We start from the raw sequence: 55784 nt of genomic DNA, 5'->3' as shown, positions 1-55784 counted from the left end.
GGACGTCACCATCGATGGCCAGGCGGTCTCGGTGAAGGGCCCGAAGGGCTCCCTCACCCACCACGTCGCCGCGCCGATCGAGATCGGCAAGGGCGAGGACGGCAACCTGCTCGTCACCCGCCCCAACGACGAGCGTCTGTCGAAGGCCCTGCACGGCCTTTCCCGCACGCTGGTGGCGAACATGATCACCGGCGTGACCGCGGGCTACCGCAAGTCGCTGGAGATCAGCGGTGTCGGCTACCGAGTTCTGGCGAAGGGCTCCAACATGGAGTTCCAGCTGGGCTACAGCCACCCGATCCTGGTCGAGGCCCCGGAGGGCATCACCTTCGTCGTCGAGTCGGCCACCAAGTTCCACGTGGACGGCATCGACAAGCAGAAGGTCGGCGAGGTCGCCGCAAAGATCCGCAAGCTGCGCAAGCCCGACCCGTACAAGGCCAAGGGCGTCAAGTACGCGGGCGAGGTCATCCGCCGCAAGGTCGGAAAGAGTGGTAAGTAAGCGATGAGCGTCTCTGTCAAGATCGGCAAGGGCAACGCCTACAAGAGCGCCGCTCGCAAGCGCCGCGCGATCCGCGTTCGCAAGCGCGTCGTCGGCACCGAGGTGCGTCCGCGCCTCGTCGTGACGCGCTCGAACCGTCACATGGTCGCCCAGGTCATCGACGACGCGCAGGGTCACACCCTGGCGTCGGCGTCCACCCTCGACGTGTCCATCAAGGGCGCCGAGGGCGACAAGACCGAGCTGGCCAAGAAGGTCGGGAGCCTGGTCGCCGAGCGCGCCAAGGCTGCCGGCATCGAGTCGGTCGTCTTCGACCGCGCGGGCAACCGGTACGCCGGCCGCATCGCCGCCCTGGCGGACGCGGCCCGCGAGGCCGGGCTCGACTTCTAAGCCGCTCGTCGGCTCAGTCGACGGACGTAATCGAGAGAGGTAATTCCAATGGCTGGACCCCAGCGCCGCGGTAGCGGCGCCGGCGGCGGCACCGGCGGTGGCGAGCGGCGTGACCGTAAGCGTGACGACCGGGGCAACGCCCCCGCCGTCGAGAAGACCGCTTACGTCGAGCGTGTGGTCGCGATCAACCGTGTCGCCAAGGTTGTCAAGGGTGGTCGTCGTTTCAGCTTCACCGCGCTGGTCGTGGTGGGCGACGGTGACGGCACCGTAGGTGTCGGTTACGGGAAGGCGAAGGAGGTTCCGGCCGCCATCGCCAAGGGTGTTGAGGAGGCCAAGAAGAACTTCTTCAAGGTCCCCCGTATCCAGGGCACCATCCCGCACCCGATCCAGGGCGAGAAGGCTGCCGGCGTCGTGCTCCTGAAGCCGGCTGCCCCCGGTACCGGTGTTATCGCCGGTGGCCCGGTGCGTGCCGTGCTGGAGTGCGCCGGTATTCACGACATCCTGTCGAAGTCGCTCGGCTCCGACAACGCGATCAACATCGTGCACGCCACGGTGGCCGCTCTGAAGGGCCTCGTGCGCCCCGAGGAGATCGCCGCCCGTCGTGGCCTGCCGCTGGAGGACGTGGCTCCCGCGGCTCTGCTGCGGGCTCGTGCTGCAGGGGTGAGCGCCTGATGGCTCGCCTGAAGATCACGCAGACCAAGTCCTACATCGGCAGCAAGCAGAACCACCGCGAGACGCTGCGCTCGCTGGGTCTGAAGCGCATGCACGATGTGGTCGTCAAGGAGGACCGTCCCGAGATCCGCGGGATGGCCCAGACCGTGCGTCACCTCGTCACGGTCGAGGAGGTGGACTGAGATGGCTGACTCGCCGATCAAGGTGCACAACCTGCGTCCCGCCCCGGGTGCCAAGACCGCCAAGACCCGTGTCGGTCGTGGTGAGGGCTCCAAGGGTAAGACCGCCGGTCGTGGCACCAAGGGCACCAAGGCCCGCTACCAGGTTCCGCAGCGCTTCGAGGGTGGCCAGATGCCCCTCCACATGCGCCTGCCGAAGCTGAAGGGCTTCAAGAACCCGTTCAAGATCACGTTCCAGGTTGTCAACCTCGACAAGCTGGCCGAGCTCTACCCGCAGGGTGGCGAGGTCACTGTCGAGGACCTGGTCGCCAAGGGCGCGGTTCGCAAGAACTCCCTCGTCAAGGTGCTCGGCACCGGCGAGATCTCGGTCGCCCTGCAGGTGACGGTCGACGCCGTCTCCGGCTCGGCCACCGAGAAGATCACCGCCGCCGGCGGTACCGTCACCGAGCTCGTCTGAGCCCGCTGACTTCGTGAGCCCCGCACTTCCCCTCAGGGAGGTGCGGGGCTTGCGCCGTTTCCGGCCGCGCCCTTTCCCGGCGGTCCGGATTCCGGTGATCCGCCCTCGTTCTTTTGTGTGGCAAAACCGGGCATCCCGTACCCCGTGAGTGGGGGAGGGACGGTACGCGCTTCTTTCGAGCGGCCGCGCACTGTTAGAGTCCGTGGAGTTCCCTTGTAGGCTGCGCGTAGGCTCGCCTGTGCCGTCTGTACGGGGGCCCGTACCGCCCAAACTCCCATTCAGGACCGACCCTCCCGCCGACGACGCGCGGGAGGCGCAGGAGGCACCGTGCTCAGTGCGTTCGCGCGGGCGTTCCAGACGCCCGACCTGCGCAAGAAGCTGCTGTTCACGCTGGGCATCATGGTGCTGTTCCGGCTGGGCTCGCACATCCCTGTTCCAGGGGTGGACTTCCAGGCGGTTCACGCCTGTATCAAGGAGACCAAGAACAACGGCCTCTTCGGACTGGTCAACCTGTTCAGCGGTGGCGCGCTCCTCCAGCTGACGATCTTCGCCCTCGGCATCATGCCGTACATCACGGCGAGCATCATCCTCCAGCTCCTCACGGTCGTGATCCCGCGACTCGAGGCGCTGAAGAAGGAGGGCCAGGCCGGTACCGCGAAGATCACGCAGTACACCCGGTACCTGACCATCGCGCTCGCGGTGCTCCAGGGCACCGGCATCGTGGCGACGGCCTCCAGCGGCGCGCTCTTCTCCGGCTGCGTCTACGCCAACCAGATCGTGCCGGACACCGGGGTCTTCCGGATCGCCGTGATGGTCCTGACCATGACCGCCGGCACCACGGTGATCATGTGGCTGGGCGAGCTGATCACCGACCGCGGCATCGGCAACGGCATGTCGCTGCTGATCTTCACCTCGATCGCCGCGCAGTTCCCGACCTCGATGTGGGCCATCAAGGGTTCCGGCACCATCGGCGGTGGCTGGGTCGAGTTCCTCTCCGTCATCGCGATCGGCGTCATCGTTGTGATGCTCGTCATCTTCGTCGAGCAGGCGCAGCGGCGGATCCCGGTGCAGTACGCGAAGCGGATGATCGGCCGCCGGGCCTTCGGCGGCACGTCGACCTACATCCCGCTGAAGGTGAACCAGGCCGGTGTCATCCCGGTCATCTTCGCCTCGTCCCTGCTGTACATCCCGGCCCTGGTGGTCCAGCTGACCAACAGCCAGTCCGGCTGGGCGGTGTGGATCAACCAGCACTTCGTCCGCGGTGACCACCCGGTCTACATGGCCACGTACTTCCTGCTGATCGTCTTCTTCGCCTTCTTCTACGTCGCCATCTCCTTCAACCCCGAAGAAGTTGCCGACAACATGAAGAAGTATGGTGGGTTCATCCCGGGTATCCGGGCCGGCCGCCCGACGGCCGAGTACCTGAACTACGTGCTCACCCGCATCACGTGGCCGGGTTCGCTCTACCTGGGCCTGATCGCGTTGATCCCGATGATCGCCCTGGTCGCCTTCGGACAGCAGACCAACTTCCCGTTCGGCGGCACCAGCGTCCTCATCGTCGTCGGCGTCGGACTCGAAACTGTGAAGCAGATCGAGAGCCAGCTCCAGCAGCGCAATTACGAAGGGTTCCTCCGCTGATGCGTATCGTCCTCGTCGGGCCTCCCGGGGCCGGGAAGGGTACTCAGGCGCACTTGCTCGCCAAGACCCTGTCCATTCCCCACATCTCCACCGGCGACCTCTTCCGCGCCAACATCGGCCAGGGCACCCCGCTGGGTGTCGAGGCCAAGAGCTACATGGACGCGGGCCGGCTGGTGCCGGACGAGGTCACGATCGGGATGGCCAAGGACCGGATGCTCCAGGAGGACGCCGTCAACGGCTTCCTGCTGGACGGCTTTCCGCGCAACCTTGGCCAGGCCAAGGCGCTGGACGAGTTCCTCACCGAGCAGGGCATCGCGCTCGACGGCGTGCTGGACCTGGAGGTCCCCGAGGACGAGGTGGTCCGGCGGATCGCCGGCCGTCGCCTCTGCCGCAACGACGGCGGCCACGTGTTCCACGTGGACTACAACGCGCCGAAGACCGAGGGCGTCTGCGACGAGTGCGGCGGCGAGCTGTACCAGCGTTCGGACGACACCGAGGACAAGGTGCGGACGCGGCTGGAGGTCTACCACACGGAGACCGAGCCGATCATCGACTACTACCGCCAGCAGGGCCTGATCGCGACGATCCCGGCCCTCGGCAAGGTGGACGAGGTCACCGCCCGCGCGATCGAGGCGCTGAAGCAGGACAGCTGAGTTTTTTTGAGCGGCGTACCTACGGCCGCGTTGCCCTTCCGGGGCAGCGCGGCCGTAGGTCGTCGTACGGTGGAACGAGTGCACGGCCGCCCGGCAAGGACCGCGCGGGAGACCAAGGAAGGCGTGACCAGATGGTGGAGATCAAGACCTCCGAGCAGATCGCGAAGATGCGAGCGGCCGGACTGGTCGTCGCCGAGGCGCTCAAGGCGTGCCGCGAGGCGGTAGCCCCGGGTGTGACCACCCAGGAACTCAACGACATCGCCGACAAGGTCATCACGGACCACGGCGCGACCTCCAACTTCCGCGCCCACCACGGCGGGCTCTGGTTCCCCGGTGTGATCTGCGCCTCGGTGAACAACGAGGTCGTGCACGGCATCCCGGGCGACCGGGTGCTGGAGGAGGGCGACCTGATCTCGATCGACTGCGGCGCCATCCTGGACGGCTGGCACGGCGACGCGGCGATCTCGGTGGCCGTCGGCGAGGCCCGGCCCGAGGTGGAGATGCTGAGCCGCGTCACCGAGGGCTCGATGTGGGCCGGCATCGCCCAGATGAAGAAGGGCAACCGCCTGGTCGACGTCTCCAAGGCGATCGAGGGCTTCATCCGCCGCCAGCCGCTGCCGCCGAAGGGCAAGTGGGGCATCACCGAGGGCTACGGCGGCCACGGCATCGGCACCGCGATGCACATGGAGCCGCACGTCCTGAACTACGTCGAGCGCGGCCGCGGGAAGGGCCCCAAGCTGATCCCCGGCACCGTGCTGGCCATCGAGCCCATGGTGTCGCTCGGCACGCCGCACACGACGGTGCTGGAGGACGACTGGACCGTCGTGACCAACGACGGTACCTGGGCCTCGCACTGGGAGCACTCGGTGGCCGTGACCGAGGAGGGGCCGCTGGTGCTGACCTCCTTCGACGGCGGCCGGGCCGAGCTGGCCAAGCTCGGCATCACCGCAGCTCCGGACCCGCTCGCCTAGTCGTCGGAGCCCGGTCGGGGCGGCCGTTCGCCGCCGCCCGCGAGGCCGACTGCCGGGTCCGACGACGGACCGGAGCCCTGGGGGTTTGGACCTCCAGGGCTTTTGTCCTATTTTTATCGGCTGGCAGTGGCTTCAGAGGCTCGGAGCGTCCCCGGACGGCTTCGACCGGCAAACGGCTTCGATCGAGCAGGAGAGAGCAGTGCTCAAGGGATTCCGCGAATTCATGATGCGCGGCAACGTCGTCGACATGGCGGTCGGTGTCGTCATCGGCGCCGCGTTCACCGGGGTGGTGACCGGCTTCGTGTCGGCCTTCCTCACCCCGCTGGTGGGTGTCGTGGTCGGCGCGGCGGGCGACTTCGGCTCGTACAAGGCCAACGTGGCGGGGGTCATCTTCCCGTACGGCCAGTTCCTGAACGTGCTGATCGCGTTCCTGATGACCGCCGCGGTGCTCTACTTCTGCGTCGTCCTGCCGGTGACCAAGGCGACCGCCCGCTACCTGCCGAAGAAGCCGAAGACCCCGAGGCGCCCGTGCCCGGAGTGCCTGACCGAGATACCCGAGGCCGCCCGCCGCTGCTCGGCCTGCACCGCCCACGTGGAGCCGCTGCGGGTCGTCGCCCCGCACTGACCGGGCCCCGGTTTTGGTCCACCCCTCGCGCTGGCGTAGGATGGACCGTCGGCTCACTCGTAGCGTGCTTCAGCACGCCCTCTTCCCCCTCGGGGGTCGGGGTGGACCCAGGTTCGCACGAGCGTGCCGCATACGGTAGCCGGTCCCGGAAGGTGGATCTCGCAGTTCATGGCTAAGAAGCAAGGCGCCATTGAGATCGAGGGCACCGTGATCGAGTCTCTTCCGAACGCGATGTTCAAGGTCGAGCTGCAGAACGGTCACAAGGTCCTCGCGCACATCAGTGGCAAGATGCGCATGCACTACATCCGCATCCTGCCGGACGACCGGGTCGTGGTGGAGCTCAGCCCCTACGACCTCACGCGTGGCCGGATCGTCTACCGCTACAAGTAAGAACGTCAGATCTAGACCCGGAGAACCTGAACATGAAGGTCAAGCCGAGCGTCAAGAAGATCTGCGACAAGTGCAAGGTGATCCGCCGCCACGGCCGGGTCATGGTGATCTGCGACAACCTGCGCCACAAGCAGCGCCAGGGCTGATCAGTTCCCCCCCAGCATTTCTCGTAGTACTTCGCGCGACGCGAAAAACGTCATAAGCGGGCTGCCCGATCCGTCCGTCAGTGGACGGACTGCCACCCCCGGTCAGAGGCCGGGGCTCCATCGTCGAGAGGCGTAGGAGTAGGTAGCACGCGAGACCTCTGAAGAAGCACAGGAGCCTTGAATGGCACGCCTCGCCGGCGTTGATCTCCCCCGTGAGAAGCGGATCGAGATCGCCCTTACCTACGTGTACGGCATCGGCCGTACCCGCGCCCAGCAGACCCTGGTCGAGACCGGTGTCAACCCCGATGTCCGCGTGCGCGACATCAGCGAGGAAGACCTCGTCAAGCTGGGTCAGTACATCGACGCCAACTACACGGTCGAGGGTGACCTCCGCCGTGAGGTGGCCGCCGACATCCGCCGCAAGGTCGAGATCGGCTGCTACGAGGGTCTGCGTCACCGTCGCGGCCTGCCGGTCCGCGGCCAGCGCACCCACACCAACGCGCGTACCCGCAAGGGCCCGCGTCGCGCGATCGCCGGTAAGAAGAAGCCGGGCAAGAAGTAGTCCGTCCCGTCACCGGACATCCCTCCGGCCCGCGGGTCAGCGGACCGACCACCTCAGTAGGAGAACAGACTTATGCCCCCCAAGGGTCGTCAGGCTGCCGGCGCGAAGAAGATCCGCCGCAAGGAAAAGAAGAACGTGGCTCACGGCCACGCGCACATCAAGAGCACGTTCAACAACACGATCGTGTCGATCACCGACCCCGCGGGCAACGTGATCTCCTGGGCCTCTGCCGGCCACGTCGGCTTCAAGGGCTCGCGCAAGTCCACCCCGTTCGCCGCGCAGATGGCCGCTGAGGCCGCTGCCCGTCGCGCGCAGGAGCACGGCATGCGCAAGGTCGACGTCTTCGTGAAGGGTCCGGGCTCCGGCCGCGAGACCGCGATCCGCTCGCTCCAGGCCACCGGCCTGGAGGTCGGTTCGATCCAGGACGTCACCCCCACCCCGCACAACGGCTGCCGTCCGCCGAAGCGCCGCCGCGTCTGACGCAGCGCCTTCGGGCACGCGGGTTCTGCTTCAAGCCTTCGTACGGGGTCCCACGCGGTGTGTCACTGCCGGCGGGACCCCGTACGCTGGTTCTGTTCGGCATCAAATAGTGGGTGCCGAAGATCACTGGAGGATTTGACACATGCTGATCGCTCAGCGTCCCTCGCTGACCGAAGAGGTCGTCGACGAATTCCGCTCGCGGTTCGTGATCGAGCCGCTGGAGCCGGGCTTCGGCTACACCCTCGGCAACTCGCTCCGCCGCACCCTCCTGTCGTCGATCCCGGGTGCCGCTGTCACCAGCATCCGCGTCGACGGCGTCCTGCACGAGTTCACCACCGTGCCGGGCGTCAAGGAGGACGTCACCGACCTCATCCTCAACATCAAGCAGCTGGTCGTCTCCTCGGAGCACGACGAGCCGGTCGTGATGTACCTGCGCAAGCAGGGCCCGGGTGTGGTCACCGCCGCCGACATCGCCCCGCCGGCCGGTGTCGAGGTGCACAACCCCGAGCTGGTCCTCGCCACGCTGAACGGCAAGGGCAAGCTGGAGATGGAGCTGACCGTCGAGCGCGGTCGCGGCTACGTCTCCGCCGTGCAGAACAAGGCCTCCGGCCAGGAGATCGGCCGCATCCCGGTCGACTCGATCTACAGCCCCGTGCTGAAGGTCACCTACAAGGTCGAGGCCACCCGTGTCGAGCAGCGGACCGACTTCGACAAGCTCATCGTCGACGTCGAGACCAAGCCCGCCATGCGTCCGCGCGACGCCATGGCCTCGGCCGGCAAGACCCTGGTGGAGCTGTTCGGTCTCGCCCGCGAGCTGAACATCGACGCCGAGGGCATCGACATGGGCCCGTCCCCCACGGACGCCGCCCTGGCCGCCGACCTGGCGCTGCCGATCGAGGAGCTGGAGCTCACCGTCCGCTCCTACAACTGCCTCAAGCGCGAGGGCATCCACACCGTGGGTGAGCTCGTGGCCCGCTCCGAGGCCGACCTGCTCGACATCCGCAACTTCGGTGCGAAGTCGATCGACGAGGTCAAGGCGAAGCTGGCCGGCATGGGCCTGGCCCTCAAGGACAGCCCGCCCGGGTTCGACCCGACCGCCGCCGCCGACGCCTTCGGCGCCGACGACCTGGACGACGCGGGTTACGCGGAGACCGAGCAGTACTAAGAGTTTGACCGTGGGAACGGCCGCTCCGGCGGCCGTTCCGGCGGGTCAGTGAAAAGCCGTACGGGCACCGTGCCCGTACGCCCGCTGCGGTACCTGGTACGGCCGCAGTCGGAGATTCGAGGAGTAATTCCATGCCGCGTCCCACCAAGGGTGCCCGCCTCGGCGGCGGCCCGCACCACGAGCCGCTGCTGCTCGCCGGTCTGTGCCGGGAGCTCTTCCAGTACGGCCGCATCACCACGACCGAGGCCAAGGCCCGTCGGATGCGCCCGCTGGCGGAGAAGCTCATCACCAAGGCGAAGAAGGGCGACATCCACAACCGTCGCCTGGTGCGCAAGACCATCACCGACATCTCGGTGCTGCACACCCTCTTCACCGAGATCGCGCCGCGCTACGAGAACCGCCCGGGTGGCTACACCCGCATCACCAAGATCGGCGGTCGCCGCGGCGACAACGCGCCGATGGCCGTGATCGAGCTGGTCGAGGCGCTGACCGTCGCGCAGACCGCCGTCGGCGAGGCCGAGGGCGCCACCAAGCGTGCCGTCAAGGAGGCCGACGCCAAGGTCGAGGCCACCAAGGCCGACGAGGCGAAGGCCGACGAGGCCGAGGCCACCGAGCAGGCCTGACACCTTCCGGTGTAGTGCGGGCCCGTTCTCCCATCCGTGGGGGAGCGGGCCCGTTCCTTCTGTCTGGACCCCTCTGGGAGAGAAGCAGTGGTCAACGATTGCGCCGAGCGGCCGCCGGTCAAGGACGGCCCGGCCGACGGGTACGTCCGGATCCGGTTCGACCTCGCCTACCAGGGCGCCGAGTTCTCCGGATGGGCCCGCCAGCGCGGCGGTCGCCGCACCGTCCAGGAGGAGATCGAGACCGCGCTGCAGATCGTCACCCGGAGCCCGGAGCTCCACCCCCTGACGGTGGCCGGCCGCACCGACGCCGGTGTGCACGCCCGGGGCCAGGTCGCGCACGTCGACCTGCCGGACGAACTCTGGGCCCAGCACGGCGGGAAGCTGCTCCGGCGGCTGGCCGGGCGACTCCCCGGTGACGTCCGGATCTACCGGGTGAGCGAGGCCCCCGCGGGCTTCGACGCCCGTTTCTCGGCGATCTGGCGCCGGTACGCCTACCGGGTCGCCGACCACCCCGGCGGGGTCGACCCGCTGCTGCGCGGGCACGTGCTCTGGCACGACCGGCCGCTGGACGTCGAGAAGATGAACGCCGCCGCCGAACTGCTCCTCGGCGAGCACGACTTCGCCGCGTACTGCAAGAAGCGCGAGGGCGCCACGACCATCCGCACCCTGCTGGAGCTGCGCTGGGACCGCGTGCCGGTGGACGCCTACGCCGCGCAGGAGGGCTCGCTGGCGGTCGCCACCGTCCGGGCCGACGCCTTCTGCCACAACATGGTGCGGGCGCTGGTCGGCGCGATGCTGCTGGTCGGCGACGGGCACCGGCCGGTGGAGTTCCCCGGTGAGGTGCTGGCCGGCGGCGTCCGCAACTCGGCGGTCAACGTCATCCGGCCCCACGGGCTGACGCTGGAGGAGGTCGGCTACCCGGCGGACGAGCTGCTCGCCGAGCGCAACCGGGCGGCCCGCCGGATGCGGACCCTGCCCGGACGGCCGGTGGTCGGCTAATCCGTTTTGGTCCTGGGCGGCGGCTTGGGAGAATCGTCCGCATGGGACACGTCGAGATTTCGCACCTTGAGTACTACCTGCCGGACGGGCGGGTGCTTTTCGACGACGCGTCCTTCCGGGTCGGCGAGGGCACCGCGGTCGCCCTGGTGGGCGCCAACGGCGCCGGCAAGACCACCCTCCTGCGCATGATCGCGGGCGACCTCCAGCCGCACGGCGGCTCGGTGACGATCAGCGGCGGCCTCGGCGTGATGCGCCAGTTCGTCGGCACCACCGGCCGCGAGGGCAGGCAGGAGGACGAGGACCGGCAGGGCCCGGCCCCGCTGGCCGCCGACGCCTCCGTCCGTGACCTGCTGGTCTCCGTCGCCCCCGAGCGGATCGCCGTCGCGGCCCGCGCGGTCGACGCCGCCGAGCTGGCGATGATCGCCCAGGACGACGAGAAGACGCAGATGGCGTACGCCCAGGCGCTCTCCGACTGGGCCGACGTCGGCGGCTACGACTACGAGACCGACTGGGACGTCTGCACGACGGCGGCCCTCGGCATGCCCTTCGACAAGGCCCAGTGGCGCGGCCTCAACACGCTCTCCGGCGGTGAGCAGAAGCGCCTCGTCCTGGAGGCGCTGCTGCGCGGCCCCGAGGAGGTGCTGCTGCTGGACGAGCCGGACAACTACCTGGACGTCCCCGGCAAGCGCTGGCTGGAGGAGGCGATCAGGGCCACCCCGAAGACCGTGCTCTACATCTCGCACGACCGCGAGCTCCTCTCCCGGACCGCCGAGAAGATCATCAGTGTCGAGTCCGGCGCGGCCGGCAGCAGTGTCTGGGTCCACGGCGGCGGCTTCGACTCCTTCCACGAGGCCCGCAAGGACCGCTTCGCCCGCTTCGAGGAGCTCGGCCGGCGCTGGGACGAGGAGCACGCCAAGCTCAAGAAGCTCGTCGTCACGCTGCGTCAGGCCGCCTCCGTCAGCCACGCGCTGGCCACCCGCTACGCGGCGGCGCAGACCCGGCTGAAGAAGTTCGAGGAGGCCGGCCGTCCGGAGGAGCCCCCGCGCGAGCAGAGCATCACCATGCGGCTCAAGGGCGGCCGGACGGGCGTGCGCGCCTTCACCATGGAGCAGCTGGAGCTCACCGGCCTGATGAAGCCCTTCGACCTGGAGGTCTTCTACGGCGAACGGATCGGCGTCCTCGGTTCCAACGGCTCCGGCAAGTCGCACTTCCTGCGCCTCCTCGCGGGGGACACCACGGTCGCGCACACCGGTGGCTGGAAGCTCGGCGCCCGGGTGGTGCCCGGCCACTTCCGGCAGACCCACGCCCATCCGGAGCTGCTCGGCCGCACCGTCCGCTCGATCGTCGAGGAGGAGCACGCGCTCAGCCGCGGCGCCGCGATGGGCGCCCTGCGCCGGTACGAGCTGGACCGGCAGGAGGAGCAGAAGTTCGAGTCGCTCTCCGGCGGGCAGCAGGCCCGGCTGATGATCCTCAAGCTGGAGCTCTCCGGGGTCACCGCGCTGCTGCTCGACGAGCCGACCGACAACCTGGACCTGGAGAGCGCGGAGGCGCTGCAGGCCGGGCTGGAGGCCTTCGACGGCACCGTGCTGTGCGTCACGCACGACCGCTGGTTCGCGAAGGCCCTGGACCGTTTCGTGGTGTTCGGCGCGGACGGCCGCGTCTACGAGTCGACGGAGCCGGTCTGGGACGTCACCCGGGTCGAGCGGGATCGCTGACCTGGCGTTCCGGCGCGGTGCGGGGCGGTCCGGGCCGTACCGCGCCGGGCCGGGTGATGTCCGGAGCCTGTGCGGTTCCGGTCGTTCGGGTGCCGTTCGTGACCGTTCGGGGACCGGTTCAGGGTCCGTTCGGGAGCGGTTCAGGACAGTCCCGGGGCGGGTTCCGCCGGGCGAATTTTGACCCTCCCCGGTAGTCCCGGTAGCCTGGGCGCTTGATGTGCGTATTGGCTCGCTCTATCTCACGTGAGAGGTCGGTACGCCGGAGATATCAGGTCGACCACCCAGCGGCCCCCCTTGAATTGCGTCCAAGGCGGCCAGGCTGATGCCCTCGACCGGGTGCTCCTGTCAGGACTCACTCACTGAAAAGCAGAGGCTACGACCGTGCGTACGTACAGCCCCAAGCCCGGCGACGTCCAGCGTCAGTGGCACGTCATCGACGCGACCGACGTCGTGCTCGGCCGCCTGGCCTCCCAGGCCGCCAACCTCCTCCGGGGTAAGCACAAGGCGATCTACGCGCCGCACGTTGACACCGGTGACTTCGTCATCATCATCAACGCGGACAAGGTGCACCTGTCGGGTAACAAGAAGACCCAGAAGCTGGCGTACCGCCACAGCGGCTTCCCGGGCGGTCTCCGCTCGGTCCGCTACGACGACCTCCTGGCGAACAACCCGGAGAAGGCCGTCGAGAAGGCCATCAAGGGCATGGTCCCCAAGAACAGCCTGGGCCGCCAGATGCTCTCGAAGCTGAAGGTCTACTCGGGCGACCAGCACCCGCACGCTGCCCAGCAGCCGGTGCCGTTCGAGATCACCCAGGTCGCGCAGTAACTCCGGCCACCAAGCCCCCCAACACTGAAAAGAGCTGAGGAACCCCGTGGCCGAGACCACCGAAACCCTTGAGGTCGACTTCGACGAGACTGTCGTCGAGGGCGAGTACACCTCCGAGGAGAACTACACCTCCGAGTCCCTGGCCGGCCGCTTCGGCGAGGCCGTCCCCGGCGCCGGCCTCGGCCGTCGCAAGGAGGCGATCGCCCGCGTGCGCATCGTCCCCGGCACCGGCCAGTGGAAGATCAACGGTCGCACCCTGGAGAACTACTTCCCCAACAAGGTGCACCAGCAGACCGTGAACGAGCCGTTCAAGCTCCTTGAGCTCGACGGCCGTTACGACGTCGTCGCCCGCATCTCGGGTGGCGGCACCTCCGGTCAGGCCTACGCGCTGCGCCTCGGCGTCGCCCGCGCCCTGAACGAGGCCGACGTGGACAACAACCGCGCCGCCCTGAAGAAGGCCGGCTTCCTGATGCGTGACGCGCGTGCCGTCGAGCGCAAGAAGGCCGGTCTCAAGAAGGCCCGCAAGGCGCCGCAGTACAGCAAGCGCTAGTCGCGCCCCGGGGGTGCGTACCGCCCTGGTGGTGCACGCCCCCGGATGCGCTCTCACGCCCCGGAGTACTTCGCGTACTCCGGGGCGTCGTGCTCCCCGGCCATTGTGCGGAGGCCTGGGATTCGATCGGATTCTCTGCAAAGCATTGCGGCGATGGAGGACGGGACAGTGGGACGACTCTTCGGTACGGACGGCGTACGCGGCGTGGCCAACGAGACCCTGACGGCCGAGCTCGCGCTCGGGCTGTCGGTCGCGGCGGCGCACGTGCTCGGTGAGGCGGGGGCCTTCGACGGCCACCGGCCGGTCGCGGTGGTCGGCCGCGATCCGCGCGCCTCGGGCGAGTTCCTGGAGGCCGCGGTCATCGCCGGCCTGGCCAGCGCGGGCGTCGACGTGCTGCGGGTCGGCGTGCTGCCCACCCCGGCGGTGGCGTACCTCACCGGCGCGCTCGGCGCCGACTTCGGCGTGATGCTCTCCGCCAGCCACAACGCCATGCCGGACAACGGCATCAAGTTCCTCGCCCGCGGCGGCCACAAGCTGGACGACCGGATCGAGGACGCCATCGAGGCGCACTACCGGACGTACTCCGTCGGCAGCGACGAGTGGAAGCGCCCGACCGGGGCCGACGTCGGCCGGGTCCGCGAGTACACCGAGGGCTTCGACAAGTACGTCGCCCACCTGATCGGCGTGCTGCCCAACCGCCTGGACGGCATCCGGGTCGTCATCGACGGCGCCCACGGCGCGGCCGCGTACGTCGCCCCCGAGGCCTTCGCCCGGGCCGGCGCCGAGGTCGTCCACACCCTGGGGGCCGAGCCCACCGGCCTCAACATCAACGAGGGTGTCGGCTCCACCCACCTGGACCGGCTGCGCACCGCCATGCGCGAGCACCGGGCGGACCTCGGGATCGCCCTCGACGGTGACGCCGACCGCTGCCTGGCCGCCGACGCGGACGGCGACGAGGTCGACGGCGACCAGATCATCGCGATCCTCGCCGTCGCCATGAAGGAGGCCGGCACGCTGCGGAGCAACACCGTCGTGGCCACCGTGATGTCCAACCTGGGCTTCAAGCTGGCGATGGAGCGCGAGGGCATCGACCTGGTCGAGACCGCCGTCGGCGACCGCTACGTGCTGGAGGCGATGAAGGCGCACGGCTTCGCGCTGGGCGGCGAGCAGTCCGGCCACGTCATCCTCCTCGACCACGCGACCACCGGCGACGGCACGCTGACCGGCCTGATGCTCGGCGCCCGGCTGGCCGCCACCAAGCAGCCGCTGGCCGACCTGGCCGCCGTGATGACCCGTCTGCCGCAGGTGCTGATCAACGTCAAGGGCGTCGACAAGAGCCGGGTGAAGACCAGCGAGGAGCTGGCCGCCGCCGTCGCCGAGGCCGAGGCGGAGCTGGGCTCCACCGGCCGGGTGCTGCTGCGGTCGTCCGGCACCGAGCCGCTGGTCCGGGTGATGGTCGAGGCCGCCGACGAGTCGCAGTCCAAGGCCGTCGCGGAGCGCCTGGCCGAGGCGGTCCGGACGTACCTGGGCTGACCCCCCGCCGAACGCTCGAACGCCCGAGGGCCCCGCACCTGCGGGGCCCTCGGGCGTTCGCGGCTCGCGGCTCGCGGCTCGCGGCTCGCGGCTCGCGGCTCGTGGCGCGTTCAGAGCTTGCGCAGCCGTGCCCGGCGGACCTTGTGGTCCGAGCCCTTCTGCAGGACCAGCGTCGCCCGGCCGCGGGTGGGCAGCACGTTCTCCAGCAGGTTCGGCTTGTTGATGGTGCGCCACACCTGGCGGCCGTACTCCATGGCCTCCTCCTCCGGCACCTCGGTGAACCGGCGGAAGTAGGAGTTCGGGTCCTGGAAGGCGGTCTGCCGCAGCTTGCGGAACCGGTCCAGGTACCAGCTCTCGATGTCGTCGGTGCGGGCGTCGACGTAGATCGAGAAGTCGAAGTAGTCGGCCACCGCGAGCCTGGTCCGGCCGTCGGTGCCCGGCAGCGCCGGCTGCAGCACGTTCAGCCCCTCGACGATCAGGATGTCCGGGCGCTCCACGGTGAGCCGCTCCCCGGGCACGATGTCGTACACGAGGTGCGAGTAGACCGGGGCGGAGACCCTCTCCTTGCCGGCCTTCACGTCCGCGACGAACCGCATCAGCGCCCGGCGGTCGTACGACTCGGGGAACCCCTTGCGGGCCATCAGCCCGCGCCGGCGCAGCTCCGCGTTCGGCAGCAGGAACCCGTCCGTGGTGACCAGCTCCACCCGGGGGTGCTCCGGCCAGCGGGCCAGCAGCGCCTGGAGCAGCCGGGCCGTCGTGGACTTGCCGACCGCGACCGAGCCGGCCACGCCGATGATGAACGGCGTGCGGGTGCGCTCGGTGTCCCCGGTGTCGAGGAAGGTGCCCAGCGCGTCGCGTAGGTCGTGCGTGGCGTGGATGTAGAGGTTCAGCAGCCGGGACAGCGGCAGGTAGACGTCGCGGACCTCGTCGAGGTCGAGCGCGGTGCCGAGACCGCGCAGCCGTTCCACCTCCTGTGCGGTCAGTGGCAGCGGCGTACGCTCGCGCAGTGCGCTCCACTCGGCCCGGCTGAGGTCCACGTAGGGGGACGGCGACGGGCCGGGCGTGGCAACGCCCCGCGTACAGAGTTCGGTCAGCACATGCTCCATTGTGAGCCGTAGCGCCGTTCAGGGGGGTTGTGGTGTCGGTCACGCGCCGGGGGCGAACCGCGCGAATGGGGCGTTCGGAGCGCCCTTATGCTGGCACGCATGTGCGGAATTGTTGGATACGTGGGCTCCCAGCCCGCCCTTGACGTAGTAATCGCAGGCCTGCAGCGACTGGAGTACCGGGGTTACGACTCCGCCGGTGTCGCGGTGCAGGTGCAGGGCTCCGACGGGCAGTGGAGCCTTGCCACCGACAAGCGGGCCGGAAAGCTCGCCAACCTGGAGAAGTCACTCGCCGAGACCCCTCTTCCCGGCGGAACCACCGGCATCGGTCACACCCGTTGGGCCACCCACGGCGGCCCGACCGACGCCAACGCCCACCCCCACCTGGACGACGCCGCCCGGGTGGCCGTGGTCCACAACGGCATCATCGAGAACTTCGCCCAGCTCCGGGCCGAGCTGACCGAGCGCGGCCACACACTGCGCTCGGAGACCGACACCGAGGTCGTCGCCCACCTGCTCGGCGAGCTGTACGACGGTGACCTGGCCGAGGCGATGCGGGCGGTCTGCCGCCGTCTCGACGGCGCCTTCACCCTCGTCGCCGTGCACGCGGACGCGCCGGACGTCGTGGTCGGCGCGCGCCGCAACTCGCCGCTGGTGGTCGGGCGCGGCGAGGGCGAGAACTTCCTCGCCTCCGACGTCGCGGCGTTCATCGCGCACACCCGCGAGGCGATCGAGCTGGGCCAGGACCAGGTCGTGGAGCTGCGCCGCGACGCGGTGACGGTCACCAACTTCGACGGCACCCCGGCCGACGTGCGCGAGTACCACGTCGACTGGGACGCCTCGGCCGCCGAGAAGGGCGGCTACGACTACTTCATGCTCAAGGAGATCGCCGAGCAGCCGAAGGCCGTCGCCGACACCCTCCTCGGCCGGATCGGCACCGACGGCCGGCTCACCCTCGACGAGCTGCGGATCTCCGACGCCGACCTGCGGTCGGTCGACAAGGTCGTCATCGTCGCCTGCGGCACCGCCTTCCACGCGGGCATGATCGCCAAGTACGCGATCGAGCACTGGACCCGGATCCCCTGCGAGGTGGAGGTCGCGTCCGAGTTCCGCTACCGCGACCCGATCATGGGCCCGGGCACGCTGGTCATCGCGATCTCGCAGTCCGGCGAGACCATGGACACCCTGATGGCGCTGCGGCACGCGCGCGAGCAGGGCGCCAAGGTGCTGGCGATCTGCAACACCAACGGCTCCACCATCCCGCGCGAGTCGGACGCGGTGCTGTACACCCACGCCGGGCCCGAGGTCGCCGTCGCCTCCACCAAGGCGTTCCTGACCCAGCTGGTGGCCTGCTACCTGGTCGCGCTGTACCTCGGCCAGGTGCGCGGCACCAAGTGGGGCGACGAGATCCACGCCGTCATCAAGGAGCTCGGCGACGCCCCGCGCCAGGTCGAGCAGGTCCTGCAGACCATGGAGCCGGTGCGCGAGCTGGCCCGCTCGCTGGCCGACGCGCGCTCGGTCCTGTTCCTCGGCCGGCACGTCGGCTTCCCGGTGGCCCTGGAGGGCGCGCTCAAGCTCAAGGAGCTCGCCTACATGCACGCCGAGGGCTTCGCGGCCGGCGAGCTGAAGCACGGGCCGATCGCGCTGATCGAGGAGGGCCTGCCGGTCGTGGTGGTCGTGCCGTCGCCGCGCGGGCGGTCGATCCTGCACGACAAGATCGTCTCCAACATCCAGGAGATCCGGGCCCGGGGCGCCCGTACGATCGTCATCGCCGAGGAGGGCGACGAGGCGGTCGTCCCGTACGCGGACCACCTGATCCGCATCCCGGTCACGCCGACCCTGCTGCAGCCGCTGGTCTCCACCGTGCCGCTGCAGGTCTTCGCCTGCGAGCTGGCCACGGCCAAGGGCCACGAGGTCGACCAGCCCCGCAACCTGGCGAAGTCGGTGACGGTCGAGTAGTCGGGTCGTCCGGCCCTTCCCGTCCGGTGCCCCCGCGGTGGCTGCGTTCCACCGCGGGGGCGCCCTGCTGTCCGGGCCTGCCGGGCCGCTCCGGCGGCGCGGGGTCGGCCGGTGGGGGACCGGAGCGGGTGTCGTGCCGAAGCGTGCCGCACGGCCTCGGGCCCTGCGGGGGAGGCCGGTCGCGTAGCGTCGGCGGTAGCCGTCGTCCCTATCCGTCGTCCGTCGCCGAAGACCGGGGGAACCCCTCATGCGCAGTGCTCACCGCGTCGACCAGGTCCGGGCCGCCGAGGCCGAACTGATGGCCGCGCTGCCGGAGGGCACCCTGATGCAGCGGGCCGCCGCCGGCCTCGCCGTGACCTGCGCCCGGCTGCTGACCCGCCGTCGGGGCCGGGTCTACGGCAGCCGGGTGGTGGTCCTGGCGGGCAGCGGGGACAACGGGGGCGACGCCCTGTACGCGGGCGCGGCGCTGGCCCGGCGCGGCGCGCGGGTGGCGGCGGTGCTGCTCGCACCCGAGCGGGCCCACGCAGGGGGCCTCGCGGCTCTCCGGTCGGCCGGCGGGCGGGTGGTGCCGGAGCAGGAGGTCGGCCTGGCCGACTTCTCGCGCGCGGACCTGGTGCTGGACGGCATCGTCGGCATCGGCGGGCGGGGCGGCCTGCGGCCGGAGGCGCAGCCGTACGCCCGCGCCGGCCGGGACGGGGTGGTGGTGGCCGTGGACGTGCCGAGCGGGGTGGACGCCGACACCGGCGAGGTGGCGGGCGTGGCGCTCCGGGCGGACGTGACGGTCTGCTTCGGCACGTACAAGCCGGGGCTGCTGATCGATCCGGGCGCCTCGTACGCGGGGGTGGTGCAGCTGGTGGGGATCGGGCTGGAGCTGCCGCCGGCCGCGGTGGCGGCCCCGCAGCACGCCGACGTGGCCGCGCTGCTGCCGGTGCCGGGGGCGGAGAGCGACAAGTACCGGCGCGGCGTGGTCGGGGTGGCGGCCGGCTCGTCGCGGTACCCCGGGGCCGCGCTGCTCGCGGTGGCCGGGGCGCAGAGCGGTGGCGCCGGTGCGGTGCGGTACGTGGGGACGGCGGCCGAGGAGGTGGTGCGGCGGTTCCCGGAGGCGCTGGTCACCGAGGGCGGGCCGGCCGGGGCGGGGCGGGTGCAGGCCTGGGTGGTCGGACCGGGCGGCGGCGAGGGGGCGGAGCGGGCGCTCACGGAGGCGCTGGCGAGCGACGTCCCGGTGCTGGTGGACGCGGACGGGCTGACCGAACTGGCCCGCCTCGGGCCGCAGGCGCTCGCCGGGCGGACGGCGCCCACGCTGCTGACCCCGCACACGGGCGAGGCGGCCCGCCTGCTGGCGGGCGCGGGTGAGGCGGCGGGTGCCGCGGGCGGTGAGGCCAGGCCGCCGGCCGCCGACGAGCTGGCCGCCACCCGGCTGGCCACGGCCCGCCGGCTCGCCGCCGCCTACCGGGCGACGGTGCTGCTGAAGGGCTCGACGACGGTGATCGCCGACCCGGGCGGCGCGGTGCGGGTGAACCCGACCGGCAGCTCCTGGCTGGCGACGGCCGGCAGCGGCGACGTGCTGGCGGGCCTGGCCGGTTCGCTGCTGGCCACCGGGCTCTCCCCGCTGGACGCCGCCTCGGTGGCCGCGTACCTGCACGGCCTCGCCGCCCGCCGCGCGGCCGGTAGTCCCGGGGCGCCCGTCACCGCCCTCCAGGTGGCGGCAGCCCTCCCCGCCGCCTGGCGCGACGTCCGGTCGGCCGAGGGCTCAGAGGGCTCTGAGGGCTCTGAAAGTTCTGCGGCCGCTGTGGCCTCCGGGGGCTGACGCGCGCCGGAACGTACCGACCGGCTCCGTCGAGCTGCCCGGGCGCCCGTCGGCCCCTGTGCCCCCCGCCCTCGGCTCGCCGGGCGCGCACGAGAAGTCGGCCCGTCCGACGTCCGGTGCGCGGACTGCGGTCGTCGCCCTCTCCTGGCCGATCGGCCTGCTCCTCGTCCGCTGCGGGGCCCGAGGGGCCGGGGAGGCCGGGACGGTCGGGGCGGGTGGGGGGAGGGGGGAAGGAACCGGCGGGTGATTCGTGGGCGTCCGGTAAGGGACGGCGGGTTGTGCGGGCCGCTCGGCGGCGGCGCCCCGGGGCGGCGTGCCGACGGGCCGTTCGGCGAGGACCCTGGGACGTCTGGGAGACTGACCCTGATGACAACTGCGAACACGATCGCTACGGCCACCCTCACCGAAGGAGCGCGGGCCGAGGCGACCATCGATCTGGCCGCCCTGCGCGGCAACCTCGACGCGCTGCGCGAGCGCGTCGGAGGCGCCGCGGTGATGGCCGCGGTCAAGGCGGACGCCTACGGCCACGGCGCGGTCCGGTGCGCCCGGGAGGCGGTCGCCGCAGGGGTCGGCTGGCTGGGCACCGCGACGCCGGAGGAGGCGCTCGCCCTGCGCGCCGCCGGCATCCGCCCCGACCAGGCCCGCGTCCTGTGCTGGCTCTGGACCCCCGGCGGCCCGTGGCGTGAGGCGCTGCTCGCCGACATCGACATCTCGGTCAGCGGCCGGTGGGCGCTGGACGAGCTGCTCGCCGCCGTCCGCGGCACCGGGCTGCCGGCCCGGGTGCACCTGAAGGCCGACACCGGCCTGGGCCGCAACGGCTGCCAGCCGCACGACTGGCCCGACCTGGTCGCCGCCGCCCGCCGCGCCGAGCTGGACGGCCTGCTCACCGTGGTCGGCGTCTGGTCGCACTTCGCGGCCGCCGACGAGCCCGGCCACCCGTCGATCCAGGCCCAGCTGGACGCCTACCGCGCCGCGCTGGTCACCGCCGAGGCGGCCGGGCTGCGGCCGGAGGTCCGCCACCTGGCCAATTCGCCCGCCACCCTGCTGCTCCCGCAGTCGCACTTCGACATGGTCCGCACCGGCCTGGCGATGTACGGGTTGTCGCCCGTCCCCGAGGTCGGCTCGCCGGCCGACTTCGGCCTCCGCCCGGTGATGTCGCTGAGCGCCCGGCTCGCCCTGGTGAAGCACGTCCCCGGCGGGCACGGCGTCAGCTACGGCCACCACTACACGACCCCCGGTCCGACCACGCTGGGCCTCGTCCCGGTCGGCTACGGCGACGGCGTCCCCCGGCACGCGAGCGGCACCGGCCCGGTGCAGATCGACGGCAAGTGGCGGACGGTGGCCGGCCGGGTGGCGATGGACCAGTTCGTCGTCGACCTCGGCGGCGACACCCCGCCGGTCGGCGACGAGGTGCTGCTGTTCGGCAACGGCGACCGGGGCGAGCCGACCGCCGAGGACTGGGGCCGCGCCTGCGGCACCATCTCCTACGAGATCGTGACCCGGATCGGCTCCCGGGTGCCGCGCCGCTACGTCGGCGGGCTGGACGGGGAGCCGCTCGGATGAGCGGGCAGCCCGGCACGGACCCGGTCGCGACGGTGGCCAAGGCGGCCGGGAAGGCCGCGGAGGTGGCGGGTGCCGCGTCCGGTGCGGCCTCCGGGGTGAGCCGGGCCGGCCTGATCGGGATCTCGGTCGGCGTGCTCGCGGCGGGCGCCGCGGCCGGCGTGGCGATAGAGCGTCTGACGGTCGGCCGGGCGATGCGCCGCCGGGCCCGCGCGGAGCTGGACGCCAAGGCCGCGTACGGCTCGCTGCGCGGTCGCCCCCGGACGGTGGCCGCCACCGACGGCACCGAGCTGTACGTGGAGGTGGACGGCACCGGCTGGCCGGACGCCGGCGCGGACGCCGCTGGGAACACCGGTCCGGACTCCGGTCCGGAGCCGCTGACCGTGGTCTTCTGCCACGGCTACTGCCTCAGCCAGGACAGCTGGCACTTCCAGCGCGCCGCGCTCCGCGCCGGTCTGCGGCTGGTCTTCTGGGACCAGCGCAGCCACGGGCGCTCGGAGCGGTCCCGCTCCTACCTGGCGGGTGAGCCGGCCAGCATCGACCAGCTGGGCGGCGACCTCAAGGCCGTGCTCGACGCCGTCGCGCCCACCGGTCCGCTGGTCCTGGTCGGCCATTCGATGGGCGGCATGACGGTGATGGCGCTGGCCGACCAGCACCCGGAGCTGTTCCGTGAGCGGGTCGCCGGGGTCGGGCTGATCGGCACCCTGGCGGGGAACTGGGACGCGGTGACCCTCGGCCTGCCCGCGGTGGGGGCGAAGCTGTTCAAGCGGGTCGCGCCCGGCATGGTGAAGCTGCTCGGCCGTCAGGTCGACCTGGTCGAGGCGAGCCGCCGGCTGGGGGCCGACGTCAGCGCCGTGTTCTACCGGCGTTTCTCCTTCGGGGGGAAGGACGTCGACCCCGGGGTGGTCCGGTTCGCCGAGCAGCTGCTGGACGCGACGCCGATCGACGTGGTGGCGGAGTTCTACCCGGTCTTCGCCGCGCACGAGAAGACCGAGGCGCTGGGTGCCCTGCGCGGCGTTCCCACCCTGGTGCTGACCGGCACGAAGGACCTGCTGACCCCGCCCGGCCACGGTGAGGTCATGGCCGGCCAGCTGCCCGGCGCGGAGCTGGTCCTGGTCGAGGACGCCGGGCACCTGGTGATGCTGGAGCGGCCGGACCTCGTCAACCAGTGGCTGGTCACCCTGCTGGAGCGGGCCGCCGCCTACCGGGGTGCGGCCCCGCTCCCGGCCTCGTTGCGCGAGCCGGCGTAGCCGCCGCCCGGCCCGCCGCCGGGCGGCCGGAACGCCGGTGGCCCGGCCCCTGTCCGCAGGGGCCGGGCCACCGGTTCGTGGTGGGTGCGGGGCCGGGTGTCAGGCGTCCGCGCCGCCCTTGCGGCGGCGCAGCACGACGAGCGTGCCGATGCCGGCGGCCAGCACCGCACCGCCGACCACCGCGAGGGCGGAGGTGTCGTCGCCGCCACCGCCGGTGGTGGCCAGGTTGCTGCCGCCGGACGGGCGGCCGGCGGCCTTCGCCTTGGCCTTGGCGACCGCCTCGGCGGTGGGCCGGGGCTGGGCGGCCGCGGCCTGCTGGAAGGCGGCGGCGTCGGGGAGGGTGATCTGCGCGGCGCCGCCGGTGGTGGTGGCGGGCGCGGGGGCGCCGGTGGTGGCGGTCGGGGTGGCGCCGGTGGTGGCCGACGGGGAGGCGGAGGCGGACGCCGTGGCGCCGGCCGTGGGGCTCGGGCTGCCCGTGGCGGTCGGCTTCGTGGTGGCCGTCGGGGTCGCGGTGCTCGTCGCGGTCGCGGTGGCGGTCGCGGTGGCCGACGGCGTACCGGTCGGGGTGGCCGTGGCACTCGGCGAGGCCGTGGCCGTGGTCGACGGGGTTGCCGTGGCCGACGGCGTACCGGTCGGCGTGCCGGTGGCGGTGGCCGTGGCCGACGGCGTACCGGTCGGCGTGCCGGTGGCGGTGGCCGTGGCCGACGGGCCGGCGGAGGTGGACGGGCTTGCGGAGGTGGACGGGCTTGCCGTCCCCTCGCCGGTGCCGATGACGAAGGCGCCCTTGGGCCCGAAGGCCCAGCTCGGTCCCTCGGCGGGGTCCTCGTCCGGGTCGTCGAAGAACATCGACAGCTGGGCGACGGCGTCGTCCGCGACCGCGTCGGCGGTCAGGGCCAGCTTGAACTGGAAGGTGAGCGAGTCGCCGTTCGGCAGGTAGAGCAGCTCGCCGAGGTCGAGCACCGGGGCGCGCAGCCCGGCGGTCGACGGTGTGGCGTCCCGCCAGGCGTGGGTGTCGACGTCCTGGAACTGGAGCTTGATCTGGCCCGTGGTCAGCTTGCCGTGCTCCGAGCCGAACACCATCATCGGCTCGATGATCATGTCGCGTCCGGACGTGTTGGCGACCTCGGCGGCGAAGGCGACGGCCGGGGCGCCCGCGACGACCCGGGCCGGGAAGTTCTTGAAGGTCAGCACCGGCGGCGCCTGCGGGCCGGAGGCGGCCCGTGCGGCGGCGACGGCGGCGGTGCCCGCCGCCGGGGCGGCCTGAGCGGCGGGGGCGGCGGCGATGACGGAGGCCGAGGCCAGGGCGGCGACGGCGGGTATCGCGAGACCGCGACGGAGCTTCATCGGTGGACCTCATCGGGAGACCGGGCCGGCGGGCCCGGAGGCGGGGACCCGGACGGCGGACGGGGGCGTCGGCGGTCCGGAGGACGGTTCGGAAGCAGACGGTAGCGGTTCGCGGGAAGCCTCCCGGGAGCGGGTCACCGACGGCGGGCCCGGTGCCGGCGACCTGTCGGCGGCAAAGATGATCACATCGGGACAGACCGGGTGCGGCCACGGGTGCGGCCGGGGATGTGGCACGGTAGCGGGGGCGCCCGACGGTCGGTGCGCCGCCGTACGGACCGAAGGGCTTGATTCGCGCATGGGCTCGCACGCCACTCTCACCGTCGCCACTCCCGAGCGGATGGGCCGGCTCGGCCGGGAGCTGGCCGCACTCCTGCGGCCGGGGGACCTGGTGCTGCTCTCGGGCGAGCTGGGGGCCGGGAAGACCACGCTGACCCGGGGGCTGGGCGAGGGGCTCGGGGTGCGCGGAGCCGTCACCTCGCCGACCTTCGTGATCGCCCGGGTGCACCCGTCGCTGGTGGGCGGCCCGGCACTGGTGCACGTGGACGCGTACCGGCTGGGCGGGGACCTGGACGAGATGGAGGACCTCGACCTGGACGTCTCGCTGCCCGAGTCGGTGGTGGTGGTCGAGTGGGGCGAGGGCAAGGTCGAGCGGCTCTCCGAGAACCGGCTGGAGGTCCGGATCGAGCGGGCGATCGGCGCCGGCGCGGAGGCGGACGACCTGGACCCGCGCCAGGTGGTGCTGACCGGGATCGGCGGACGCTGGGACGCGGTGGAGCTGTCCGCGCTGGCCTGAAGGGGCCGGGCCCTCTCCTGCGGAAGAGAGGGCCCGGTCCGCACGGGCTTGCCGACAGCCTGTCGGGAAGATGTTGCGGGCGAGGTCCCGGGCGTGGTGGGATGGGTGCTGCGGTTAGGTGTGCCTAACTAGGGAGGCGCCATGTCGAGCACCACCCCCGTCCCGGAGCGCGCGCCGCGCGGTGCCGGGGCCGGAGAGCCCGCCCGCCGAGCCCCCGGGGAGCCGATGCGGGCCCTGCTGGCGTCCTGCGCCGCGGCGGAGGCCGTCTCCACCCCGCCCCGGCGGCGTACCGCCGCGGTCACCACGGACGCGGCGGAAGCCCCGGAACCCGCGGATCCCTCGGACGCCGTCGTGCGGGCGGACACCGGCGCGCACCACACCCGTCGCGCCGCCGCGTAGGCCGGACCCCTGACGGGGGCCGCACCCGGCCGGGGGCCGATCCCGCGCCGCGGACCTCGTGCGGTCCGGTGGGGGGACGGTCAGGCGATCACGACCACCTTGGTGTCCTTGGGGGCGAAGTCCCAGAGCAGCTGACCCTCCTGCCGGCCGCTGCGGATGCCGCCGGTCTTGGCCTTCGGGTCGGCGGTCGGCGTGCCGGTGGCGCCGTCGACGGCCGCGCTGAAGCCGAACACCACGCCGTTCTGCTGGGCGAAGCGCACCACGTGCTCGATCTGCCGGCCGTCGGTGCCGGTGGTGGTCGGGGTCCGGCTGTAGACCAGGTAGCTGCCGGGGGTCGGCTCGACCGTGCCCGGGGTGACCGGGAAGGCGGCCACCAGCTGGGGGGTCTTCTTCGGGTCGACCAGCCAGACGTAGTGGCCGCTGACCGAGTAGACGACCCGCAGCCCGGTGCCCGCGCCGGTGGTGGGCAGCGCCGGGACGGTCGGTGTGGGCGAGGCGGTCGGGGTGGCCGAGGCGACCGGCCCGCTGGACGAGGCCGTGACGCTCGTGCTCGGACCGGCGGCGACCGCCCGGTCCTGCGCGCCGTTGGCCTGGAAGGCCAGCAGGCTCACCACTGCCAGGGCCCCCAGGGTCAGCCCCGTGACCACCACTCCAGGACCCATCTTCGCCACGTGTGCTCCCACCGCCGTCCCAAAACCGTCGGCCCCATCGTGCCAGGTTCGTCCGGCCGGTCCGCATCGTGCCGGACGTGTGTTCCGGACCGGTGCGGGTTTTCGATCGGGCGGAGCAGATGATCGGAGCAGATGACCGCGGCGCGGCGGGGGCGGCGCCCCGGGGCGGGCGGCCCGACCGGTCACCCGCCGACCGGTCTAACCTTGACCCGTGCTGCTGCTCGCGTTCGACACCGCTACCCCCGCCGTCACCGCCGCCGTCCACGACGGCACCGCGGTCCTCGCCCAGACCGACCAGGTCGACGCCAGACGTCACGGCGAACTCCTGCTGCCCACCATCGACCAGGTACTGCGGGCGGCCGGTGTCGACAAGCACCGGCTGACCGGCATCGCCGTGGGCGTCGGCCCGGGCCCGTACACCGGGCTGCGGGTCGGTCTGGTGACCGCCGCCGCGCTCGGGCACGCGCTCGGCCTCCCGGTGCACGGCGTCTGCACCCTGGACGCGATCGCCCACCGGGCCCGCGCCGAGGGGCTGGCGGGCGAACCGTTCACGGTCGCCACCGACGCGCGCCGCAAGGAGGTCTACTGGGCCTCGTACGACGCCGAGGGCCGCCGTACCGAGGGCCCGGCGGTGGACCGCCCGGCCGAGCTGACCCCGCTGCCGCGGTCCGTCGGCGCCGGTGCGCTGCTCTACCCGGACGCCTTCCCCGGCGCGCAGGGACCCGAGCACGTCTCGGCCGGTGCGCTCGCCGACTTCGCCGTCGCCGAGCTGGCCGCCGGCCGCGAGCTGCTGCCGAACGCCCCGCTCTACCTGCGCCGGCCGGACGCGCAGGTGCCGGCCGGCTACAAGGCGGTGCTCCCGGCGTGACCGGCCCGAGTACCACCGGCCCCGCTCCGGCCGTCCCGGCCGCGGACGCCCCCGGGGCCGTCACCCTGCGCCCGATGCGCTGGTGGGACATCGCCCCGGTGATGGAGCTGGAGCTGGAGCTCTTCCCCGAGGACGCCTGGTCCACCGGGATGTACTGGTCCGAGCTGGCCGAGACCCACCCCGGCGGCACCCGCCACTACACCGTCGCCGCCACCCCGGACGGCGCCGTCGTCGGTTACGCCGGACTGATGGCGGTGGCCGGCGAGGGCGACGTGCAGACCATCGCCGTCGACGGGCGCCGGCAGGGGACCGGCCTCGGTACGGCCCTGCTCACCGACCTGGTCCGGGAGGCGGTCCGACGCGGGTGCGTCGAGCTGCTGCTGGAGGTCCGGGTGGACAACCCGCGCGCCCAGCGGCTGTACGAGCGCTTCGGCTTCGAACCGGTCGGCATCCGGCGCGGCTACTACCAGCCCGCCAACGTCGACGCCCTGGTGATGCGCCTCGACCTCGCCGACCGCGACGACCCGGCCGACCTCGACGACGGCGACGCGCCCGAGGGGGACGAGCTTCCCGACGGCGACGCCCCCGACGACCCGGCCGACCTCGACGACGGCGACGCGCCCGAGGGGGACGAGCTTCCCGACGGCGACGCCCCCGACGACCCCGACGGCCCTGAGGGCCCCGACGGCCTCGACGAATCCGCGGACCTCCCGCGACCGGATGTGAAGAAGGACACCCGCCATGGCTGACGAACCGCTCGTCCTCGGTATCGAGACCTCCTGCGACGAGACCGGCGTCGGCATCGTGCGCGGCACCACCCTGCTCGCCGACGCGGTCGCCTCCAGCGTCAACGACCACGCCCGGTTCGGCGGCGTCGTCCCCGAGATCGCCAGCCGCGCGCACCTGGAGGCGATGGTCCCGACCATCGAGCGCGCCCTGGAGACCGCCGGCGTCAAGGCCGGCGACCTGGACGGCATCGCCGTCACGGCCGGCCCGGGCCTGGCGGGCGCGCTGCTGGTCGGCGTGAGCGCCGCCAAGGCGTACGCGTGGGCCCTCGACAAGCCGCTCTACGGGGTCAACCACCTCGCCTCGCACATCTGCGTGGACCAGCTGGAGCACGGCCGGCTGCCGTCGCCGACGATGGCCCTGCTGGTCTCCGGCGGGCACTCCTCGCTGCTGCTCAGCGCGGACATCACCAGTGACGTCCGCCCGCTCGGCGCGACCATCGACGACGCGGCAGGCGAGGCCTTCGACAAGGTCGCCCGGGTGCTCGGACTGGGCTTCCCCGGCGGCCCGGTGGTGGACCGCAGGGCCCGCGAGGGTGACCCCGGGGCGATCGCCTTCCCGCGCGGCCTGACCGGCCCCAGGGACCCGGAGTACGACTTCTCCTTCTCCGGGCTGAAGACCGCCGTCGCCCGCTGGGTCGAGGCGAAGCGCCGGGCCGGGGAGGAGGTGCCGGTCGCGGACGTCGCGGCGTCCTTCCAGGAGGCCGTCACCGACGTGCTGACCCGCAAGGCGGTCAAGGCGTGCAAGGACAGCGGCGTCGACCACCTGATGATCGGCGGCGGCGTGGCGGCGAACTCGCGGCTGCGCGAGATGGCCCAGCAGCGCTGCGACAAGGCCGGTATCCGGCTGCGGGTGCCGCGGCCGGGCCTGTGCACCGACAACGGCGCGATGGTCGCCGCGCTCGGCGCCGAGATGGTCTGGCGCAACCGCGCGCCGTCCTCCCTCGCCCTGTCGGCCGACTCCTCGCTGCCGGTCACCGAGGTCCACGTGCCGGACGCCGCAGCCGTGCACGGCGACGTCCACGGCCAGGCGTACGACGCGCTGACCGGGCAGCAGAAGTGACCACCACCGCCGCGATGTGGGAGGCCCGGGCGGCCGACGGACGCGCCGCCGAGCTCTCCGCCTGGGTGCGCGAGGTCGCGTTGCCCGCGCTGCGCGGTACGGCCGGGCTGGTCCGCACCGAGCTGTTCGCCGCTCCGGGCGAGCGCGTGCTGCTGATCACCTGGTGGACCGGCGAGCCGGTGCCGGTGGTCGAGCCGCCCGCCGGGCTGCTGGGCCGTCCGGTCCACCGGTGGTCCTTCACCAGCGAGCACGTGGAGTAGCCCCCGCCCCGCGCCGTCCGACCCCGCGCCGTCCGACCCCGCCGCCCGACCCGCCTCCACCCCCGCCGATCGGCTGCTCGAAGGCCCGACCGGGAACCGAACACGTGACCGTTACCGTGCAAGGCGATGAGATCGCTGGACGGGACCGGGGAGCACGGCGCGGTGAAGAGGCACGGGCGGGGCAGGACGACGACGTACGCGGTGGGGGCGATGGCGCTGCTCACCGCCGTCTCCGGGTGCGGCAGCGGCGGCGGGACCGGCGGCCCGCCCGCCGCGGCGGTCTCCACCCCGGCCGACCGGGGCGCCGCCGCCTCCTCGGCCGCGCCGCAGCAGCCCGTGACGCCGCCGCCGGCCCCCGCCCCCGTTCCCGCCGCCGGGGATCCGGCCGCCTGGGCCAAGTGGAACCTCAAGCCGCTGCCGCCCGCGCCGCCGGCGCCGGCCGACAAGCCGGTGAAGCTCCGGCGGAGCGGGCCCGTCCCGGTGTTCAGCGAGGTGCGGACCACCGACAAGGTCGTCTTCGTCACCATCGACGACGGCGCCGAGAAGGACCCGCGGTTCGTCGAGATGCTGACCGACCTCAAGGTGCCCGTCTCGATGTTCCTGACCCGCGACGTCGTCAAGGACGACTACGGCTACTTTAAGCGGCTCCAGGCGCTCGGCAACCACGTCCACAACCACACCGTGGGCCACGCCCAGTTGAGCAAGGTCACGCCGGAGAGACAGCGGTCCGAGATCTGCGACGCCCAGACCGCCTTCACCCAGCAGTACGGCACCGCCCCGCTGCTCTTCCGGCCGCCGTACGGCGACGGCGCCCACACGGCGGCGCTCAACGACGCGGTGCAGCAGTGCGGACCGAGGGCCGTCGTGCTCTGGCGGGAGTCGATGCAGATCCACGACATGCAGTACCAGGCGGCGGACAAGAAGCTCCGGCCCGGTGACATCGTCCTGGCCCACTTCCGGGGCCCGAAGGACCTCAAGGGCGAGACGATGACGCAGATGTTCGGCGAGATGCTGGCCCGGATCCAGGAGCAGGGCTTCGCGGTGGCCCGGCTGGAGGACTACATCGAGTCGCCCGCCGCCTGAGCGTCGGCCCGGACGGGCTGTCCGAGCATCATCAGCGGCCCGTTGTCGGTCCGGCTGAGGATCACCGTGACGGAGTTCGGGCCTGACGGCTTCAGCTGGCGGCGCAGCTCCTCCGGGGTGATCGCCATTCCGCGCTTCTTGATCACCACCGTGCCGACGCCCCGCTCGCGCAGCAGCGCCTTCAGCTTCTTGATGTGGAACGGCAGCACGTCGGTCAGCTCGAAGGCGTGCGCGTACGGGGTGGCGACCAGCTCGTCCGAGGTGACGTAGGCGATCTTCGGGTCGATCAGCCGGCCGTTCACCTGCCCGGCCACCTCGGCGACCAGGTGGGCCCGGATCACCGCGCCGTCCGGCTCGTACAGGTAGCGGCCGACCGGGCCGGCCTGCGGGTCGGGCAGGTCGCCGCCGGTCAGGCTCGTCCGGCCGGGGAGCAGGGTGGCGCGGTGCGGGCCGGCGGCCCCGGTGCCGAACCAGAGCACCGCCTCCTTGACGTCGCCGTGGTCGGAGACCCACTCGGCCTCGGCGTCGGCCGGCACCGCCTCGTGCGGGATGCCCGGTGCCACCTTGAGCGCGCCGATCGGGGTGCGCCGGCCGGCCCCGATCGCCCAGGAGAGCGGCGGGGCGTACGCCTCGGGGTCGAAGACCCGGCCGCGCGCGGTGCGCCGGGCCGGGTCGGTGAAGACCGCGTCGTAGCCGGTGACGTCGATGTCGGCGACGTCCGCGCAGCGCACCTCGACCAGGTCGGTCAGGCCCAGCGCGGCCGCGTTGGCCGCAGTGGCCGCGCAGGCGGCCGGGTCCCGGTCGACGGCGAGGACCTCGATCCCCGCCCGGGCCAGTGCCAGCACGTCGCCGCCGACCCCGCAGCAGAGGTCGGCCAGCCGCCGCACGCCGAGGTCCGCGAAGCGGTGGGCCCGCCACTCGGCGACGCTGCGCCGGGTGGACTGCTCGACGCCGTCGGGCGTGAAGTACATGAGATCGGCGTCCGCACCGAACTTGGCCCGCGCCCGCTGCCGGAGCCGGGCCTGCCCGAAGGCGGCGGACACCAGCTCGGCGGGGTGCTCCCTGCGCAGCCGGGTGGCCAGCGCCAGCTCCTCCTCCGGCGCGAACTCGCGCAGTTCGGCGAGCAGGGCCTGGCCCCGGTCGGTCAGCAGGGGCTGCAGGTTGTCGGTCTCCACGGGCCCATTCTCCCCGGTCGGTGCGCCGGGACGGGCCGGTGCGTCCGGAGGTCTCGATCACGGGACGCGTGTGCGGTCGGGGGAACGACCCGAACGCGAGTGCGGCTACTCGCCCGTATCCCGGGGTCCGGGGGCGCGCCGTTGGCACTCTGGTTGACTGAGTGCTAACCGCGGCCTATGGTCATGCCTAGCACTCTCCACGGGGGGAGTGCTAACGCGAAGAGGCGTTTCTGACCCCCGCGACGGCAGATCCGCAGGTTCGCCCCTACCCGTTAGTAAGCCCCGTAATCTCCGAAGGGGAGCTCGGACGTGACCACCAGCAGCAAGGTTGCCATCAAGCCGCTCGAGGACCGCATCGTGGTCCAGCCGCTCGACGCCGAGACCACCACGGCCTCCGGCCTGGTTATCCCGGACACGGCCAAGGAGAAGCCCCAGGAGGGCGTCGTCCTGGCTGTCGGCCCGGGTCGCTTCGAGGACGGCCAGCGTCTGCCGCTCGACGTCGCCGTCGGTGACATCGTCCTGTACTCGAAGTACGGCGGCACCGAGGTGAAGTACCAGGGCGAGGAGTACCTCGTCCTCTCGGCGCGCGACGTTCTCGCCATCATCGAGAAGTAAGCAGCACCGAGAAGTAAGACGTCCCGACCCGCCCCGGATCCGTGTCCCTAGTGACAGGGGCCCGGGGCGTGGTTGTTGGTTCACGTAGTCGAGCGGCCGCGACGGCCGCAGCCCCGAGGGAATAGGGAACATGGCGAAGATCCTGCAGTTCAACGAGGACGCGCGCCGCTCGCTGGAGCGCGGTGTCAACAAGCTGGCCGACACCGTCAAGGTGACCATCGGCCCCAAGGGCCGCAACGTCGTCATCGACAAGAAGTTCGGTGCTCCGACCATCACCAACGACGGTGTCACCATCGCCCGTGAGGTCGAGCTCGACGACCCGTACGAGAACCTTGGCGCGCAGCTCGTCAAGGAGGTCGCCACCAAGACCAACGACGTCGCGGGTGACGGCACCACCACCGCCACCGTGCTGGCCCAGGCCCTGGTGAACGAGGGTCTGCGCAACGTCGCCGCCGGTGCCGGCCCGGCCGCCCTGAAGAAGGGCATCGACAAGGCCGTCGCCGCCGTCTCCGAGCACCTGCTGTCCATCGCCCGCGAGATCGAGGGCAAGGACGACGTCGCCGCCGTCGCGACCCTCTCCGCGCAGGACACCCAGGTCGGCGAGCTCATCGCCGAGGCGATCGACAAGGTCGGCAAGGACGGTGTCATCACCGTCGAGGAGTCGAACACCTTCGGCGTGGAGCTGGACTTCACCGAGGGCATGCAGTTCGACAAGGGCTACCTGTCGCCGTACTTCGTGACCGACGCGGAGCGGCAGGAGGCGGTCCTGGAGGACCCGTACATCCTGATCAACCAGGGCAAGATCTCCTCCATCCAGGAGCTCCTGCCGCTGCTGGAGAAGGTCGTGCAGGGCGGTACCTCCCGCCCGCTGCTGATCATCGCCGAGGACGTCGACGGCGAGGCGCTGTCGACCCTCCTGGTGAACAAGATCCGCGGCATCTTCAACGCCGTGGCCGTCAAGGCCCCGGGCTTCGGTGACCGCCGCAAGGCGATCCTGGGCGACCTCGCCACCCTGACCGGTGGCACCGTGATCTCCGAGGAGGTCGGCCTCAAGCTCGACCAGGCCGGTCTGGACGTGCTGGGCAGCGCCCGCCGCGTGACCATCACCAAGGACGAGACCACCATCGTCGACGGTGCCGGCGACAGCGAGGCCGTGGCCGGCCGCGTCGCCCAGATCAAGGGCGAGATCGCCAACACCGACTCGGACTGGGACCGCGAGAAGCTGCAGGAGCGCCTGGCCAAGCTGGCCGGCGGCGTCTGCGTCATCCGTGTCGGTGCCGCCACCGAGGTGGAGCTGAAGGAGCGCAAGCACCGCCTGGAGGACGCCATCTCGGCGACCCGTGCCGCGGTCGAGGAGGGCATCGTCGCCGGTGGTGGCGCCTCCCTCGTCCACGCCGCCAAGGTGCTGAACGACGGCCTGGGCCTGACGGGCGACGAGGCGACCGGTGTCGCAGTCGTCCGCAAGGCGCTGCACGAGCCGCTGCGCTGGATCGCCCAGAACGCCGGCCTGGAGGGTTACGTCATCACCTCCAAGGTCTCCGAGCTGGAGCCGGGCCAGGGCTACAACGCCGCCACGGGCGAGTACGGCGACCTGATCAAGGCCGGCGTCATCGACCCGGTCAAGGTCACCCGTTCCGCCCTGGAGAACGCCGCCTCGATCGCCTCCCTGCTGCTCACCACCGAGACCCTCGTGGTGGAGAAGAAGGAGGAGGAGCCCGACGCCGGTCACTCGCACGGCGGCCACGGCCACTCCCACTGACACCCGTTCAGTGACCGGAGGCCCGGTCCGCGCCCCTCGGGGGCGCGGCCGGGCCTCCGGCGTGTCGGCCGCGGTACGCCCCTGACGGGCCGCTCCGAGGTGCGGCGTCCGGCGCGCACCGCGCCGGTGGGCGAGTTTTACTCTTCAACTATCATCTGAATTTTGCAGATAGCAAAGATTTACTTATATCTTTGAGGCATGATCGAGGCCCGCCACCTGCGCGTCCTGCGTGCCGTCGCCCGCACCGGATCCTTCTCCGCCGCCGCCCGCGAGCTGGGGTGTACGCAACCCGCCATCAGCCAGCAGATGAAGGCCCTGGAGAAGTCCGTGGACACCCCGCTGGTGGTCCGTTCGGGTCGCGGGATGCAGCTGAGCGAGGCCGGACGGGTGCTGCTCAAGCATGCCACCGGGATCCTCGCCGGGCTCTCCGCCGCCGAGGAGGAGGTGGCGGCGATCGCCGGACTGCGGGCCGGACGGGTGCGTCTGGTCTCCTTCCCGACCGCGAGTTCCACTCTGGTGCCGCCTGCCGTCGCCCGGCTGCGGGACAGCCATCCGGGGGTCCGCGTGTCGCTGGTCGACGCGGAGCCTCCGGAGTCGCTGGCGATGCTGCGCGGCGGCGAGTGCGAGGTCGCGCTGGCCTTCCGCTACCCCCAGGCGTCCGGCGCCGCCGCGCCGGCGCCCGCGCACGGCACGCCCCGTGAGGCGCGCGCCGAGGCCAACCTGGAGGCCCAGCAGCTCAGCGCCGGCACCGACTGGTCCGACCTGGTGGTCACCCCGCTGCTGGACGACCCGCTGGTCGGCCTGCTGCCCGCCGGACACCGGCTGGCCGGGCGCGGCGGGCCCGTGGAGCTGGCCGAGCTGGCCTCCGAGCAGTGGATCGCCGGCTGCCCGCAGTGCCGCGGGCACCTGGTGGAGCTCTGCGCCGGAGCCGGGTTCGAGCCCAGGATCGACTTCGCGACCGACGACTACCCCGCGGTGGTCGGCCTGGTCGCCGCCGGGCTCGGGGTGGCGGTGCTGCCGGGGCTGGCGCTGCAGTCGGTGCGCCCGGACGGGGTCGTGACGGTGGCGGTGCACGCCGCCACGGGAGCGCCGGCGGTACGGCAGGTGGTGGCGCTGACCCTCCCGGACCTCGCCGAGGTGCCGGCGGTGGCGCTGATGCTGGAGCGGCTGGCGGGCGCGGGCCCCGGGCGCTGACCGGGACCGGGTCGACCGGGACCGGGCGGCACCGGCCGTGTCCGGACCGGCCGTCCGTCGCCCGCGGCCGGGCCGTGACCGCCCCGGACCGGCCGTCCCCGGGCCGACCGGGCGCAGGCCGGGAAGGCGCCGGGCCCTGACGTGCGCCACCACGGGAAGAAACGTTTCTTCTCGGCGCGGCGGACACGGACGGTTACGACAGGTACCGCTGGGCCCCGCCCGGCGCGACGAGCGGCACCTCCACCAGGCGGTTGCGCGAGCGGCCCATCATCTCCTCGCGCTCGTCCTCGGTCAGCCCGCCCCAGACGCCGTACGGTTCGCGGACCGCCAGTGCGTGCGCGGCGCACTCGGTGCGCACGGGGCAGCGCATGCAGACCTCCTTGGCGCTCGCCTCGCGTGAGCTCCGCGCGGCGCCGCGCTCTCCTTCGGGGTGGAAGAAGAGCGAACTGTCCACGCCGCGGCAGGCCGCGGAGAGCTGCCAGTCCCAGAGGTCCGCGTTGGGGCCGGGGAGGCGGGAGAAATCTGCCATGACTCATTCCCTTCAGAGGCTCGTCGACCGCGCGCCGGCTGCCAGCGGATTGCACTGGGCGGTACGGCGGGGCGCGTCCGGCGCCGGTGTGGACACCTGGAAATATGACTTACGGCAACTCCATGGACAAGTCACCCACAGAGTGGCACAACAGTCAATGACCATACAAAAGCTATAAAAACGGGCAAAGTGGGCATGCCCGGCGGTGCGGCGATCGCCCGGCGCGAACGTGGCAATCGGGTGGCCGACGGGCGCGCGGGGGCCCGAATCGGTGTGCGGGTCGTGCGCCCACCGCGCCCGAGCTGCGCAAAAGAGCGGCGTGTGCCCCGCGATGCGGCTGATCGGTAACGGGTCGGCCACGTACAGTGGTGGAGATGGCCCTGAAGGCCGTAACTCATTCGAGTGACGGTCGTTGGAAGTGCGGAGGCGGTTAGCGGGCGCCGGACGTCGGGAACGATCGCGGAGATTCACAGGCGATCAGCACGGAGTCTGTCGCCGATCGGCCGTGTCGGAGAGGTTCGTACCAGCCAGGAGGCTCAACGTGACGCGGATCAGCTGCGGAGGACGACGGTCATGACTTCCGTTCTCGTTTGCGACGATTCCCCGCTCGCCCGCGAGGCGCTTCGCCGCGCGGTCGCGACCGTACCCGGTGTCGACCGGGTCACCACCGCGACGAACGGGGAGGAGGTCCTCCGCCGCTGGGTGGCCGACCGCTCCGATCTCGTCCTGATGGACGTCCGGATGCCCGGCCTCGGCGGGGTGGAGACGGTCCGGCGGCTGCTGTCGGCGGACCCGGGCGCCCGGATCATCATGCTCACCGTCGCCGAGGACCTCGACGGCGTCGCCCTCGCGGTGGCCGCGGGCGCGCGGGGGTACCTGCACAAGGACGCCTCGCGCGCCGAACTGCGGGCCACCGTCACCCAGGCCCTCGCCGACCCGACCTGGCGGCTCGCCCCGCGGCGGCTGCGCAGCCCCGACATGGGCGCCGCGCCGACCCTGACGGCGCGTGAGATCCAGGTGCTCGAAGGCATGAGCCACGGCCGCAGCAACGCCGAGATCGGCCGCGAGCTGTTCCTCTCCGAGGACACCGTCAAGACCCACGCCCGACGCCTGTTCAAGAAGCTCGGCGCCTCGGACCGTGCGCACGCGGTGGCCCTGGGCTTCCGCTGGGGTCTGGTCCGCTGACCGCCGGCGGCTCCGCCGGTCCCGGAACGCTGCTCGCGATTCCCTGTGCAGGGGCGTGTGACGTTACGGTCCCGAGGTTGCACCATGGAGGAGTGGAGCACCTCGGGGACCAGCGGACAGGAACTGCGGCGAACCACACGGCCGCAGGAGACTCGGCGGACGGCGCGGCGGACGGGACCACCGACGCCGGCGGGGCGGGAGGCGGCACGGTGCAGGAGGGGCCGGTGGTGCGTGCCGGTGCGGCACCGCATAACGTTCCGGTGCACAACTCCGGACGCGGTGCCGCGTTTTCCCGCGCGACCAGGCACCATGGACCGATGCGCGACGACGTGACCGGGGCTCCCGGCGAGGCGGACCCGGTGGAGGCCGAGCCCTCCGTGTCCGGGCCCGACGCGGCGTACGCGGAATCCGCCGGCTCCGGGGCCCCCGGCTCCGCCGGAGCCGGTGCCGAGCGCGAAGCCGGTGCCGAGCGCGAAGCGGGGCCGCACGAGCCCGCCCGGCCCGTTGCGCCCGCCGCCCGCCCGCCCGTCCTCGGCACGGGCAGCTCCCCGCTCGTCGGCGAACTGGTCGCGGCCGCCGTCCGCGGCGAGGGCCCGGCGATCGACGCGCTGCTCGCCTACGTCCACCCGCTGGCCCTGCGGTACTGCCGCGGCCGGCTGGTCCGGCTGCCCGGCGGCGCCCGGCACCACGTGGACGACATCGCCCAGGAGGTCTGTGTGGCGGTGCTCTGCGCGCTGCCCCGGTACAAGGACCAGGGGCGCCCGTTCGAGGCCTTCGTCTACGGGATCGCCGCGCACAAGATCGCCGATCTGCAGCGGGCCGCCATGCGCGGGCCCGGCTCGACCGTGATCCCGCAGGACGACCTGCCGGAGGTTCCGGACGACGCGCTCGGCCCGGAGGAGCGGGCGCTGGCCAGCAGCGACGCGGCCTGGGCCAAGGAACTGCTCTCCAACCTGCCGGCCCGGCAGCGCGAGCTGGTGCTGCTGCGGGTGGCCGCCGGACTCTCGGCGGAGGAGACCGGCGAGGTGCTCGGGATGTCGCCGGGGGCCGTCCGGGTCGCCCAGCACCGGGCGCTCAGCCGGCTGCGGGCGCTCGCCGAGGAGTCCTCCTAGGGCTTGCCCGATGCCGGGCCCGGCATCGGGGAGGCCCGCCCGTTCCGGCCCCGGAGGACGGAATGGCCCACGGGCGGCAGGTGTTGTCAAGGGCACGCGAGGACGCATTCGCGGGTGCCAGTACCATGGGGTATCGGCGCCTGGGCGGGTCGCCAAAGTTTCAGCGGTGCGAACGGGGTTCCCCTGGAGGATCCTCCAGTTGCCACCCGGCTTTCGGCGGTCCGAGCGAGTGAGCGATGACAACGCCCCCACCCCTCAGGGCGTGAGCGGACAAGGCCGGCCACGGAAGGTACCCCCAAATGTCTTACAACGCCGCAGGCGTACCCGAGAAGTTCGCGATGCTCGGACTCACGTACGACGATGTCCTGCTGCTGCCCGGGGCCTCCGAGGTGCTGCCGAACCAGGTCGACACCTCCTCCCGGGTCTCCCGGAACGTGCGCGTCAACATCCCGCTGCTCTCCGCGGCGATGGACAAGGTCACCGAGTCGCGGATGGCGATCGCGATGGCCCGTCAGGGCGGCGTCGGCGTCCTGCACCGCAACCTCTCCGTCGAGGACCAGGTCAACCAGGTCGACCTGGTCAAGCGCTCCGAGTCCGGCATGGTCACCGACCCGATCACGGTCGGCCCGGAGACCACGCTCGGCGAGGCCGACGCGCTCTGTGCCAAGTTCCGGATCTCCGGCGTGCCGATCGCCGACGAGAGCGGCAAGCTCCTCGGCATCGTGACCAACCGCGACATGGCCTTCGAGTCGGACCGCACCCGCCAGGTCCGCGAGATCATGACCCCGATGCCGCTGATCACCGGCAAGGTCGGCATCTCCGGCGTCGACGCGATGGCGCTGCTCCGCCGCCACAAGATCGAGAAGCTCCCGCTGGTCGACGACGAGGGCCGGATCAAGGGCCTCATCACGGTCAAGGACTTCGTCAAGGCCGAGCAGTACCCGAACGCCGCCAAGGACAGCGAGGGCCGGCTGCTGGTCGGTGCCGCCGTCGGCGCCAGCGCCGAGGCGTTCGACCGGGCCCAGGCCCTGGTCGAGGCGGGCGTGGACTTCCTGGTCGTCGACACCTCGCACGGCCACAGCCACAACGCGCTGGCCTGGATCTCGAAGATCAGGGCGGCCGTCAAGGTCGACGTGGTCGGCGGCAACGTCGCCACCCGGGACGGCGCCCAGGCGCTGATCGACGCGGGCGTGGACGGCGTCAAGGTCGGTGTCGGCCCGGGTTCGATCTGCACCACCCGCGTGGTCGCCGGCATCGGCGTCCCGCAGGTCACCGCGATCTACGAGGCGGCCGTGGCCTGTCAGGCGGCCGGCGTGCCGGTCATCGGCGACGGCGGCCTGCAGTACTCCGGCGACATCGGCAAGGCGCTGGCCGCCGGCGCCGACACCGTGATGCTGGGCTCGCTGCTGGCCGGCTGCGAGGAGTCCCCGGGCGAGCTGCTGTTCATCAACGGCAAGCAGTACAAGTCCTACCGCGGCATGGGTTCGCTGGGCGCCATGCAGTCCCGCGGCCAGGGCCGCTCGTACTCCAAGGACCGCTACTTCCAGGCCGAGGTCTCCTCGGACGACAAGCTCGTCCCCGAGGGCGTCGAGGGCCAGGTGCCCTACCGCGGCCCGCTCTCCGCGGTGCTGCACCAGCTCGTCGGCGGCCTGCGCCAGACCATGGGCTACGTCGGTGCCGCCACCGTCGCCGAGATGGAGAGCAAGGGCCGGTTCGTCCGGATCACCTCGGCGGGCCTCAAGGAGAGCCACCCGCACGACATCCAGATGACCGTCGAGGCTCCGAACTACAGCGGCCGCTGAGCCGGTAACCGGAAGGGGCCCGCAGCCGCGGGCCCCTTCCGCACGCCCGGGAGGCGGGCGCGGCGGCGCGGCTCCGGGCGGGTGCGGGATACTGGGGGCGGCCGGGGTGACCCGGCGGGCACGAGCAACACCACCAGAAGGGCTCGAAGTGACTGAGATCGAGATCGGGCGAGGCAAGCGCGGCCGGCGGGCGTACGCCTTCGACGACATCGCCGTCGTCCCCAGCCGGCGTACGCGTGACCCGAAGGAGGTCTCGATCGCCTGGCAGATCGACGCCTACCGGTTCGAGCTGCCGTTCCTGGCCGCCCCCATGGACAGCGTCGTCTCGCCGGAGCAGGCCATCGCCATCGGCCGCCTCGGCGGTCTCGGCGTGCTCAACCTCGAAGGTCTCTGGACCCGCTACGAGGACCCGCAGCCGCTGCTCGACGAGATCGTCTCGATCACCGACGAGGCCGCCGCGACCCGCCGCCTGCAGGAGATCTACTCGGCGCCGATCCGGGCCGAGCTGATCAAGCAGCGGATCCAGGAGGTCCGCGACTCCGGTGTGGTCACCGCGGCCGCGCTCTCCCCGCAGCGCACCGCCGAGTTCTCGAAGGCCGTGGTCGACGCCGGCGTCGACGTCTTCGTGATCCGCGGCACCACCGTCTCGGCCGAGCACGTCTCCGGCGCCGCCGAGCCGCTCAACCTGAAGCAGTTCATCTACGAGCTGGACGTCCCGGTCATCGTCGGCGGCTGTGCCACCTACACCGCCGCGCTGCACCTGATGCGCACCGGCGCGGCCGGCGTGCTGGTCGGCTTCGGCGGCGGCGCCGCCCACACCACCCGCAACGTCCTCGGCATCCAGGTGCCGATGGCCACCGCCGTCGCCGACGTGGCCGCCGCCCGCCGCGACTACATGGACGAGTCCGGCGGCCGGTACGTGCACGTCATCGCGGACGGCGGGGTCGGCTACAGCGGCGACATCCCGAAGGCGGTCGCCTGCGGCGCCGACGCGGTGATGATCGGTGCCGCGCTGGCCCGGGCCACCGACGCGCCGGGCAAGGGCTACCACTGGGGCATGGAGGCCGTCCACGAGGAGCTGCCGCGCGGCAAGCGCGTCGACCTCGGCACCGTCGGCAACACCGAGGAGATCCTCACCGGCCCCTCGCACACCCCGGACGGCACCATGAACCTGTTCGGCGCCCTGCGCCGGGCGATGGCGACCACCGGGTACACCGAGCTCAAGGAGTTCCAGCGGGTCGAGGTGACGGTCAACCCGGCGCTCAACCGCCGCTGAGCCCGTTCGTCCCGCGGAGGCCCCCGTCCGATCGTGGCGGGGGCCTCGCGCCGTTCCCGGACCGGACGCGTCCTACTGGCGGGTCGCGGCGCGGCGGGTCAGCAGGAAGCCGCCGACCAGGGCGATGCCGTAGAAGACGAGGTCGAGCAGTCGGCGGTCCCCCCGCCACAGCGTGAGGGCGTCGCGGACCAGCTCGCCGTACGGGGTGCCGTCCAGTGCGTGCAGCCGGCGGGTCTGGCCGAGCAGCTGGCCGAGCAGGAGCGAACCGGCCGAGAGCAGCGCGCCCAGCGGCGGGAGCAGCCGGCCCGGTCCGCCGAGCCGGCCGAGCGGCCAGGCGACGGCGGCGGCCGGGGCGATCGCCAGCCAGCCGACGGTGGCCGCGGCCCGGGTCGGGGCGAGGCCGTACGCGAGGGCACCGGCCAGCATCGCGGCGACGGCGATCGCGAGGGCCCGGCCGGTGCGGTACCGGCGCTTCGAGCGGGGGTGTCCGTCGGGCCCGTCGGAGTCGCCGGGAGCGGTGGGGTGGTAACCGGCCACCGGGGCGCCGGGCATCCCGGGGGCCACGTAGCCCTCGGGTGTCTCCGGTTCCTGTGCGACCGAGAAGTGCTGGGCCGTGGGCGGTCGGCCCGACTGGCCGTCAGCGCCCGGTGCGGGTGCGGTCATGGACGTCGAATTCCCCCCGGAAGGACGGTGAACTGCCGCACGGTAGCAGTGCCCGGAGCGGGACGGACAGAGTTTTCGATCACAGATCGGGCACGGAGCGCCGCGCCCGGGCGGCATCGGTGCGAGGGTGGCCGGGGGCCGGGTGGTCGGGGGCGCCCGGGACAGGAGATGATGGAGGCTTGGGTGCTCGGCCCCGACGCCGGTCCGACACGCCGTCACCACGACCGCCAGCACATGGGGGAACGTTCCGAATGACCCAGGCGCAGGGTTCCACCGGCCGCCTCCTGGCCGGACGCTACCGGCTGGACGCGGTGATCGGGCGCGGTGGCATGGGCACCGTCTGGCGTGCCGAGGACGAGATGTTGGGCCGGACGGTCGCGGTCAAGGAACTGCGGATGAACGCCAGCGTCGAGGAGGACGAGAAGCACCGGCTGATCGTCCGGACGCTGCGCGAGGCCAAGGCGACGGCGCGGATCCGGCACAACTCGGCGGTCACCGTCTTCGACGTCGTCGAGGAGGACGACCGGCCGTGGATCGTCATGGAGCTGGTCGAGTCCCGCTCGCTGGCGGACGTGATCCGGGAGGACGGCCCGCTGGAGCCGGCCCGGGCGGCCGAGATCGCGCTGGACGTGCTGGGCGTGCTGAGCGCCGCGCACGCGCACGGCATCCTGCACCGGGACGTCAAGCCCTCGAACGTGCTGATCGGCGAGGACGGGCGGGTGGTGCTCACCGACTTCGGCATCGCCAGCGTGGAGGGCGACACCTCGGTGACCTCCACCGGGATGCTGGTCGGCGCGCCCTCGTACATATCCCCGGAGCGGGCCCGCGGGCAGAAGCCCGGGCCGCCGGCCGACCTCTGGTCACTGGGCGGCACGCTGTACGCGATGGTCGAGGGCCGGCCGCCGTACGACCGGGGTTCGGCGCTCGCCACGCTCACGGCGGTGATGACCGAGGACCTGACCGCGCCGGTGAACGCCGGTCCGCTCCGGCCGGTGATCGAGGGGCTGCTGGCCAAGGACCCGGTGGAGCGGCTGACCGCCTCGCAGACCCGGTCGATGCTCAAGCGGGTGGCGGCGGACGCGACGGCGCGGGCCGAGTCGACCACCGAGCAGGCGGTGCCGGTGGCGGGCGGCGGTGCGGCGGACGGCGCGGCGGAGCGTCCGGCGGGGGAGCGTCCGGCCGTGAAGCCGGAGACCGTGAAGCCGGAGACCGTGAAGCCGTCGGTCGGCGGGTTGCTCGGAACGGTCCGGGTGGGGAGCCGGGCCGCGGACGCCGGGAGCGGGGAGCGGGCGGCGCCGGCCGCGGAGCCCGAGGACGGCACGGCCGGGCCGTCGGGGACGCCGGCGCCGGAGACCGAGGCGGCCCGTCCGGTGACCAGCGAGTGGACGCTGGGCGCGACCCAGGCGGCCGGTGCCGACCCGCGGAAGGGCCGGCACCGGCTGGCCCTGGCGACGGTCGTGGTGGTGCTGCTGCTGATCGCGGGCGTGGTCGCACTGGTGCGGGCGCTCGGCGACTCCGACGACGGATCGGCCGACGGTGCGCGCGGCACCGCGTCCGTGACCGCGAGCACCGGGACCTCGCCGGCCGGCGCCCCGCCGGTGGACGCCTCCGCGATCCCGCCGGCCACCGCCCCGGTGACCCCGGACCCGGCGACCTCGGATCCGGCCGCGGCGCCCGCCGCCACGCCTCCGGTGACCCCCGCCTCGACGCCGGCCCAGACCCCGGCACCGGCCCAGACGCCGGCCCAGACCCCGGGACCGGCCCAGACCCCGGCGCCGACCGGGGCCGTCGTGCCCGCCGGTCACCACGAGTACAAGGACGCGTCCGGCTTCTCGATCGTGCTGCCGGACTGGCTGCAGCTCACGGGTTCGGAGGCGACCCGCCGGACCTTCAAGGGCAACGGCAGCACCCTGCGGATCGAGTGGACCACCACGCCGGGGCCGAGCGCCCTCGCCGACTGGCAGGAGTCCGAGCCGGGACTGCGCGGCCAGGTGAGCAACTACCAGCGGGTGCAGCTTCAGGCCGTCGCCTACCGCGAGTGGAGCAACGCCGCCGACTGGGAGTGGACCAACGGCACCCCGCGGATGCACTCGCTCAACCGGGGCTTCGTCACCGGTTCGCCGGCCAAGTACGGCTACGCCGTCTACTGGACCTCGCCGGACGCGGAGTGGGCCGCACCGCAGAACGCCCAGGCACGGCAGATCTCCTTCGACACCTTCCGGCCGGCGCCCTGACGGACGTCGGCCGGACGGCCCCGGGGTTCAGCCGATCAGGCGACGCTTGGCGCTGCTGAACTCCTCGTCGGTGAGCGCCCCCGCGCCGTGCAGGGCGGCCAGCCGCTCCAGCTGGTCGAGCAGGTCGGCGCCGGAGGACGCCGGTGCGGCGGGCGCGGCGGCCGGCGCGGCGAGCGCCTGCTGCCCGGCGTTGCGGGCCAGCCGGGCAGCGGCCCGGACCTGCTCGGCGAAGATCTCGGCCTTGACCACGTCCTCGAACCGGTGCGAGCCGGTGAGGGCGACCACCAGGAGCACCTCCCCGTTGATCCGGGTCCTGGTGACGGTCGCGTCGGTCACCGCGGAGAGCGGAACCGGGACGGGAGGCTTCCCGTCCTTCAGGAAGAGCAGCCGATGGGTGGTCAGGACCAGCACGCCCTTGCGGAAGTGATCGGGATGTCGCCCCGCCGTCGAGGCGACCGGTTTCTCGTCGGGCGCGACGTTCGCCTCGACGGTGCGCAGGGCCGTGGCCCGGGAATCACTGCTGCTGTTGCCGGCCACGTCGAAGGCCGCGTCGATCAGATCGGTCCAGTCCATGGGATCGAGCCTAATCCGACGGTTCGCCGGGCGGGTCCGCCCCTGCGCCCCTGCGTCTCGGACCGGAGGGCGGTGCCGGGGCGCGGGCCGTGCGGGTCCGAGGGGGAGTGCGCCCCCCGCGGATGTGTCCCGGCCGACGGCGGGGGGCGCGTCGCGCGCCCGGCGGGAACGGACGGTGACACCTTAGGCTGGGTGGTGAGCGAGAGGAACACGCATGCGAGCGGGTCCGGGACAGATGCTGGCCGGGCGTTACCGGCTGACTGACCGTCCGGCGGCGTTGAGCGCGCTCGCCGTGGACGAGCGGACCGGTGACGTCGTGCGGTTGCGCGCGCTGGAGCTGCCCGCCCTGCTGACCGGAGGGCGGGAGCCGGACGACCCGGTGCCGGAGCAGGGGGACCAGCTGGTCCGCCGGGTGGCGGTGGTCGGCTCCGCCGCGCCGCGGCACCCCCGGCTTCTCCAGGGAGCCGGCGCCTTCGTCGAGGGCGAGCTGCTCTGGACCGTCGAGGAGCGTCCGGCCGGGGTGCCGCTGGCCGAGCTGGCCGCGGCCGGTCCGCTTCCGCCCTACCGGGTGGCCGAGTTGGCGGCGGACCTGGCGGGCGCGCTGCGGGCGCTGCACGAGGCGGGCCTGGCGCACGGCAACCTGACCACCGAGTCGGTGCTGGTCTGTGAGGACGGCGCCGCCCTGCTGGGCGGGCTGCTCGCCGGGGTCGCCCAGGAGGCGTTGGCCGAGGAGCTGGGCGGGCCCGGCGGGCGCCGCCGGTACGAGGTGCGGGCCACCCTGGCCGGGCCGGTGGCCGAGCGGTGGCCGCTGGACGGGGGCCCGGCGGGTGACTGCTGGGCGCTCGGCGTGCTGGTGCACCGGCTGGTGACCGGCCGCTCGCCGTACCCGGAGGGCGGGGTGCCGGAGCTGGTGACGGCGGTGCGTGACGGCCGCCGGGAGCCGTCGGCGGCGTGCGGGCCGCTGGGGCCGCTGGTGGAGCGGCTGCTGCAGCCCGATCCGGCCCGGCGCCCGACGGCGGTGGAGGTCCGGCAGGAGCTGGCGGCCCTGCTGGCGGGTGCGCCCGAGCCGGTCGGGGAGGAACGGGCGGCCCGGGCACTGGAGTTGCGGCCGGAGGGCCCGGTGGTGCCGGCGCCGCGCCGGCGGCGTCCGCGCGGCTCCGTCACGGCCGAGCGGCCCCCGGAGGAGGACGCTCCCGGGCGGGACCGCCGGCCGCTGATACCGCCGGCGCTGCTCGGCCCGGTGCTGGTCGGAGGGGTGTTCCTGCTGCTGGTGCTCGGGATGACGGCCGTGGTGATGTTCGCAGGCTGACGGGGTCGGCCGGGCCGCCACCGCCGGGTCTGCGGGTGGGGGAGATTACCGGGGCCGGGGCGGGGCGCCTAGTGTGTCCGTGAGATTTGTTCGACTGGTGGTCTGCACCGAGTGGTCTGTACCGGGCCCTCCGTCGTGGTGACGGCAGGTGGATGAGGGGGAGCGGTCGCGGATGGGCGCGGAGGACCGGGCGGAGGCGGCCGGGGAGCGGCTGCTGGCCGGACGCTACGAGCTGGGCGACCGGCTGGGCCGGGGCGGGATGGGCACGGTCTGGCGGGCCCGGGACCGGATGCTGGACCGCGAGGTGGCGGTCAAGGAGCTCACCGTCAACCACCTGCCCGAGGAAGAGCTGGAGATCCTGCACGCCCGGATGAAGCGGGAGGCCAGCGCCGCCGCCCGGATCAAGCACTCCGGTGTGATCACCGTGCACGACGTGCTGGAGCAGGACGGCCGGCCGTGGATCGTGATGGAGCTGGTCGACGGCCGGTCACTGGCCGACGTGATCAGTCAGGACGGCACGTTGCCGCCGCGCGCCGCCGCCGAGGTCGGCAGCCAGGTGCTGGCCGCGCTGCACCGGGGGCACCAGCTGGGCGTGCTGCACCGGGACGTGAAGCCGGCCAACGTGCTGTTGGAGCACGGCACCGGGCGGGCGGTGCTGCTGGACTTCGGCATCGCGACGTACGAGGGCTCGGCGGAGCTGACCCGGCCGGGTGACCTCGTCGGGTCGCCGGACTACCTGGCGCCCGAGCGGGCGCAGGGCGAGCGGCCGGGCCCGGCCTCGGACCTGTGGGGTCTCGGGGCGACGCTGTACGCGGCGGTGGAGGGCGACTCGCCGTTCCGCCGCACCTCGCCGCTGACGACGCTGGCCGCGGTGGTCGGCGATCCGCTGCCGGAGCCGCGCCGGGCGGGGCCGCTGGGGCCGGTGCTGGCCGCGCTGATGGCCAAGGACCCGGCGGACCGGCCGACCGCGGACGAGGCGGCCCGGATGCTGGCCGAGGTGCAGGCCGGGCACACCATCGGCTTCAAGCCGGTCGGTCAGGTGCGGACGCCGACCCGGTCGGTGCCGGTGGTGGACCGGTCCGGGGAGCCGGGCGGGCCGGAGACGGGTGCGGAGGCGGATGCGGAGCCGGAGGCGCCGACCGTGCCGCGTCCGGTGGCGCCGTCGGGCCCCGGAGCGGCCCCGGAACCGGCTGGGCAGGCGTTCGGGCAGGTGTCCGGGCAGGCGTCCGGGCAGCTCCCGGAGGCATTCAGGGGGCACGAGGCGGCCGAAGGGGCGCCCACCGGACCGGTCGCGCCGGTCGCCTACACCGATGCGCCCGCGCGCGGGCCCGCCAGGCGCCGGGGTGTGGTGCAGGTCGTCGTGATCGCGCTGGCGGTGGCCGTGGCCGCCGCCGGGGCCACCTTCCTGGCCACCCGGCCCAGCGGCACGACGGAGATCGCCAAGCCCACGCCGACCGTGACCGGGCCGCAGCCGACCGGCTCCGGCGACATCGACTCCGGGCCCGCGCCGACCGGCTACCGCTGGGTGGACGACCCGGCGGGCTTCCGCTTCCCGCTGCCGGTGGCCACGCCGGCCTGGCAGCGCTCCACCGACGGCAACCAGATCTACTACAGCCCCGACAACATGGTGCACTACCTCCAGTTCGCCGTCACCGTCGGCCAGTCGGTCAAGCCGCTGGACCACCTGAAGCAGATGGAGACCACCGTCTCCAAGCGCAAGGAGTACCGCCAGCACAAGCTCACCAGCGTCGCGGTGAACGGGCACGACGCGGCGGTCTGGGAGTTCAGCTACGCGGCCAAGGAGGGCGGGCGGCGGCGGGCCGTCGACGCCGAGTTCATCGACGACGACGGCACCGCGTACGCCGTCTACCTGTCCTGCCCGGACAACGACAAGGACTGGCAGGAGGGGGAGCGGCGGTTCACCCTGGTGTTGAACCACTTCACGCCGACCCGCTGATCCGGCCGGGCCGGGGGTCCTCCGCGGTTTCTTGTTACCGACGGGTACCGAACCGGCCGCGGAGCGCCTAGGCTGCGCCCTATGACGGACCTCACAGCAGCTGCCACGGCCACCGAACCCGCCGGCACCGGCTCGCCGGGCCGCAATCCCGCGGCGCCCGGCGGCGGGCGCACCGTCGCCTCGGCGGTCCCGCCGTCGCTGGTCGACCGCCTCGTCACCGGGGTCACCGCCACCGGTGAGCCCCGCGTGGTGGAGACCGTCGCCCCGCTCACCGGCGACCGGCTGGCCGGTCTGCCGCAGTCCACGCCGGCCGACGTCGAGGTCGCCTTCGAGCTGGCCCGCCGCGCCCAGCCGGCCTGGGCCGCACTGCCCGTACGCCGGCGCGCCGCCGTCCTGCTGCACTTCCACGACCTGCTGCTCAAGCGCCAGGACGAGGTGCTCGACCTGATCCAGGCGGAGACCGGCAAGGCCCGGCTGCACGCCTTCGAGGAGGTCCTCGCCGTCGCGATGAGCGCCCGCCACTACGCCCGCGCCGCCCAGGGCTACCTGCGCGACAAGCGGCGCGGCGGCGCCCTGCCGGTGCTCACCCGGACCGTCGAGGCCCGCCGCCCCAAGGGCGTGATCGGCCACATCTCGCCGTGGAACTACCCGCTGGAGCTCTCGGTCGGCGACGCGCTGCCCGCCTTCGTGGCCGGCAACGCGGTGGTCAACAAGCCGGACACGCAGACCGCGCTGACCGCCCTCTGGGCCCGCGAGCTGCTGATCGAGGCCGGGCTGCCGGCCGATCTGTGGCAGGTGGTGATCGGTGACGGGCCGGTGATCGGCCCGGCCGTGGTCGAGCACGCCGACTACGTCTCGTTCACGGGCTCCACCCGCACCGGCCGCGACGTCGCGCAGCGCGCCGCCGCCCGGCTGGTCGGCGCCTCGCTCGAACTCGGCGGCAAGAACGCCATGCTGGTCCTGGCCGACGCCGACCTCGCCCGGGCCGCCGAGGGGGCCGTCCGGGCCTGCTTCTCGTCCGCGGGCCAGCTCTGCATCTCGATCGAGCGGCTGCTGGTGCACCGCTCGGTGGCCGACGAGTTCCTGGCGAGGTTCGCCGCCGCGACCAAGGCGCTGCGACTCGGCGGTGGCCTCGCGTACGGCGCGGACATGGGCTCGCTGGTGTCCGGCCGGCAACTGGAGACCACCACCCGGCACGTCGAGGAGGCGGTCAAGGCCGGCGCCACGGTGGTCGCCGGCGGACAGGCGCGGCCGGACCTCGGCCCGTTCTTCCACGAGCCGACCATCCTGGACGGCGTCACCCCCGAGATGGCGGTCTGCGGCGAGGAGACCTTCGGCCCGGTCGTCTCGATCTACCGCTTCGACACCGAGGACGAGGCGGTGGCCGCCGCCAACGCGACCCCGTACGGGCTCAACTCCAGCGTCTGGACCGGGGACGCGCGGCGCGGCCGGGCGGTCGCGGCCCGGCTGCGCACCGGCACGGTCAACATCAACGAGGCGTACGCGGCCGCGTACGGTTCGGTCGCCTCGCCGATGGGCGGCATGGGCGACTCGGGGCTCGGCCGGCGGCACGGCGCCGAGGGCATCCTGCGGTTCACCGAGGCGCAGACCATCGCCGGCCAGCGGCTGATGCCGATCGCGCCCGCGTTCGGCCTGGACGACCGGCAGTTCGCGGCGGTGATGACCGGTGGGCTGCGGGTGCTGAAGGCCCTCCGGTTCAAGTAGCCGCCTCCGGCCCTCCGGCCGGCCCTCTGCGGCCCTCCGGCCGGCCCTCTGCGGACCTCCGGCCCTCCGGCCGGCCGGTCCGTTCCTCCCCGTTCGTCCCGTTTCCGAAGGAGCAGTGGCAGATGGTGGCATCCGGTGGTGACCGGGGGTTCGACTACGACGTGATCGTGGTCGGGTCCGGTTTCGGGGGTTCGGTCTCCGCGCTGAGGCTGACCGAGAAGGGCTACCGGGTCGCCGTCCTGGAGGCCGGGCGCCGTTTCGAGCGCGACGAACTGCCCAGAAACTCCTGGGACCTGCCCAACTACCTGTGGGCGCCGAAGCTCGGTCTGTACGGCATCCAGCGCATCCACCTGCTGGCCAACGTGCTGATCCTGGCCGGCGCCGGGGTCGGCGGAGGCTCGCTGAACTACGCCAACACCCTGTACGTGCCGCCGAAGGCCTTCTTCGAGGACCGCCAGTGGCGCCACATCACCGACTGGCAGGAGGAGTTGGCGCCGTTCTACGACCAGGCGAAGCGGATGCTGGGCGTCCGGCTCAACCCGACGGTCACCCCGTCCGACGTGCACCTCAGGGCCGCCGCCGAGCGGATGGGTGTCGGGGAGACCTTCCACCTGGCGCCGGTCGGCGTCTTCTTCGGCGACGGTGGGGACGCGGACGGCGAGGCCAGGACGGCGCCGGGCGCCGAGATCGCCGACCCGTACTTCGGCGGCGCCGGTCCGGCCCGCCGGGCCTGCGTCGAGTGCGGCGAGTGCATGACCGGCTGCCGGCACGGCGCCAAGAACATGCTCACCGAGAACTACCTGTACCTGGCCGAGCGCGGCGGCGCCGAGATCCACCCGCTCACCACGGTGGCCCGGATCCGCGAGTGGGGCGAGGGCTACGCGGTGGACGTCCGGCGGACCGACGCCCGTTCCACCACCGACCCGGTCAAGGCCGGGGCGCGGACCCTCACCGCCGCCCGGGTGGTGGTCGCGGCCGGCACCTACGGCACCCAGAACCTGCTGCACCGGATGCGGGTGGGCGGGCACCTGCCGCGGATCTCCGCCCGGCTCGGCGAGCTGACCCGGACCAACTCCGAGGCGCTGGTGGGCGCGCAGACCACCGACCGGCGCTACGGCGCCCGCGCGGACTTCACCAAGGGCGTCGCGATCACCTCCTCGATCCACCCGGACGAGAACACCCACATCGAGCCGGTCCGCTACGGCAAGGGCTCCAACGCGATGGGCGCGCTGTCGATCGCCCAGGTCAGGGGCGGCGGGAAGCTGCCGCGCTGGCTGCGCTACCTCGGCACCTCGGTCACGCACCCGGTGACCTTCGCCCGCTCGATGAACCAGCACCGCTGGTCCGAGAAGACGATCATCGGCCTGGTGATGCAGTCCCTGGACAACTCGATCACCGTGTCGCTGAAGGAGAAGGGCCTCGGCAAGGGCAAGCTCACCTCCCACCAGGGGCACGGCGCACCCAACCCGACCTGGATCCCGGCCGCCGAGCGGGGCGCCAGGGCGCTCGCGGACGAGATCAACGGCTTCGCCGGCAGCAGCGCCGGCGAGATCTTCGACATCCCGATGACCGCGCACTTCCTCGGCGGCTGCCCGATCGGCGACTCCCCGGAGACCGGTGTCGTCGACCCCTACCACCGCCTCTACGGACACCCCGGGATCAGCGTGGTGGACGGATCGGCCGTCTCCGCCAACCTCGGCGTCAACCCCTCGCTGACCATCACCGCGCAGGCCGAGCGGGCCATGTCCATGTGGCCGAACAAGGGCGAGGAGGACACCCGTCCGGCGCCCGGCGAGGCGTACCGCCGGACCGGGCCGGTCGCCCCCGCCGACCCGGCGGTGCCGGCCGGTGCCTTCGGCGCGCTGCGGCTGCCGCTGCTGGCGGTGCCGGAGGTGCCCAAGAGGCGCGGGTAGCCCCGGGTCGTTCGACCGCGGCGCGACCGGCGACGTGACCCGCGCCGCGGTCAACCCGCGCCGCGCCGAAGCCGGTTGACAGCCGTCCGTGACCGGTGGGAGAAAAGGGCTCCCTGGGGGGACCAGGAGTTCGTTCGGACGGGGGACACGGTCCATGGCCATCTGCGCATCCTGCGGTGCGACTTCGGCGGAGGGGGCGCTCGCCTGCGCCTCCTGCGGCCTGCCGTCGGCGCCGCCGCTCCTGCCGCCCGCCCCGCCGCCACCGCCGCCACCGGGTCTGCCCGCCCCGGTGCCGCCGGGCCCGCCGGGCCCGGCTGCTGCCCTGCCTCCGGCGCCGGACCTGCCTCCGCCGTTCCTGCCTCCGGCGCCGCCCGGTGCTCCCGCTCCGGGCGGAACCTGGGGATCGGGGCGGCCGTACGACCCGGCCGCGGGCCGGTCCGTCGCGCTCGGCCGGGTGGTCGGCGCGGACTGGCGCCCGGCGCTCCGCGCGGTGATCGCGCCGACCCTCGTCCTGCTGGTCGTCGCGCTGCTCGTGGCGGTCCCCGACGGGTACGCGGTCCCTGCTCCGATCGGCACCCCGGACTTCGGCGGGCGGTTCGGGGTGGCGCTCGCGATGGCGCTCTCCGCGCTCGGCGCGCCGTTCCGGCTGGGGCTCGGCAGCGGTGGCAGCGCCACCGACGAGACCACGGTCCGGGCCGTGCCGATGACGGTCACCGCGCTCTGGCTGTTCACGCTCTGGCTCGGCCTGCGTGCCGGGGCGAACCGCCGCCAGCGCCTCACCGGAGAGCAGTGGACCCGCCGACAGGCGGCCGGCGAGGCACTGCGCACCGCGGTCGTGGCGGCGGTCGCCACCCTGCTGCTCGGCCTGGTCGCCGGTGCTTCGTGGTCCCCGTGGCCGTCCGGCGGCTACGAGGCGGCCGACGGTCCGGGCGACGTGTTCGACGGCCGGCTCTCCAACACGGCGGCGGCCGGCTGGCCGGAGGCGGTCGGCTGGACGCTGCTGTCCGCCGGACTGCTCGCCTTCGCGGTCCACGGGACGGACGCGTTGCGCTGGGCGGCCTGGCGCAACCGTGCGGTGCGGGGCTGGGCGGTCGCCGGGCTGGCGGCTGCCCGGGCGCTGGTGCTCACGGTCGGCCTCGCGGCGGCGGTGGGCTTCGTCCTGATCGCCGTCGAGGGCGAGGGCCTCATGACCGGTTCGGCGGTGGCCTTCCTGCCCAACGTCGGTCTGGTGCTGCTCGGGGTGGGCTCGGGGGCGAGTTTCCGGACGTCCCGCGAGAGCCCGGCCGGCGACTCCGACTGGTACCGGGGGCGGAGCGACGCCGACGAGTTCTCGTTCTTCGACCTCCAGGGCGAGAGCGCCGACTGGCGCTGGACGGGGCTGCTCGCGCTGTCCGCCGCGTTGGTGCTCGGCTGGACGGCGTACCGGCGCCGGCTCGACGCGGCCGACCGGCTCCGGCTGGCCGCGGTGTACGCGGCGGGGCTCAGCCTGCTGATGCTGGTGTCCGGGGTGCTGGTCTCGTCGGGGTCCACCGCCCGCTACCTCGGTACGGTCCGGGAGGTCGGGTACGAGTACGGCGTCGCCCTGGTGCCGGGCACCCTGCTGGTGGCCAACGCGGTCTGGGCGGCGATCGGGGCGTTGGCGGTGCCGCTCGTGCTGGCCGCGGCGCGGGGCCGCTCGGCGCAGGGCGGTCCGTACGGCGCGGTGCCGGCACAGGCCGGGCCGGGCGCGGTCGGCTTCGGGGCGTTCGGGGCGTTCGGGGCGTTCGGTCCGGAGTCGGCCCCGGAGCCGTTCGTCCCCGGGCCGACCGACGGGTCCCGGCCGTCCGGGCCGTCCGGGCCGGACAAGGTGTCCGGTGCGTCCGGCCCGTCCGGCGTGTCCGAGTCAGGTGCGTGGCCGGGGGTGAGCGAGGTGATCGGGTCGTCCGAGGAACCGGCGTCGCGCCGCTCCGGGCCGGGGGCCGGGCCGGCACCGGGCGCAGACTCCCCGGTCGACCCGAGCGTCTGGCGCGACCAGCCGTAGTGATTCAGGGGCGTGCGCCACGGTGGCGCACGCCCCTGCTGCCCGTGCCGCCCCCACCGCCCGTGCCCGGACAGGGCAAAGGGCCCCGCGGGGGAACGGGGCCCTTTGTCGTTCAGCACGCGGCGTCAGGGCTGCGCCGGTGCTGGGGTGACGGCGCCGGGGGAGGAGCGCCGTCGGTCGGATGGCTGTCGGGTAGGGCGGCGCCGCCGCTCCGGCGAAGGGTGGGCCGGTGCACGGGGCGCACGCGGTCCGCGGCGGTGGGCCTCCGGCATGCCTGAGCCGGGCCCTCGCTCACGGAGCGTGAGGTGATAATCGTTGCCACCAGGGTCGCGGCGGCACCGGGACGGCGCCCCTCGGGCGGCTTTGCAGCCGCCGGGGGAAGCTCTTCCAAGCAGCATCGTGCTGGACGGAGGGCATGCTCTGCAACCGATTCGGCATGATTCGGTCCAGCGCGCTTCCGGCGGGGCCGGTGGCCGGGGCAAGCCCGGGCAGCAGTGGCGGGCCCGGGGGCGTACAGGCCGGGCGGCAGCGATGATCACGGTGAGTAGTGAGACTCGGGCGGAGCGCACGGGGACGCGCGTAGCGGCGTGGGACGGTGAACGAAGTGCGCCGGGATCGCGCCGGGGTGCGGCGGTCGGACCCCGGGCGTCCCCGGTGGCCGACCGCCCCACCTCCTTGGTCCAGTCGCGGCCGGGGTCGCTGTCCCCTGCTGGCCGGCCGCAGCACCCGCGCACGGTCCCACGGCGCGTCACGTCCGGCCGGAGGCCGGTTCCGCGACGGCGCCACGTGCGCCGGTGGACTGGGTTGAGCTCCACGCGTGGTCCTGCAAGCCCGTACGGCGGCGCCCCTGGCCGGGGCGGAGGCGGCGCGCCTGGCGGGCGCGCCGCGGTCGTACGGTCGCCAGGAGAAACGAACCGGCACCGGCGCGGTCACGGCCGAGAGGGCGGGCAGACGAGTGAAACGCGGGTGGCCGGTAGACTCGACGGCAGACCCCCGCCCGTCGCCCGCGGCCACCCCTCCGGAGGACGCGCCGCGTGCGACACCTTTCGTACCGCTGCCGGAAGGCCGTCTGTGTCCCCTGCTACTCCCGTCCAGTCCGTGCCTGAGACCGACACCGTCCTGGTGGTCGACTTCGGTGCTCAGTACGCCCAGCTCATCGCCCGCCGCGTGCGTGAGGCCCGGGTCTACAGCGAGATCGTGCCGAGCAGCATGCCGGTCGCCGAGATGCTCGCCAAGAACCCGAAGGCGATCATCCTCTCCGGTGGTCCCTCGTCGGTCTACGCGGAGGGCGCGCCGCAGCTCGACCGCGCGATCTTCGAGGCCGGCGTCCCGGTCTTCGGCATGTGCTACGGCTTCCAGCTGATGGCCAAGACGCTCGGCGGCACCGTCGACAACAGCGGCGCCCGCGAGTACGGCCGCACCCCGCTGACCGTCTCCCGCACCGGCTCGACCCTCTTCGAGGGCGTCCCGGCGGAGCACTCGGTGTGGATGTCGCACGGCGACGCCTGCTCCGCCGCCCCCGAGGGCTTCACCGTCACCGCGTCCACCGACGTGGTGCCGGTCGCGGCCTTCGAGAACGACGAGGCCCGCCTCTACGGCGTCCAGTACCACCCCGAGGTGCTGCACTCCGACCACGGTCAGCAGATCCTGGAGCACTTCCTCTACCGCGGCGCCGGCATCGCGCCGAACTGGACCACCGGCAACGTGGTCGAGGAGCAGGTCGCGCTGATCCGCGCCCAGGTCGGCGACAAGCGCGCCATCTGCGGCCTCTCCGGCGGCGTGGACTCGGCGGTCGCGGCGGCCCTGGTCAACAAGGCCATCGGCGACCAGCTCACCTGCGTCTACGTCGACCACGGTCTGATGCGCAAGGGCGAGACCGAGCAGGTCGAGAAGGACTTCGTCGCCGCCACCGGCGTGCAGCTGAAGGTCGTCGACGCGCAGGAGCGCTTCCTGGCCGCGCTGAAGGGCGTCAGCGACCCGGAGGAGAAGCGCAAGATCATCGGCCGGGAGTTCATCCGGGTCTTCGAGCAGGCCCAGGCCGAGATCATCGCCGAGGCCGGCGAGCAGGGCGCGTCGGTCGACTTCCTGGTCCAGGGCACCCTGTACCCGGACGTGGTGGAGTCCGGCGGCGGCACCGGCACCGCCAACATCAAGTCCCACCACAACGTCGGCGGCCTGCCCGAGGACCTGCAGTTCCAGCTGGTCGAGCCGCTGCGCAAGCTGTTCAAGGACGAGGTCCGGATGGTCGGCCAGGAGCTCGGCCTGCCGGAGGAGATCGTCCAGCGCCAGCCGTTTCCCGGCCCCGGCCTGGGTATCCGGATCGTCGGCGAGGTCACCCGGGACCGCCTGGACCTGCTCCGCGAGGCCGACGCGATCGCCCGCGAGGAGCTGACCGCGGCCGGCCTGGACCGTCAGATCTGGCAGTGCCCCGTGGTCCTGCTCGCGGACGTCCGCAGCGTCGGCGTCCAGGGTGACGGCCGCACCTACGGTCACCCGATCGTGCTGCGTCCGGTCTCGTCCGAGGACGCGATGACCGCCGACTGGTCGCGCCTGCCGTACGACGTGCTGGCGAAGATCTCGACCCGGATCACCAACGAGGTCCCCGACGTCAACCGCGTGGTGCTGGACTGCACCAGCAAGCCGCCGGGCACCATCGAGTGGGAGTAGGCACTCCCGCCCGGTCCCGGACGGACCGGTCCTGAACGGCCGCGCCGCCGTTCCCGTACCAGGGG

General features: G+C 73.0%; 51 protein-coding genes and 1 pseudogene (1 of these 52 running past the window's edge). 45 read left to right on the top strand and 7 right to left on the bottom strand.

Features of this window, described 5'->3' with window-relative positions; all coding sequences use genetic code 11:
* The 20 genes from rplF to glmM form a co-directional block, all read left to right on the top strand.
* Window positions 1-496 carry the 3' portion of a 50S ribosomal protein L6 gene (rplF, locus tag ACFWIC_RS31660; RefSeq protein WP_329885380.1) on the top strand. The gene continues 44 nt to the left of window position 1, outside the view, so only the last 496 of its 540 coding nucleotides appear in the window; its start codon lies beyond the left edge, outside the window; the stop codon is at window positions 494-496.
* A gap of 3 nt (window positions 497-499) precedes the next feature.
* Window positions 500-883, top strand: a complete 384-nt coding sequence (gene rplR, locus ACFWIC_RS31655; protein ID WP_329885379.1) for a 50S ribosomal protein L18 — start codon at window positions 500-502, stop codon at window positions 881-883.
* Between the two features lie 48 nt (window positions 884-931).
* Window positions 932-1555, top strand: coding sequence for a 30S ribosomal protein S5 (gene rpsE / locus ACFWIC_RS31650; RefSeq protein ID WP_030055834.1), 624 nt, complete (start codon window positions 932-934; stop codon window positions 1553-1555).
* Window positions 1555-1737, top strand: coding sequence for a 50S ribosomal protein L30 (gene rpmD / locus ACFWIC_RS31645; protein WP_030300409.1), 183 nt, complete (start codon window positions 1555-1557; stop codon window positions 1735-1737). The genes rpsE and rpmD overlap by 1 nt, the downstream gene beginning before the upstream one ends.
* A gap of 1 nt (window position 1738) precedes the next feature.
* Complete coding sequence (rplO, locus tag ACFWIC_RS31640) at window positions 1739-2191, top strand: 50S ribosomal protein L15 (protein ID WP_329885378.1); 453 nt, start codon at window positions 1739-1741, stop codon at window positions 2189-2191.
* Between the two features lie 327 nt (window positions 2192-2518).
* A complete protein-coding gene (gene secY / locus ACFWIC_RS31635; RefSeq protein WP_327677856.1) occupies window positions 2519-3829 on the top strand; it encodes a preprotein translocase subunit SecY in 1311 nt (436 codons plus the stop codon).
* Window positions 3829-4482 (top strand): adenylate kinase, encoded by a 654-nt coding sequence (locus tag ACFWIC_RS31630; RefSeq protein ID WP_329885377.1) that lies wholly within the window; start codon window positions 3829-3831, stop codon window positions 4480-4482. The genes secY and ACFWIC_RS31630 overlap by 1 nt, the downstream gene beginning before the upstream one ends.
* A 131-nt stretch (window positions 4483-4613) precedes the next feature.
* Window positions 4614-5453 carry a type I methionyl aminopeptidase gene (gene map / locus ACFWIC_RS31625; RefSeq protein ID WP_329950393.1) on the top strand — a complete coding sequence of 280 codons (840 nt, stop codon included), beginning with the start codon at window positions 4614-4616 and terminating at the stop codon, window positions 5451-5453.
* A 199-nt stretch (window positions 5454-5652) separates the two neighbouring features.
* Window positions 5653-6078 (top strand): large conductance mechanosensitive channel protein MscL, encoded by a 426-nt coding sequence (gene mscL, locus ACFWIC_RS31620; protein ID WP_380520606.1) that lies wholly within the window; start codon window positions 5653-5655, stop codon window positions 6076-6078.
* 168 nt (window positions 6079-6246) lie between these two features.
* Complete coding sequence (gene infA / locus ACFWIC_RS31615) at window positions 6247-6468, top strand: translation initiation factor IF-1 (RefSeq protein ID WP_003956442.1); 222 nt, start codon at window positions 6247-6249, stop codon at window positions 6466-6468.
* A 32-nt stretch (window positions 6469-6500) separates the two neighbouring features.
* Window positions 6501-6614 carry a 50S ribosomal protein L36 gene (rpmJ, locus tag ACFWIC_RS31610; RefSeq protein WP_003956441.1) on the top strand — a complete coding sequence of 38 codons (114 nt, stop codon included), beginning with the start codon at window positions 6501-6503 and terminating at the stop codon, window positions 6612-6614.
* A 181-nt stretch (window positions 6615-6795) separates the two neighbouring features.
* Window positions 6796-7176, top strand: a complete 381-nt coding sequence (gene rpsM / locus ACFWIC_RS31605) for a 30S ribosomal protein S13 (RefSeq protein WP_063348977.1) — start codon at window positions 6796-6798, stop codon at window positions 7174-7176.
* Window positions 7177-7248: 72 nt separating this feature from the next.
* A complete protein-coding gene (gene rpsK, locus ACFWIC_RS31600) occupies window positions 7249-7656 on the top strand; it encodes a 30S ribosomal protein S11 (RefSeq protein ID WP_030232513.1) in 408 nt (135 codons plus the stop codon).
* A gap of 142 nt (window positions 7657-7798) precedes the next feature.
* Window positions 7799-8821: a DNA-directed RNA polymerase subunit alpha gene (locus tag ACFWIC_RS31595; RefSeq protein WP_030232516.1), complete on the top strand. Its 1023-nt coding sequence runs from the start codon at window positions 7799-7801 to the stop codon at window positions 8819-8821.
* A gap of 131 nt (window positions 8822-8952) precedes the next feature.
* The gene (rplQ, locus tag ACFWIC_RS31590; RefSeq protein ID WP_329885374.1) at window positions 8953-9444 is read left to right on the top strand and encodes a 50S ribosomal protein L17; all 492 of its coding nucleotides are present in this window, start codon (window positions 8953-8955) and stop codon (window positions 9442-9444) included.
* A gap of 87 nt (window positions 9445-9531) precedes the next feature.
* Entirely contained in the window at window positions 9532-10443 is a 912-nt protein-coding gene (truA, locus tag ACFWIC_RS31585) for a tRNA pseudouridine(38-40) synthase TruA (protein WP_380359701.1), read from the top strand.
* 41 nt (window positions 10444-10484) lie between these two features.
* Complete coding sequence (locus ACFWIC_RS31580; protein ID WP_329950396.1) at window positions 10485-12158, top strand: ATP-binding cassette domain-containing protein; 1674 nt, start codon at window positions 10485-10487, stop codon at window positions 12156-12158.
* 381 nt (window positions 12159-12539) lie between these two features.
* Window positions 12540-12983 (top strand): 50S ribosomal protein L13, encoded by a 444-nt coding sequence (rplM, locus tag ACFWIC_RS31575; RefSeq protein ID WP_014136251.1) that lies wholly within the window; start codon window positions 12540-12542, stop codon window positions 12981-12983.
* A gap of 46 nt (window positions 12984-13029) precedes the next feature.
* Window positions 13030-13533 (top strand): 30S ribosomal protein S9, encoded by a 504-nt coding sequence (rpsI, locus tag ACFWIC_RS31570; protein WP_329885371.1) that lies wholly within the window; start codon window positions 13030-13032, stop codon window positions 13531-13533.
* Window positions 13534-13701: 168 nt separating this feature from the next.
* Window positions 13702-15066, top strand: a complete 1365-nt coding sequence (glmM, locus tag ACFWIC_RS31565) for a phosphoglucosamine mutase (protein WP_329950397.1) — start codon at window positions 13702-13704, stop codon at window positions 15064-15066.
* 110 nt (window positions 15067-15176) lie between these two features.
* On the opposite strand, the gene coaA is transcribed toward glmM, so the two are convergent.
* Complete coding sequence (coaA, locus tag ACFWIC_RS31560) at window positions 15177-16172, bottom strand: type I pantothenate kinase (protein WP_329950398.1); 996 nt, start codon at window positions 16170-16172, stop codon at window positions 15177-15179.
* Window positions 16173-16271: 99 nt separating this feature from the next.
* Between coaA and glmS the strand changes: the two genes are divergently transcribed.
* The 4 genes from glmS (at window position 16272) to ACFWIC_RS31540 (ending at window position 22745) form a co-directional block, all read left to right on the top strand.
* Window positions 16272-18128, top strand: a complete 1857-nt coding sequence (gene glmS, locus ACFWIC_RS31555; RefSeq protein ID WP_380359704.1) for a glutamine--fructose-6-phosphate transaminase (isomerizing) — start codon at window positions 16272-16274, stop codon at window positions 18126-18128.
* Between the two features lie 247 nt (window positions 18129-18375).
* Window positions 18376-19935 (top strand): NAD(P)H-hydrate dehydratase, encoded by a 1560-nt coding sequence (locus tag ACFWIC_RS31550; RefSeq protein WP_380520605.1) that lies wholly within the window; start codon window positions 18376-18378, stop codon window positions 19933-19935.
* Window positions 19936-20301: 366 nt separating this feature from the next.
* Complete coding sequence (alr, locus tag ACFWIC_RS31545) at window positions 20302-21498, top strand: alanine racemase (protein ID WP_329950401.1); 1197 nt, start codon at window positions 20302-20304, stop codon at window positions 21496-21498.
* Window positions 21495-22745 carry an alpha/beta fold hydrolase gene (locus ACFWIC_RS31540; protein ID WP_380520604.1) on the top strand — a complete coding sequence of 417 codons (1251 nt, stop codon included), beginning with the start codon at window positions 21495-21497 and terminating at the stop codon, window positions 22743-22745. The genes alr and ACFWIC_RS31540 overlap by 4 nt, the downstream gene beginning before the upstream one ends.
* 99 nt (window positions 22746-22844) lie before the next feature.
* On the opposite strand, the gene ACFWIC_RS31535 is transcribed toward ACFWIC_RS31540, so the two are convergent.
* The gene (locus tag ACFWIC_RS31535; RefSeq protein WP_380520603.1) at window positions 22845-24089 is read right to left on the bottom strand and encodes a hypothetical protein; all 1245 of its coding nucleotides are present in this window, start codon (window positions 24087-24089) and stop codon (window positions 22845-22847) included.
* Window positions 24090-24384: 295 nt separating this feature from the next.
* On the opposite strand from ACFWIC_RS31535, the gene tsaE reads away from it, so the two are divergent.
* Window positions 24385-24882, top strand: coding sequence for a tRNA (adenosine(37)-N6)-threonylcarbamoyltransferase complex ATPase subunit type 1 TsaE (tsaE, locus tag ACFWIC_RS31530; protein ID WP_329950404.1), 498 nt, complete (start codon window positions 24385-24387; stop codon window positions 24880-24882).
* A 141-nt stretch (window positions 24883-25023) separates the two neighbouring features.
* The gene (locus tag ACFWIC_RS31525) at window positions 25024-25281 is read left to right on the top strand and encodes a hypothetical protein (protein WP_329885363.1); all 258 of its coding nucleotides are present in this window, start codon (window positions 25024-25026) and stop codon (window positions 25279-25281) included.
* Window positions 25282-25361: 80 nt separating this feature from the next.
* Here the strand turns inward: ACFWIC_RS31525 and ACFWIC_RS31520 are convergent, their stop codons facing one another.
* Entirely contained in the window at window positions 25362-25943 is a 582-nt protein-coding gene (locus ACFWIC_RS31520) for a hypothetical protein (RefSeq protein ID WP_380359888.1), read from the bottom strand.
* Window positions 25944-26163: 220 nt separating this feature from the next.
* Here ACFWIC_RS31520 and tsaB point away from each other — a divergent pair, with 220 nt between their 5' ends.
* The 5 genes and pseudogenes from tsaB to ACFWIC_RS31495 all read left to right on the top strand — a co-directional run bounded on the left by tsaB (window position 26164) and on the right by ACFWIC_RS31495 (window position 30011).
* Entirely contained in the window at window positions 26164-26820 is a 657-nt protein-coding gene (gene tsaB, locus ACFWIC_RS31515) for a tRNA (adenosine(37)-N6)-threonylcarbamoyltransferase complex dimerization subunit type 1 TsaB (RefSeq protein WP_329885362.1), read from the top strand.
* Between the two features lie 74 nt (window positions 26821-26894).
* A pseudogene (gene rimI / locus ACFWIC_RS31510) lies at window positions 26895-27335 on the top strand (ribosomal protein S18-alanine N-acetyltransferase); the annotation flags it as partial.
* A 226-nt stretch (window positions 27336-27561) separates the two neighbouring features.
* Complete coding sequence (gene tsaD / locus ACFWIC_RS31505; protein WP_329885361.1) at window positions 27562-28668, top strand: tRNA (adenosine(37)-N6)-threonylcarbamoyltransferase complex transferase subunit TsaD; 1107 nt, start codon at window positions 27562-27564, stop codon at window positions 28666-28668.
* Complete coding sequence (locus ACFWIC_RS31500) at window positions 28665-28928, top strand: hypothetical protein (protein WP_380359882.1); 264 nt, start codon at window positions 28665-28667, stop codon at window positions 28926-28928. The genes tsaD and ACFWIC_RS31500 overlap by 4 nt, the downstream gene beginning before the upstream one ends.
* A 126-nt stretch (window positions 28929-29054) precedes the next feature.
* The gene (locus ACFWIC_RS31495; RefSeq protein WP_380520602.1) at window positions 29055-30011 is read left to right on the top strand and encodes a polysaccharide deacetylase family protein; all 957 of its coding nucleotides are present in this window, start codon (window positions 29055-29057) and stop codon (window positions 30009-30011) included.
* On the opposite strand, the gene ACFWIC_RS31490 is transcribed toward ACFWIC_RS31495, so the two are convergent.
* Window positions 29987-31186, bottom strand: coding sequence for a methyltransferase domain-containing protein (locus ACFWIC_RS31490; protein ID WP_380520601.1), 1200 nt, complete (start codon window positions 31184-31186; stop codon window positions 29987-29989). The two genes, ACFWIC_RS31495 and ACFWIC_RS31490, sit on opposite strands and share 25 nt — an antisense overlap.
* A gap of 309 nt (window positions 31187-31495) precedes the next feature.
* Between ACFWIC_RS31490 and groES the strand changes: the two genes are divergently transcribed.
* From groES to ACFWIC_RS31475, 3 genes are all read left to right on the top strand, one after another.
* Window positions 31496-31801, top strand: a complete 306-nt coding sequence (gene groES, locus ACFWIC_RS31485) for a co-chaperone GroES (RefSeq protein ID WP_014136232.1) — start codon at window positions 31496-31498, stop codon at window positions 31799-31801.
* A 130-nt stretch (window positions 31802-31931) separates the two neighbouring features.
* Window positions 31932-33560 (top strand): chaperonin GroEL, encoded by a 1629-nt coding sequence (gene groL, locus ACFWIC_RS31480; protein ID WP_329950407.1) that lies wholly within the window; start codon window positions 31932-31934, stop codon window positions 33558-33560.
* Window positions 33561-33758: 198 nt separating this feature from the next.
* The gene (locus tag ACFWIC_RS31475) at window positions 33759-34754 is read left to right on the top strand and encodes a LysR substrate-binding domain-containing protein (protein WP_329885357.1); all 996 of its coding nucleotides are present in this window, start codon (window positions 33759-33761) and stop codon (window positions 34752-34754) included.
* Window positions 34755-34947: 193 nt separating this feature from the next.
* Here the strand turns inward: ACFWIC_RS31475 and ACFWIC_RS31470 are convergent, their stop codons facing one another.
* Window positions 34948-35283, bottom strand: a complete 336-nt coding sequence (locus tag ACFWIC_RS31470) for a WhiB family transcriptional regulator (RefSeq protein ID WP_329885356.1) — start codon at window positions 35281-35283, stop codon at window positions 34948-34950.
* A 573-nt stretch (window positions 35284-35856) separates the two neighbouring features.
* Here ACFWIC_RS31470 and ACFWIC_RS31465 point away from each other — a divergent pair.
* The 4 genes from ACFWIC_RS31465 (at window position 35857) to ACFWIC_RS31450 (ending at window position 40658) form a co-directional block, all read left to right on the top strand.
* On the top strand, window positions 35857-36468 hold the full coding sequence (locus ACFWIC_RS31465; RefSeq protein ID WP_014136228.1) for a response regulator transcription factor: 612 nt from the start codon (window positions 35857-35859) through the stop codon (window positions 36466-36468).
* Window positions 36469-37031: 563 nt separating this feature from the next.
* On the top strand, window positions 37032-37580 hold the full coding sequence (gene shbA / locus ACFWIC_RS31460) for an RNA polymerase sigma factor ShbA (RefSeq protein ID WP_329885730.1): 549 nt from the start codon (window positions 37032-37034) through the stop codon (window positions 37578-37580).
* A gap of 299 nt (window positions 37581-37879) precedes the next feature.
* Entirely contained in the window at window positions 37880-39382 is a 1503-nt protein-coding gene (guaB, locus tag ACFWIC_RS31455; RefSeq protein WP_329885355.1) for an IMP dehydrogenase, read from the top strand.
* Window positions 39383-39530: 148 nt separating this feature from the next.
* A complete protein-coding gene (locus tag ACFWIC_RS31450; RefSeq protein ID WP_329885354.1) occupies window positions 39531-40658 on the top strand; it encodes a GuaB3 family IMP dehydrogenase-related protein in 1128 nt (375 codons plus the stop codon).
* A gap of 72 nt (window positions 40659-40730) precedes the next feature.
* Here the strand turns inward: ACFWIC_RS31450 and ACFWIC_RS31445 are convergent, their stop codons facing one another.
* Window positions 40731-41321, bottom strand: a complete 591-nt coding sequence (locus ACFWIC_RS31445; RefSeq protein ID WP_380359877.1) for a hypothetical protein — start codon at window positions 41319-41321, stop codon at window positions 40731-40733.
* A 251-nt stretch (window positions 41322-41572) separates the two neighbouring features.
* Here ACFWIC_RS31445 and ACFWIC_RS31440 point away from each other — a divergent pair, with 251 nt between their 5' ends.
* Entirely contained in the window at window positions 41573-43555 is a 1983-nt protein-coding gene (locus tag ACFWIC_RS31440; RefSeq protein WP_380520600.1) for a protein kinase, read from the top strand.
* 27 nt (window positions 43556-43582) lie between these two features.
* On the opposite strand, the gene ACFWIC_RS31435 is transcribed toward ACFWIC_RS31440, so the two are convergent.
* Window positions 43583-44128, bottom strand: coding sequence for an SHOCT domain-containing protein (locus tag ACFWIC_RS31435; RefSeq protein ID WP_329885351.1), 546 nt, complete (start codon window positions 44126-44128; stop codon window positions 43583-43585).
* 214 nt (window positions 44129-44342) lie between these two features.
* Here ACFWIC_RS31435 and ACFWIC_RS31430 point away from each other — a divergent pair, with 214 nt between their 5' ends.
* From ACFWIC_RS31430 to guaA, 6 genes are all read left to right on the top strand, one after another.
* A complete protein-coding gene (locus ACFWIC_RS31430; protein WP_380359873.1) occupies window positions 44343-45437 on the top strand; it encodes a protein kinase in 1095 nt (364 codons plus the stop codon).
* A gap of 172 nt (window positions 45438-45609) precedes the next feature.
* A complete protein-coding gene (locus ACFWIC_RS31425; RefSeq protein ID WP_380520599.1) occupies window positions 45610-47394 on the top strand; it encodes a protein kinase in 1785 nt (594 codons plus the stop codon).
* 81 nt (window positions 47395-47475) lie between these two features.
* Window positions 47476-49119 (top strand): succinic semialdehyde dehydrogenase, encoded by a 1644-nt coding sequence (locus ACFWIC_RS31420; RefSeq protein WP_380520598.1) that lies wholly within the window; start codon window positions 47476-47478, stop codon window positions 49117-49119.
* Window positions 49120-49241: 122 nt separating this feature from the next.
* Complete coding sequence (locus ACFWIC_RS31415; protein ID WP_380520597.1) at window positions 49242-51032, top strand: GMC oxidoreductase; 1791 nt, start codon at window positions 49242-49244, stop codon at window positions 51030-51032.
* Between the two features lie 154 nt (window positions 51033-51186).
* A complete protein-coding gene (locus ACFWIC_RS31410; RefSeq protein WP_380520596.1) occupies window positions 51187-53052 on the top strand; it encodes a hypothetical protein in 1866 nt (621 codons plus the stop codon).
* A gap of 1071 nt (window positions 53053-54123) precedes the next feature.
* The gene (guaA, locus tag ACFWIC_RS31405; RefSeq protein WP_329950414.1) at window positions 54124-55719 is read left to right on the top strand and encodes a glutamine-hydrolyzing GMP synthase; all 1596 of its coding nucleotides are present in this window, start codon (window positions 54124-54126) and stop codon (window positions 55717-55719) included.
* Window positions 55720-55784: the final 65 nt, after the last annotated feature.

This window comes from Kitasatospora sp. NPDC127035 (genome assembly GCF_042726075.1).
In the GTDB taxonomy this organism is placed as follows: Bacteria; Actinomycetota; Actinomycetes; order Streptomycetales; family Streptomycetaceae; genus Kitasatospora.
The sequence above is the reverse complement of the archived record's forward strand: the minus strand, read 5'-3'. Positions and strand labels throughout refer to the sequence as shown.

Bases quoted from the DNA above. Each gene is read 5' to 3' on its own strand.
- rplR (WP_329885379.1), top strand. From the start codon at position 500: ATGAGCGTCTCTGTCAAGATCGGCAAGGGCAACGCCTACAAGAGCGCC.
- rpsE (WP_030055834.1), top strand. From the start codon at position 932: ATGGCTGGACCCCAGCGCCGCGGTAGCGGCGCCGGCGGCGGCACCGGC.
- rpmD (WP_030300409.1), top strand. From the start codon at position 1,555: ATGGCTCGCCTGAAGATCACGCAGACCAAGTCCTACATCGGCAGCAAG.
- rplO (WP_329885378.1), top strand. From the start codon at position 1,739: ATGGCTGACTCGCCGATCAAGGTGCACAACCTGCGTCCCGCCCCGGGT.
- ACFWIC_RS31630 (WP_329885377.1), top strand. From the start codon at position 3,829: ATGCGTATCGTCCTCGTCGGGCCTCCCGGGGCCGGGAAGGGTACTCAG.
- map (WP_329950393.1), top strand. From the start codon at position 4,614: ATGGTGGAGATCAAGACCTCCGAGCAGATCGCGAAGATGCGAGCGGCC.
- infA (WP_003956442.1), top strand. From the start codon at position 6,247: ATGGCTAAGAAGCAAGGCGCCATTGAGATCGAGGGCACCGTGATCGAG.
- rpmJ (WP_003956441.1), top strand. From the start codon at position 6,501: ATGAAGGTCAAGCCGAGCGTCAAGAAGATCTGCGACAAGTGCAAGGTG.
- rpsM (WP_063348977.1), top strand. From the start codon at position 6,796: ATGGCACGCCTCGCCGGCGTTGATCTCCCCCGTGAGAAGCGGATCGAG.
- rpsK (WP_030232513.1), top strand. From the start codon at position 7,249: ATGCCCCCCAAGGGTCGTCAGGCTGCCGGCGCGAAGAAGATCCGCCGC.
- ACFWIC_RS31595 (WP_030232516.1), top strand. From the start codon at position 7,799: ATGCTGATCGCTCAGCGTCCCTCGCTGACCGAAGAGGTCGTCGACGAA.
- rplQ (WP_329885374.1), top strand. From the start codon at position 8,953: ATGCCGCGTCCCACCAAGGGTGCCCGCCTCGGCGGCGGCCCGCACCAC.
- ACFWIC_RS31580 (WP_329950396.1), top strand. From the start codon at position 10,485: ATGGGACACGTCGAGATTTCGCACCTTGAGTACTACCTGCCGGACGGG.
- coaA (WP_329950398.1), bottom strand. From the start codon at position 16,172: ATGGAGCATGTGCTGACCGAACTCTGTACGCGGGGCGTTGCCACGCCC.
- glmS (WP_380359704.1), top strand. From the start codon at position 16,272: ATGTGCGGAATTGTTGGATACGTGGGCTCCCAGCCCGCCCTTGACGTA.
- ACFWIC_RS31550 (WP_380520605.1), top strand. From the start codon at position 18,376: ATGCGCAGTGCTCACCGCGTCGACCAGGTCCGGGCCGCCGAGGCCGAA.
- alr (WP_329950401.1), top strand. From the start codon at position 20,302: ATGACAACTGCGAACACGATCGCTACGGCCACCCTCACCGAAGGAGCG.
- ACFWIC_RS31540 (WP_380520604.1), top strand. From the start codon at position 21,495: ATGAGCGGGCAGCCCGGCACGGACCCGGTCGCGACGGTGGCCAAGGCG.
- ACFWIC_RS31535 (WP_380520603.1), bottom strand. From the start codon at position 24,089: ATGAAGCTCCGTCGCGGTCTCGCGATACCCGCCGTCGCCGCCCTGGCC.
- tsaE (WP_329950404.1), top strand. From the start codon at position 24,385: ATGGGCTCGCACGCCACTCTCACCGTCGCCACTCCCGAGCGGATGGGC.
- ACFWIC_RS31525 (WP_329885363.1), top strand. From the start codon at position 25,024: ATGTCGAGCACCACCCCCGTCCCGGAGCGCGCGCCGCGCGGTGCCGGG.
- ACFWIC_RS31520 (WP_380359888.1), bottom strand. From the start codon at position 25,943: ATGGGTCCTGGAGTGGTGGTCACGGGGCTGACCCTGGGGGCCCTGGCA.
- tsaD (WP_329885361.1), top strand. From the start codon at position 27,562: ATGGCTGACGAACCGCTCGTCCTCGGTATCGAGACCTCCTGCGACGAG.
- ACFWIC_RS31495 (WP_380520602.1), top strand. From the start codon at position 29,055: ATGAGATCGCTGGACGGGACCGGGGAGCACGGCGCGGTGAAGAGGCAC.
- groL (WP_329950407.1), top strand. From the start codon at position 31,932: ATGGCGAAGATCCTGCAGTTCAACGAGGACGCGCGCCGCTCGCTGGAG.
- ACFWIC_RS31475 (WP_329885357.1), top strand. From the start codon at position 33,759: ATGATCGAGGCCCGCCACCTGCGCGTCCTGCGTGCCGTCGCCCGCACC.
- ACFWIC_RS31470 (WP_329885356.1), bottom strand. From the start codon at position 35,283: ATGGCAGATTTCTCCCGCCTCCCCGGCCCCAACGCGGACCTCTGGGAC.
- ACFWIC_RS31465 (WP_014136228.1), top strand. From the start codon at position 35,857: ATGACTTCCGTTCTCGTTTGCGACGATTCCCCGCTCGCCCGCGAGGCG.
- guaB (WP_329885355.1), top strand. From the start codon at position 37,880: ATGTCTTACAACGCCGCAGGCGTACCCGAGAAGTTCGCGATGCTCGGA.
- ACFWIC_RS31445 (WP_380359877.1), bottom strand. From the start codon at position 41,321: ATGACCGCACCCGCACCGGGCGCTGACGGCCAGTCGGGCCGACCGCCC.
- ACFWIC_RS31440 (WP_380520600.1), top strand. From the start codon at position 41,573: ATGACCCAGGCGCAGGGTTCCACCGGCCGCCTCCTGGCCGGACGCTAC.
- ACFWIC_RS31435 (WP_329885351.1), bottom strand. From the start codon at position 44,128: ATGGACTGGACCGATCTGATCGACGCGGCCTTCGACGTGGCCGGCAAC.
- ACFWIC_RS31430 (WP_380359873.1), top strand. From the start codon at position 44,343: ATGCGAGCGGGTCCGGGACAGATGCTGGCCGGGCGTTACCGGCTGACT.
- ACFWIC_RS31425 (WP_380520599.1), top strand. From the start codon at position 45,610: ATGGGCGCGGAGGACCGGGCGGAGGCGGCCGGGGAGCGGCTGCTGGCC.
- ACFWIC_RS31420 (WP_380520598.1), top strand. From the start codon at position 47,476: ATGACGGACCTCACAGCAGCTGCCACGGCCACCGAACCCGCCGGCACC.
- ACFWIC_RS31415 (WP_380520597.1), top strand. From the start codon at position 49,242: ATGGTGGCATCCGGTGGTGACCGGGGGTTCGACTACGACGTGATCGTG.
- ACFWIC_RS31410 (WP_380520596.1), top strand. From the start codon at position 51,187: ATGGCCATCTGCGCATCCTGCGGTGCGACTTCGGCGGAGGGGGCGCTC.